This window comes from Caenimonas terrae, assembly GCF_042655405.1.
Lineage (GTDB): Bacteria > Pseudomonadota > Gammaproteobacteria > Burkholderiales > Burkholderiaceae_C > Ramlibacter > Ramlibacter terrae_A.
Genome location: NZ_JBHSMF010000009.1, coordinates 924,965 through 981,248 on the forward strand (window position 1 = coordinate 924,965; position 56,284 = coordinate 981,248).

Here is a 56,284-nt window from a genome sequence, read left to right on the forward strand (position 1 = left end):
GTCCGTGGGCTTGCGCCTCGTTCTCCTCGGGGTCCAGCGGAAGGTCCGCCTGGGCGTTGGCGTCGGGTTGGTTGTCTGGCATGGCTTTTTTTGGATTGCAGAGGGTCTGCGAGGCACCTTGGGGCCGCTAAGCCCTTTTCAAGACAAGGGCTTGAAAATTTCGCCATTCCGGCCTGCCTGTCGCGGCGGGCGCGGTGGGGTGCAACTGTTGAGCTTTGGCGGCGACCCGGGGAGCTCGACGCCGCGGCTGGTGCGCCCGATCAAGAGGGGGCACGACGGCCCTCTCGTCAGGAACCGGGCACGGCAACGCGCGGCCCGGTTGCGCATGCGGTCAGCCGCTGGACAAGACCGTTTCGCGGTCTGGTTCAGCCCCAGCGTTCAGTGCGCGTCCAGCAGTTCGACGTCGAACTTGAGGGTGGCGTTGGGCGGGATCACGCCGCCGGCGCCGCGGGCGCCGTAACCGAGCTGCGGCGGGATGATCAGGGTGCGCTTGCCGCCGATCTTCATGCCGGCGACGCCTTCGTCCCAGCCCTTGATGACCTGGCCGGCGCCCAGCGAGAACGCGAACGGGTCCTTGCGGTCGACGCTGGAATCGAACTTGGCGCCCTGCGTGCCGTCGTTGTAGAGCCAGCCGGTGTAATGCACGTGCACGTGCTGGCCGGGCTTGGCTTCGGCGCCGCTGCCGACCGTGGTGTCTTCGTACTGGAGGCCGGAGGGGGTCGTGGTGGTGGTCATTGGGGTCCTTTGCGAATCAGACCGGCAAGTGTAGCGAGCGGGCGGCCCTCATTTCTTCTTCGCCTGGCTGACGACCCAGCGGGTGGCGAAGGCCTGCAGGTCGTTGATGCGCTTGAGCAGGTCCGAGCCCGAGGGCGTCACGCAGTAGCCGTCGCTGCCGTGGTCCAGCAGGCCGGCCTCGCGCAGTTCCTTGATCCGGGTGTTCAGCGTGTTGGGCGTGATGCCGCCGACGCTGTCCTGCAGCAGGCGGAAGGTCTGGGCATGGCCGTCCTTGAGCGCCCACAGCACCCGCAGCGCGTAGCGCGCTTCCAGCAGGCCCAGCAGCTGGCTGATCGCGGCGTTGTCCTTGGAACTCATCGGCTTCTCCTGCGCCCGTGGGCTGGGGACGGGGAGGGGGCAGTGTAGGCCGATCCTGCTACATAAACAATAGCACGCTAGGCCGGGAGGTAGACCTTCTTGAGCAGCCGGATCAGCGTCCTGGCTTCGCCGGGGGTGAGCCGGGCGGCGACCTCGGTCTCCAGTTGCGCCGCGGTGCGCTCGGCGTCGCGCATCAGCTTGGCGCCGCTCTCGGTCAGGTGCAGGCCCATCGCGCGGCCGTCGCGCGGATGGGGCTGGCGGGCGATCACCTCGCGCTTTTCCAGCGCGTTGATCATGCCCACCAGGTTGGGCGGCAGGATGCCCAGGGTGCCGCACAGCTGGCGCGAAGTGATGCCGGGGTTGTGCGCGATCAGCGACAGCACCGAGAAGTCCACCGGCCGCAGGTCGTAGATCGCCATCCGCTCCAGGAAGACCTCGATCACCGCGAGCGCCGCGCGGCGCGCGTTGTAGCCGACCAGGCCTTCCAGGTAGCTGGTGTCCACGTTCTCCACCGACGGGACGTCGGCCTTCTTGCCGGTCGGGGAGCTGGCCATGGTCCTAGTCCCCCTGCGGACGGCGGGCGGCGCCCAGGTAGGTCTCGATCACGCGCGGGTCGTGCGCCAGTTCGCCGGCGTGGCCCTGCATCGCGATCTCGCCGGTCTCCAGCACGTAGCCGTAGTCCGCCACTTCGAGCGCGGCGCGGGCGTTCTGCTCCACCAGCAGGATCGACACGCCCTGTTCGCGCAGCCGCTCGATGATCCGGAAGATCTCGCGCACCACCAGCGGTGCCAGCCCCAGGCTGGGCTCGTCCAGCATCAGCAGCTTGGGCCGCGACATCAGCGCGCGGCCCACCGCCAGCATCTGGCGCTCGCCGCCGGACAGGGTGCCGGCCAGCTGGGCGCGGCGCTCCTGCAGCCGCGGGAACAGCTGGTAGACGCGATCGAGCTCGCCGCGCCAGTTGGGCACCTTGAGCTTCTTCGCGCGCCAGCCGCCCAGCACCAGGTTGTCCTCCACCGGCATGGTGCCGAACAGCTCGCGCTTCTCCGGCACCAGCGCCAGGCCCAGCATCACCCGCTCTTCCAGCGTGGCGTCGGCCAGGTCGACGCCGTCGAACAGCAGCTGGCCGCGGCAGGGCAGCAGGCCCATCAGCGCGTTGAGCATGGTCGACTTGCCGGCGCCGTTGGGGCCGATCACGGTGACCACCTGGCCGGCCGCGAGCCTCAGGTCCAGGCCGGTCAGCACTTCGGCGCGGCCGTAGCCGGCGTGCAGGCCGCGGACGTCGAGCAGGGGAGCGGTGCTCATCTCAATGGTCCGTTCCCAGATAGGCGGCGCGCACCGCGGGGCTGGCCTGCACCTGCGCCGGCGTGCCCTCCATCAGGCGGGTGCCGAATTCCATCACCACGATCCGGTCGGTCAGGCCCATCACGAATTCCATGTCGTGTTCCACCAGCAGCAGGCTCATGCCTTCGGCCTTGAGCTGGCGCAGCACGTCGCCCAGCGCCTGCTTCTCCTTGTGGCGCAGGCCGGCGGCCGGTTCGTCCAGCAGCAGCAGCGCGGGGTCGGTGCACAGCGCGCGGGCGATCTCCATCAGCCGCTGCGGGCCCAGCGCCAGGTTGCCGGCCATCTCGTGCATGCGGTCGGCGATGCCGATGCGCGCGAGCTGGCGCTCGGCCTCGGCGAACAGGCGGCGTTCTTCCTCGCGGTCCAGCCGCAGCATGGCGCGCACGGAGCCGCTGCTGCCGCGCATGTAGCCGCCCAGCGCCACGTTCTCCAGCACCGTCATGTCCGGGATCATCTTGACGTGCTGGAAGGTGCGCGAGATGCCGCGCCGCGCGATCTCGCGCGAAGGCAGGCCGCCGATCGGCTCGCCGCGCCAGCGCACCTGGCCGGCGCTCAGCGCCAGCACGCCCGTGATCAGGTTGAAGGTGGTCGACTTGCCGGCGCCGTTGGGGCCGATCAGGCCGACGATGTCGCCGGCGGCGATCGCGAAGCTGACGTCGTTGACCGCGGTCAGGCCGCCGAAGGTCTTGCGCACCGCCTCCACCTGCAGCAGCGGCTCGCCGTGGGCCGGCTTGGGGCGGGCCGGCAGCGGCGCGGCGCCGTCCCAGTCGCGCTTGCGGTCGGCGCGCGGCAGCCGCCGCACCACGAAGCTCCACAGGCCGTCGGGCGCGAACTTCAGCACCACGATCAGCACGACGCCGAACACGATGGTCTCGAAGTTGCCGCTGGCGCCGATCAGCCGCGGCAGCAGCACCTGCAGCTGGTCTTCCACCAGCTTCACGGCGCCGGAGCCGAGGAAGGCGCCCCAGACGTAGGAGATGCCGCCGAGCACTGCCATGAACAGGTACTCGATGCCCTTGCTCAGGGCGAACGGCGTCGGGTTGACGGTGCGCTGGAAGAAGGCGAACAGCCAGCCCGACACCGCCGCCAGCACCGCGGCCAGCACGAACACGGCGAGCTTGTAGCGGAAGGTGGAGATGCCCATCGCCTCGGCCATGGTCGCGCCGCTCTTGAGCGAGCGGATGGCGCGGCCCGGGCGCGAGTCCAGCAGGTTGGAGGCGGCCCAGGCGGCCAGCAGCGCCATCACCCAGATCAGCACGTGCAGGCCGCGGCCGGTGCCCAGGTCCATGCCGAACAGCTTGAGCGTGGGCACGCCCAGGATGCCGTCGTACTTGCCCAGGAATTCCATGTTGCCCATCGTGTAGTACAGGGCCAGGCCCCAGGCGATGGTCGCCAGCGGCAGGTAGTGGCCCGACATCCGCAGCGTCACCGCGCCCAGCACCAGCGCCGCGGCCACCGCCAGCGCGACGCCGACCAGCAGCGCCAGCCAGGGCGACAGCGAGAGCGTCACCGACATGTAGGCCGCGGTGTAGGCGCCGACCCCGACGAAGGCGGCCTGGCCGAAGGAGATCAGGCCGGCCACGCCGGTGAGCAGCACCAGCCCGAGCGTGACCAGCGCGTACAGGCCGATGTAGTTGCTCTGGGCGATCCAGAAGTCCGGCACCGGCAGCGCCGGCAGCAGCAGCATGAGCAGCGCGAAGGCAGGGAAAGCGAAACGGCGGATGCCCTGCATCAGTGTTCCTCGGAGTGCGGATCGCGCAGTGAGCGCCACAGCAGGATCGGCAGGATCGAGGAGAACACGATCACTTCCTTGAACGAGCTGGCCCAGAACGAGCCGAAGCTCTCCAGCAGCCCGACGCCCAGCGCGCCGGCCAGCGCCAGCGGGTAGCTGGCCAGGCCGGCCACGACGGCGGCGACGAAGCCCTTCAGGCCGATCAGGAAGCCGCTGTCGTAGAAGATGGTGGTGGTCGGGCCGATCAGCAGGCCCGACAGCGCGCCGATCAGCGCCGCCATCGTGAAGGCCAGCCGGCCGGCGCCGCTCGACGAGATGCCCATCAGGCGGGCGCCGGCGCGGTTGACGGCGGTGGCGCGCAGCGCCTTGCCGGTGAGGGTGCGCTCGAAGAACAGCCACAGCGACACGATCAGCGCGAACGACGCGATGAAGATGATGATGGTCTGGCCGGTGATGGCCAGCGCGCCGGCGGAAAAGCGGCTGTCCCAGAAACTCGGGTTGCGGTAGCCCTCGGCGCCGAAGAACAGCAGGCCCAGGCCGACCAGCGCGAAGTGCACGCCGACCGAGACGATCAGCAGCACCAGCACCGAGGCGTCGGCCAGCGATTCGTACGCCAGGCGATAGATCAGGCTGCCGAAGGGAGTGACCAGCGCCAGCGTCAGCAGCGCCTGCACGCCCAGCGGCAGGCCGCGCGGCGCGGCCCAGATCGCCAGCAGCGACGCCAGCACCGGCCAGGCCAGCGTGCGCAGCAGCTGCAGCGCCACCCGCCGCGGCGGCAGGCGGTGGCGCACGCCATGGACCAGGTCGCCGGTCGCCGCCAGCGCGGCCAGCGCCAGCAGGAACCAGACGGTGCCGGGCACCTTGCCGGTCTGGAACAGCGCCAGCGTCAGCGCGCCGAAGGCGACGAACTCGCCCTGCGGGATGAAGATGACGCGCGTGACTGCGAACACCAGCACCGTGGCGAGCGCGAGCAGCGCATAGACGGCCCCGTTGGTGAGGCCGTCCAGCGCCAGGATGCCGGCGATGGAGAAGTCCATGGTTGTTGCGTTGCCCCCCGCCCGGGCGGGGATGACGGTGCTATCGCGAGCTCACTTCTCCACCACGAACTTGCCGCCGGTCACCTTGAGCATCACGCCGGTCTCGTTGGTGTAGCCCCAGTGGTCGTCCTTGGTCCAGTTCATCACGCCGTGCGAGAACACGGTGCGGCCCATGCCTTCCATGGCGTCGCGCAGCGCGCTGCGGAATTCGGCGGTGCCGGGCTTGGCCTTCTTCAGCGCCATCGGGACGATCTTCTCCATCACGATCCCGAAGTCGTACGAATGGCCGGCGAACTGGTTGCGCGAACCCGGGCCGTTGGCCGCTTCGTACTTGGTCACGAAGTCCATCGCCACCTTCTTGGACGGGTGGCTGTCGGGCAGCTGCTCGGGGACGACGGCGGGGCCGGACACGACGAAGGTGCCTTCCACGTCCTTGCCGCCGATGCGGACCAGGTCCGGGGTGGCGGCGGCGTGGGTCTGGTAGATCTTGCCCTTGTAGCCGCGCTCGACGATCGCCTTCTCCGGCATGGCGGCGCCGGAGCCGGTGGCCACGACCACGATCGCGTCCGGGTTGGCGGCCGTCACCTTCAGCGCCTGCGGGGTCACGCTGGTGTCGGTGCGGGCGAAGCGCTCGACCGCAACCACCTTCATGCCGTTCTTTTCCGCTTCCGGCGTCAGCGCCTTGAGCCACAGCTCGCCGTAGGCGTCGGTGTAGCCGATGAAGCCGATGGTCTTGATGCCCTGCTTCTTCATGTGCTGCACCATGGCGTGGGCCATGACTTCATTGCCCTGCGGCAGGCGGAACAGCCAGTGGTCCTGGCCCGGCGGCACGCCGACCGGGGCGGCGGCGATCTGCAGCGTCTTGTTCTCGGCGGCGACCGGCGCCATCGCGGCGGCCACCGGCGTCAGGCAGGAGCCCAGGATCACGTCGACGTGGTCCTCGGTGATCAGGCGGCGGGTGTCGCTCACGCCCTTGCCGGGGTCGCTGGCGTCGTCCAGGATGATCAGGTTGACCTTCTCGCCGGCGATGGTCTTGGGAAACAGCGCGAGCTGCTTCTGCATCGGGATGCCCAGGCCGGAGCCGGGACCCGTCAGCGAGAGGACCACGCCGACATTGATGTCGGCCAGGGCGGTGCCGGCGGCGGCCAGCGAGACGGCTGCGGCGATCAGGGTGCGTGCAAATTTCATCTTCTTGTCTCCAGTTGGTTAAACAAACACGTTCATCAGCGGGGAGCCATGCGCAGCGCACCGTCCAGGCGGATCACTTCGCCGTTGAGGTGGTTGTTGGTGACGACGTGGCAGGCCAGCTGCGCGAATTCCTCTGGCTTGCCCAGCCGCGGCGGGAACGGGATCGATGCCGCCAGCGATGCCTGCACCGCCTCGGGCAGCTGCTTCATCAGCGGCGTGGCGAACAGGCCCGGCGCGATGGTGCAGACCCGGATCGCGTGCTGCGCCAGGTCGCGCGCCATCGGCAGGGTCATGGCGGTGAGGCCGCCCTTGGAGGCGCTGTAGGCCTGCTGGCCGACCTGGCCGTCGAAGGCGGCCACCGAGGCGGTGAACATCATCACGCCGCGCTCGCCGTCCTCCAGCAGCGGCAGCTTGACGCACTCGGCGGCGAACAGCCGGCTGATGTTGTAGCTGCCGATCAGGTTGACGTTGATGACGCGGGCGAAATCCTCCAGCGGCGCGGCATTGCCGTCCTTGCCGACGATCCGCTTTGCGCTGCCGATGCCGGCGATGTTCATCAGGATGCGGGCCGGGCCATGCGCGGCCGTCGCCCTGGCCAGCGCCGCCGTCACGCTCGGGGTGCTGGTGATGTCGCACTGGCAGGCCACGCCGTTGATCTCGGCGGCGACCTTCTCGGCCTGTTCCACGTTGACGTCCAGCACCGCCACCCGGGCGCCCAGGCGCGCCAGCTCGCGCGCCGTCGCTTCGCCCAGCCCCGAGGCGCCGCCGGTGACGATGGCAGCCTGTCCGTCGATCTTCATTTGCCTTGCTCCTTCGGTTGCAGCGTGTAGGGCAGGGTGCCGTCATGCAGGGCCGTGACCAGGGCATCGCGGTGCTTGAGCACGGCGCGCTGGTTGATCGAGCCCTTGTCGGTGACCTCGCCCTTGTCGATCGACGGCGGCTCGTGCATCAGGTGCAGCCGGGCCACGCGCGACGCGCTGCCGGTGGCGTGCGAGGCCAGCTCGTCCAGCACGCGCTGGAAGTGCGCCTGCACTGGCGCGCTTTGCAGCACCTCCTGCAGCGAGGCGCCGGCGGGCAGGCCGGCCAGCTGGCGCACGGCCGGCGTCGGGAAGATCAGGGCGCCCACTTCCTTCAGGTTCAGGCCGGTGATCACGGCGTCCTGCACATAGGGCGCGCCGGCGGCGATGATGCGGGCGCGCATCGGCCCGACGCTGACGAAGGTGCCGGTGGACAGCTTGAAGTCCTCGGCGATGCGGCCGTCGAATTTCAGGCCCTGGTGGATGTCGGCCTCGTCGATCCACTGCACGGCGTCGCCGGTGCAGAAGAAGCCCTCCTCGTCGAAGCTCTGCTGCGTGGCCTCGGGGCTGCGCCAGTAGCCCGGCGTGACGTTCGGGCCCTTGTAGCGAACCTCCACCTTGCCGTCCACCGGCACCAGCTTCAGTTCCATGCCCGGCGTGGGCACGCCCAGGTAGCCGGCCTTGACGTGCGGGTTGGTGATGAAGATGGCGAACGGCGACGACTCGGTCATGCCCAGGCCGGTGCCCATCACGATCCGCTCGCCGATCTCGCGCTCCTGCACCTCGTGCAGCGTGTCCCACACCGGCTGCGCCAGGGCGGCGCCGGCGTAGAAGAACATCCGCACGCGCGACAGCAGCGTGCGGCGCAGCGCGTCGTCGGTCTTCATCGCATTGGCGATGGCCTCGAAGCCGGTCGGCACGTTGAAGTAGACGGTGGGGGCGATCTCGCGCAGGTTGCGCAGCGTTTCCTGCATCAGCGCCGGCGTCGGCTTGCCGTCGTCGATGTAGAGCGTGCCGCCGTTGTAGAGGGTCAGGCCGACGTTGTGGTTGCCGCCGAAGGTGTGGTTCCACGGCAGCCAGTCCACCAGCACCGGCCCGCTGCCGTCGATCTCCTGGGCCAGCACCGGCATCGACTGGCGCATCTGCTGCTGGTTGGCGCACCACATGCCGTGGGTGTTGATCACCGCCTTGGGCAGCTTGGTCGAGCCGGAGGTGAACAGGAACTTGGTGATGGTGTCCGGCCCGGTGGCGCGCATCGCGGCGTCGACGGCGGCCGTGGGCCGGGTGGCGAGCAGCTCGCCGAAGGGCGTGCTCTTGCGGCCCTCGAGCGTTCCCTTGCCCAGCACCACTTCCACGTCCGGCTTCACCGCCGCCGCGATCGCCTTGCCGTAGCGGGCGGCGTCGGCGGCATAGACCAGACCCGGCGTCAGCGTGTCCAGCACATGGCGCAGCTTCTCGTAGTCCTGGCTGATGGTGGAGTAGGCGGGCGAGGCCGGGCTGTACGGCACGCCGGCGTACATGCAGCCCAGCGCGATCAACGCGTGCTCCAGGTCGTTCTCGCTCAGCACCACCACCGGCCGCTGCGGCCCCAGGCCGCGCTCCAGCAAGGCCTGGCCGATGCTGCGCGCGCTGTCCAGCGCCTCCGCATAGCTGACGTGGCGCCAGTCGCCGGTGCTGCCGTCGGCATTGCGCTCGCGGCGCGCCATGAAGCTGCGGTCCGGCGCCACCGAGGCCCAATGCAGCAGCCGGTCCGTCATGCGCGCGGCATGCGGCGCCAGCGGCTGGTCGGCGCGCAGGTAGCGCACGCCGCCCTCGCCCTCGCGCACGGCCACGCGGGTGACGCCGAACGTCAGGTCCCGGTACCTGGGGCTGTTGCTCACGCTCAGCCCTTCCTGACCTTGGCGGCCTTGCCGTCGAGGAAGGCCTTGACCCGGGTCTTGGCCTCGGGGGCGCTCTGGGCGATGGCGGCCATCAGCGCCTCGGTGAGGAAGCCCTGGTCGGCCGGCTGTTCGGCGATGCGGGGCAGGGCGTGCATCAGCGCGTAGTTGGTCAGCGGCGCGTTCTCCGCGATCCGGTTGGCCAGCTCGATCCCGCGCGCCGAGGCCTGGCCCTGCGGCACGAGGTACTGGGCGAAGCCCGCCCGCTCGCCGTCCTGCGCGTTGTAGACGCGGCCGGTCAGCATCATGTCGGTCATGCGGGCGGCGCCGATCAGCCGCGGGATGCGCACCGCGCCGCCGCCGCCGACGAAGATGCCGCGCGAGCCTTCCGGCAGCGCATAGAAGGCCGTCTCGTCGGCGACGCGGATGTGGCAGGCGCTGGCCAGCTCCAGGCCGCCGCCGACCACCGCGCCGTGCAGCGCGGCGACCACCGGCACCGGGCCGTATTGCACCTGCTCCAGCGCGGCGTGCCACATGCGCGAGTGGTACAGGCCCTGGCCGGCGTCGCGCTCCTTGAGCTCCGACAGGTCCAGGCCGGCGCAGAAGTGCTCGCCGGCGCCGTCCAGCACGGCGGCCCGCACCCCGGTTTCCGGCAGCTCCTTCTCGAACAGCTCGCGCAGGCCGAGAATCAGGCTGTCGTTGAGCGCGTTGCGCTTGGCGGGGCGGTTCAGCCGGATCACCGCGATCGGGCCGCGGATCTCCAGGAGGATGTCTTTGTGGGTCATGGGTTATTTGCCAGTGGTCCGGATTATTGTTATAAACAATAACCAATTCAAGCGCGCAATGCGGCCATCGGCCTAGGGCTTACCCTAGTCGGGGCCCAAGCAACCGGAGACATTCCATGGACCACGCCAATCTCGTCGCCATCGACGTCCACACCCACGCCGAGGTGAGCTGCTGGAACCCGTTCGACAACTACGGCGAGGAGTACGACCGCGCCGCCGACAAGTACTTCCGCAACAGCAAGCGGCCGACCATCGAGGAGACGATCGCGTATTACCGCGAACGCAAGATCGGCCTGGTGATGTTCACCGTGGACAGCGAGTCCAAGCTGGGCCGGCGCCGGATCCCCAACGAGGAGATCGCCGAGGCGGCGGCCAAGAACAGCGACATGATGATGTGCTTCGCCAGCATCGACCCGCACAAGGGCAAGATGGGCGCGCGCGAGGCCGAGCGGCTGATCAAGGAGCACGGCGTCAAGGGCTTCAAGTTCCACCCGACGGTGCAGGGCTACCACCCCTACGACAAGATGGCCTGGCCGATCTACGAGGTGATCAACGCCCACAAGCTGCCGGCCATCTTCCACACCGGCCACAGCGGCATCGGCTCGGGCATGCGTTGCGGCGGCGGCCTGCGGCTGGAGTACAGCAACCCCATGCACCTGGACGACGTGGCGATCGACTTCCCGGACATGCAGATCGTGATGGCGCATCCCAGCTTCCCCTGGCAGGACGAGGCGCTCAGCGTCGCCACCCACAAACCCAACGTCTGGATCGACCTCTCGGGCTGGAGCCCGAAGTACTTTCCCAAGCAGCTGGTGCAGTACGCCAACACGCTGCTGAAGGACCGCGTCCTGTTCGGCAGCGACTACCCGCTGATCACGCCGGAGCGCTGGATGAAGGACTTCGAGGACGCCGGCTTCAAGCCCGAGGTGATGCCCGGCATCCTCAAGGGCAACGCGGTCCGCCTGCTGGGCCTGGCCTGAGATGGAAGGCGCCAGGCTGGCAGGCGAAGGCGAGCTGCTGTGGGAGCCTTCGCGCGAGCAGAAGGAGAGTTCACGCCTCGCGCATTACATGCGCTGGCTGGCGGATGAACGCGGCCTGAAGTTCGGGGATTACCAGGCGCTGTGGCAATGGTCGGTGGACGCGCTGGAACCGTTCTGGGATTCGGTCTGGGACTATTTCGGCGTGCAGGCCGGCGGCAGCCGGCAGCCGGTGCTGGCCTCGCACGCCATGCCGGGCGCGCAGTGGTATCCGAACGCCCGTCTGAACTACGCCGAGCACACCTTCCGCAATGCCACAGCGGACCGGCCGGCGCTGGTGGCGCGCAGCGAGGACGCGCCCACGCGCGAGGTTTCGTGGGCCGAGCTGCAGCGCGACACGGCGGCGCTGGCGGCGACGCTGCGCTCGCTGGGCATCGTCGCCGGCGACCGGGTCGCCTCGTACCTGCCGAACCGGCCGGAGACCGTGGTCGCCTTCCTGGCCTGCGCCAGCATCGGCGCCGTCTGGTCAAGCTGCGCGCCCGACATGGGCGCCACCGTCGTGCTCGACCGCTTCCGGCAGATCGAACCCAAGCTGCTGTTCGCCACCGACAGCTACGGCTACAACGGCAGGAAGCACGACCGCGAGGCGCTGGTCGGCGAGCTGCTGGCCGGCTTGCCCAGCGTGCAGACCGTGGTGCACGTGCCCGGCCCGAACGCCGCGACGCGGCCGGTGACCTGGCGCAATGCGGTGCCCTGGGCCGACGCGGTGAAGGACGAGGCGCCGCTGCAGTTCGAGCGCGTGCCCTTCGCCCATCCGCTGTGGATCGTCTATTCGTCCGGCACCACCGGCCTGCCCAAGGCGATGGTGCACAGCCACGGCGGCATCGTGCTGACGCACTTGAAGACCATGTGCCTGCAGCACGACCTGCGGCCGGGCGACCGCCTGCTGTTCCTGGGCGGCACCGGCTGGATCGTCTGGAACCTGCAGATCGGCGCGCTGCTCACCGGCGCCACGGTGATGCTGTACGACGGCAACCCGGCCTGGCCCGACAAGGAGGCGCTGTGGCGCTTCATGGACGAACGGCGCGTGACGCTGTTCGGCTGCGGCGCGGCCTACCTGATCAACTGCATGAAGGACGACCTGCGGCCGCGCGACTTCGCCCGGCTCGATGCGCTGCGCGCGATCAACGCCACCGGCTCGCCGCTGCCGCTGGACGCCTACCGCTGGGTCTACGACGCGGTCAAGAGCGACCTGTGGCTGGCCTCGATCAGCGGCGGCACCGACATCGCGTCCGGCTTCGTCGCCTGCGCGCCGACGCTGCCGGTGCACGCCGGCGAGATCCAGTGCCGCGAACTCGGCGTCGCGGCCTATGCCTTCAATGAATCGGGGCAGCCGGTGGTGGACGAAGTGGGCGAGCTGGTCATCACCAAACCGATGCCCTCGATGCCGGTCTACTTCTGGAACGACCCGGGTGGCAAGCGCTACCTGGAAAGCTACTTCGAGACCTTTGCGGGTGTCTGGCGGCACGGCGACTGGATCCGCTTCACGCCGCGCGGCAGCTCGGTGATCTACGGCCGCTCGGATTCGACGATCAACCGGCACGGGATCAGGATGGGAACGGCGGAGATCTACCGCGTGGTGGAGGAACTGCCGGAGATCCGCGACAGCCTGGTGGTCGACCTCGAATTCCTGGGCCGCGACTCCTTCATGCCGCTGTTCGTGGTGCTCAAGCCCGGCTTCGCGCTGGACGATGCGCTCAAGGCCAAGATCGCGCAGCAGATCCGCAGCAAGGCCTCGGCGCGGCACGTCCCCAACGAGGTCTACGAAGTGCAGGAGATCCCGCGCACGCTGACCGGCAAGAAGATGGAAGTGCCGGTGCGCAAGCTGCTGCTGGGCGCCGACCAGCACAAGGTGGCCAGTCCGGACGCGATGGCCAATCCGGCCAGCCTGGAGTTCTTTGTCGCGCTGGCGTCGAAGCTGAATCCCTGAAGCGTGCGTAGAGGCCTTGGCACGGCCGGCGGCCGGGACGGGGTGTTCTCCGGTCACGCTCGCGGGCGTCTTCCCGGGCACGCCACCGCTCTTGCGTTACCAGCTCAATGAGGCCCACAAGCTGTAGCGACCGCGAATGGCCCTGCGCCCACCCCATCCCGACCACCGGCCTCGAAGGAGCGCTTGAGCGCGGACGCAGAATCGCGCGGCGCCTGCGGAGCGCGCTGTGGTTCTTTCTTCCTGCCGGCTCGCCCTTTCGCTTCGCACGGACGGCGGTCAGGGTGGGTCGGGCGCAGGGCCTGAGAACGACCCACCCTGGCCGGCGGCCGCGCCAACAAGGCCGGCACGCGAATGCTGGATGACAGGAACCTAGAATGTCCGCAAGCAACCACGAGCGAGACCAGCCATGAAGACCTACAAGATCGCCTGCATCCCCGGCGACGGCATCGGCAAGGAAGTGATTCCGGCGGGGCAGACGGCGCTGGAGGCGCTGGCCAAGGCGCAGCAGGGCTTCCGCTTCGAGTTCACTTCCTTCGACTGGGGCGGCGACTATTACCGCAAGCACGGCGTGATGATGCCGGCCGACGGGCTGGAGCCGCTGCGCAAGATGGACGCCATCCTGTTCGGCTCGGCCGGCGACCCCGACATCCCGGACCACATCACGCTGTGGGGCCTGCGCCTGAAGATCTGCCAGGGCTTCGACCAGTATGCCAACGTGCGGCCCACCCGCATCCTGCCGGGCATCGACGCGCCGCTCAAGCGCTGCGGCCCCAAGGACCTGGACTGGGTGATCGTGCGCGAGAACTCGGAAGGCGAATACGCCGGCGTCGGCGGCCGGGTGCACCAGGGCCATCCGATCGAGGCGGCCACCGACGTCTCCATCATGACCCGCGCCGGCGTCGAGCGCATCATGCGTTTCGCCTTCCGGCTGGCGCAGTCGCGGCCACGCAAGCTGCTGACCGTGGTGACCAAGTCGAACGCGCAGCGCCATGCGATGGTGATGTGGGACGAGATCGCGCTGCAGGTTTCCAAGGAGTTCCCCGACGTGAAGTGGGACAAGGAACTGGTGGACGCCTGCACCGCGCGCATGATCAACCGGCCGGCGTCGCTGGACACCCTGGTCGCCACCAACCTGCATGCCGACATCCTGAGCGACCTGGCCGCCGCGCTGGCCGGCAGCCTGGGCATCGCGCCCACCGGCAACATCGACCCCGAGCGCCGCTATCCGTCGATGTTCGAGCCGATCCACGGCTCGGCCTTCGACATCATGGGCAAGGGCCTGGCCAATCCGGTGGGCACCTTCTGGTCCTGCGTGATGATGCTGGAGCACCTGGGCGAGAGCGCCGCCGCCAGGCAACTGATGCAGGCGGTCGAGTCGATCACCGCCGACCAGTCGCTGCACACCCGCGACCTCGGCGGGCGCGCCAGCACCGCGCAGGTGACGCAGGCGCTGTGCGACCGGCTGGCCGGCGCCACCGCGCGGCCGCAGCCGGCCTGAATGCGGCTGATCAGCCAGCGCTGCTGAGCCTGTGCCTGACGCCGCGTCCCGGCCCCGCGACGCGGGCCGCGATGCCATACTGGAACGATGGTGGATTTCCTGATTGGCGTCGATGGCGGCGGCACGGCAACCCGGGCCTGGCTGGCGGGCCGTGACGGCGCCGTGATCGGCCGCGGCCTGGCCGGCCCGTCGGCGCTCGGCCAGGGCATCGCCGCCGCCTGGATCCAGGTCGAGCAGGCGATCCGCGGCGCCTTCCAGGACGCCAGGCTGGCGGTGCCGTCGTGGCGCCGCTGCGCCGTCGGCGCCGGCCTGTCCGGGGTCAGCAACCGGTCCTGGCGCGACGCCTTCGTGGAACGCAACATCGGCTTCGCCCGGCTGGCCGCCGAAACCGATTCCTTCACCATGCTGCTGGGCGCCCACGGCGGCCGGCCCGGCGCCATCGTCGCCGCCGGCACCGGCAGCATCGGCGAGGTGCTGCGCCCGGACGGCAGCCGCTTCACGGCCGGCGGCTGGGGCTTTCCGGTCGGCGACGAGGGCAGCGGCGCCTGGCTCGGACTGCACGCGGTGCGGGTGGCGCAATGCGCGATCGACGGCCGGATCGCGGCCGGCGCGCTGGCGCGGCGGGTGTTCGCCGTCTGCGGCAGCGACCGCGACAGCGTGCAGGCGTGGTGCGACCAGGCCGGCCAGTTCGCCTATGCGCAGCTGGCGCCGGCCGTGTTCGAGACCGAACAGACAGACCCGTCGGCCGCGCACCTCCTGGGCCACGCCGTGGCCGCGCTGGAGACCATCGCCAGCGCGATCGATCCGGATGGCGTGCTGCCGCTGGCCGTCTGCGGCAGCGTCGGCAGGCAGCTGGCCCCGCGGCTGGCGCCGGCGCTGCGGGCCCGGCTGGTGGAGCCCGCCGACGGCCCGGCGGCCGGTGCACTCGCCCTGATCCGGCGGCTGGTCGACCAAGAGGAGCTGCATCCGGCATGACCCGCCTCACCGGCCACATCCTCACCCCCGAAGGCTTCGTCGAAGGAACGCTGGCCTTCGACAGCGCCGGCCGCATCGCCGGCCTGATGGGAACGCCGGTGCCGGAAGACATCGTGCGGGCGTCCAGCGAACCGCTGATCCTGCCCGGCTTCGTCGACCTGCACGTGCACGGCGGCGGCGGGCGCGACGTGATGGACGGCGGCGACGCGGCGGCCGTGATCGCGCGGCGCCATGCCGCCCACGGCACGACTGCCTTGCTGGCCACCACCATGACCGCGCCGATGGCCGACCTGGAGCCGGCCTTCGAGGGGCTGCGCGCCGCCTGTGCGCGCCAGCGCCCGGGCTCCGCCCGCATCCTCGGCGTGCACCTGGAAGGCCCGTACATCAACCCGGGCCGGCTCGGCGCCCAGCCCGATTTCGCCCGCCCGGTGGCGCTGGACGAACTGGCGCGGCTGCACGCGCTGGCGCCGATCCGGCTGGTCACGCTGGCGCCGGAAGTGCCCGGCAACATGGAAGCGATCGGCGCGCTGGTGGCGGCCGGCTACCGGGTGCAGATCGGCCACACGGCCGGCAGCTACGACGACGGCGTGCAGGCGCTCGGGCAGGGCGCCACCGGCTTCACCCACCTGTTCAACGCCATGAGCGGCCTGCACCACCGCGCGCCCGGCATGGTCGGCGCCGCGCTGGCCAAGGCGCAGTACGCCGAGATCATTCCCGACCTGCTGCACGTGCACCCGGGGGCGATCCAGGTGGCGCTGCGCGCGATCCCCTGCCTGTATTGCGTCACCGATGCGACGGCCGCCACCGGCATGCCCGACGGCGATTACCAGCTCGGGCGCCAGACCGTCACCAAGTGCCTGGGCGGCGTGCGGCTGGCCGACGGCACGCTGGCCGGCTCCACGCTGACCATGGACCAGGCGCTGCGCAACCTGGTGCAGGTCCTGGGCCTGGAGCTATCGGAAAGCTCGCGGCGCGTCTCCACCCACGCGGCCGACCACATCGGCATGGCCGACCGCGGCCGGCTGGCGCCCGGCGCCTGGGGCGACGTGGTGGTGCTGGACCGGGAACTGGTGCTGACGGCCGTCTATGCGCAAGGAGAACGGGTTGAGCTCGCGGATGCTGGTTGAGGCGCGCGAGGCGCCTGCCGCCGTCGCGCGCCTGCTGGCGAACGACGACACGGAGTACCGCGCGTTCGGCGCCGCGCTGCGCGCCGAGCCGCCGGCCTCCATGCTGACGCTGGCGCGCGGCAGCTCGGACCACGCCGCCCACTTCATGGCGTATCTCATCATGGCGCGGCTGGGCCGGCTGGTGACCTCGCTGCCGATGTCGCTGGTGACGTTGTACCAGTCGCGCATCGAGCGCCAGGGCCTGACGGCGTTCGCCTTCTCGCAGTCGGGCCAGAGCCCGGACCTGGTGGAGCCGGCGCGCTACTTCGGCGAGGGCGGGGCGGTGACGGCGGCCTTCGTCAACGACACGGCGTCGCCGCTGGCCGGGGCGGTGCGCCATGTGTTTCCGCTGCATGCCGGCACGGAGACCAGCGTCGCCGCCACCAAGAGCTTCATCGCGCAGCTGGTGGGCGGGGCCAGGCTGGTGACTGCCTGGCAGAGCGACATCGACCTGGCGCGGGCGCTGGCCGATCTGCCCGGCGCGCTGACCCTGGCCGCCCATGCGGACTGGAGCGCCGCGATCGCGCCGCTGGTGGATGCCGACCGGCTGTTCGTGATCGGCCGCGGCACCGGGCTGGCGGTGGCACTGGAAGCGGCGCTGAAATTCAAGGAGACCTGCGGCATCCAGGCCGAGGCCTTCTCCGGCGCCGAGGTGCAGCACGGGCCGATGGCGCTGATCGGCGAGGGCTACCCGCTGCTCATCTTCGCGCCGCGCGGGCCGGCGCAGCCGGGGCTGCTGGCGCTGGCCGCCGCGATGCGCCAGCGCGGCGCGCGCGTGCTGCTGGCGGCGCCGATCGGCACGCCAGACAGCGAGCTGCCGCTGGTGGAGACCGGCGCGGTGGACCTCGATCCGCTGTCGGCGATCCAGAGCTTCTACCCGATGGTCGATGCGCTGGCGCGGGCGCGCGGGCTGGACCCGGACAGGCCGCAGCACTTGAAGAAGGTGACCCGCACGCGATAGCCGCGACCATCCCGGCCGACGCGCCGGGATCCGGGCCTCTGCCGGAGATACCATCGCCCGATGACCCGCCCACGCAAGACCCCCGAGCAACTGCGCAGCCACCGCTGGTACGGCGTGAAGGACCTGCGCTCCTTCGGCCATCGCTCCCGCACCGCGCAGATGGGCTACCACCGCAGCGATTACGCCGGCAAGCCGGTGATCGCGATCATCAACACCTGGAGCGACATCAACTCCTGCCACTCGCACTTCAAGCAGCGGGTGGAAGAGGTCAAGCGCGGCGTCTGGCAGGCCGGCGGCTTTCCGGTGGAGATGCCGGCGATCAGCCTGGCCGAGCCGTTCCAGAAGCCGACCACCATGCTGTACCGCAACCTGCTGGCGATGGAGTGCGAGGAGCTGCTGCGCTCCTATCCGGCCGACGGCTGCGTGCTGATGGGGGGCTGCGACAAGACCACGCCGGCCCTGGTGATGGGCGCGATCTCGATGGACCTGCCCGCCATCTTCATGCCGGCCGGGCCGATGCTGCGCGGCGACTACAACGGCAAGTTCCTGGGCTCGGGCTCGGACACCTGGAAATACTGGGCCGAACTGCGGGCCGGCAACATCACCGAGGACGACTGGCAGGAGGTGGAGGACGGCATCGCGCGCTCGGCCGGCCACTGCATGACCATGGGAACCGCCAGCACCATGACCAGCGCCGCCGAGGTGCTGGGGCTCACGCTGCCGGGTGCGTCCTCGATCCCGGCGCCGGACTCGCGCCATGCCCAGATGGCGACGCTGACCGGCAAGCGCATCGTCGACATGGTGTGGGAAGACCTCAAGCCTTCCGACATCCTGACGGCAGCATCGTTCGACAACGCGGTGACGGCGGTGCTCGCGCTGGGCGGCTCGACCAACGCCATCGTCCACCTCATCGCGATGGCGCGCCGCGCCGGCATCGACCTGGACCTGGCGCGCTTCGACGCGCTGGCGCGCGAGACGCCGGTGATCGCCAACCTGCGGCCCAGCGGCAAGTACCTGATGGAAGATTTCTTCTATGCGGGCGGCCTGCGCGGCCTGCTGGTGCGGCTGGCCGACCTGCTCGATCCCGGGCAGCAGACCGTCAACGGCCGCAGCCTGGGGGAGAACATCGAGGGCGCCAGGGTCTTCAACGACGACGTCATCCTGCCGCGCGAGCAGCCGCTGCTGGCCAGCGGCGGGCTGGCGGTGCTCACCGGCAACCTGGCGCCGGCCGGCGCGGTGATCAAGCCCGCGGCGATGGAGCCGCAGCTGCGCCGGCACACCGGCCCGGCCGTGGTGTTCAAGGACTACAACGACATGTCGGCGCGCATCGATTCGCCCGACCTGGTGGTGACCAGGGACAGCGTGATCGTGCTGCAGAGCGCCGGCCCGCAGGGCGCGCCCGGCATGCCCGAATGGGGCCAGCTGCCGATCCCGCAGAAACTGCTCAAGGAAGGCGTGCGCGACATGGTGCGCATCAGCGATGCGCGCATGAGCGGCACCAGCTACGGCGCCTGCGTGCTGCACGTCACGCCGGAGTCGCACGTCGGCGGCCCGCTGGCGCTGGTGCGCGACGGCGACCTGATCGCGCTGGATGTGGAAGCACGCCGGATCGACATGCTGGTGGACCAGGAGGAACTGGCGCGCCGGCAGGCTGCATGGAAGGCGCCTGCGCCCAAGTTCACCCGCGGCTACGGCGTGCTGTACCTCAAGCACATCCAGCAGGCCGACACCGGCTGCGACTTCGACTTCCTCGGGCCGGAGCCGGCGGTTGCCGGCGGCGAGCCCGAGATCCATTGATCCAGCCAGCACCGCCATCCGGTGCCAGCGCCCACCGACCCGGGAGAACCGATGACCGATCATGACAAGGACCTGGCCGCCGACACGCTCGACCTGCTGCGCAAGGTCAGCGTGGCCACGCTTTGCACGCAGCTGTTCAAGCGGGGACTGCGCAACGTCTTCATCCAGGGCATCGGCCGCCTGACCGATCCGGCCGCCGGCAACATGGTCGGTCCGGCCTACACGATGCGCAACATCCCGGCGCGCGAGGACCTGGACCAGATCAGCGCCTTCGACGATTACGATCATCCGCAGCGCAAGGGCATCGAGAGCGTGCCGCCCGGCCACGTGCTGGTGCTCGATTGCCGCGGCGAGACCCGCGTGGCCTCCGGCGGCCAGATCCTCACCACCCGGCTGAAGGTGCGCGGCGCGGCCGGCCTGGTGTCGGACGGTCCGGTGCGCGACAGCGGCGCCATCAGCCAGATGGACTTCCCCGTGTACTGCGCCGGCGGGAGCGCGCCGCTGAACCTGATCCACCACCACGCGATCGACCTGAACGTGCCGATCGGGTGCGGCGGCGTGGCGGTCTATCCGGGCGACATCATGGTCGGCGACGACGAGGGCGTGGCCGTCATCCCGCGCCACCTGGCCGACGAGGTGGCGCGCGACGCGGCGGAGCAGGAAAAGATGGAAGCCTTCATCCTGGAGCGGATCGAGGGCGGCGCCATGCTGCGCAACAACTATCCGCCCAACGCCGAGACCCGCGCGGCCTTCGCGCAGTGGCGCAAGCAGCGCGGGATCTGACCCGGCTGCAAGCGCCGGTTCAGGGATGCCGCAGCAGCTGCGGCATGGCGGCGTGCTGCGGCACCAGCTCCGAAGGCCGGTCCAGCAAGCGGTCGGTGATGCCCGCGCCGGCCCACATCGCCGCCAGCGCAAGCCAGGCAGTCAGCGCAAACACTGCGCCGCCGCTGATGCCCGCGCCCACGGCGCAGCCGCCCGCCAGCATGGCGCCGAAGCCCATCAGCATGGCGCCGGCAATGTAGCGGCGCATGCTGTAGCCGTCCTTGAAGCCTTCCAGCCGCAGGTCGTGTCCGACCCACGCGCCGGCCAGCGCGCCGGCGAACACACCGGGCAGGAAGCCGGAGTCGAAGCCGAAGGCGCGGCCCGGCGTGGAGACGACGCGCATCAGCCATTCGGCCGACGGGCCGCTGAAGGTCAGGCCCTGGACCGGGACGACCTGGAACGAATGGGCGGCGACCGTGGCGGTGTATGCCCAGCCCGCCGCCACGGCCAGGCCGGCGCCCAGGCCGCCCAGCCACTTCCACACGCTTTTCCTGCTGCGCACCGAGTACCAGAGGGCGGCGACCAGCCAGAGCGCGCCGAAGGCCAGTCCGCCCCAGCGGCCGGCGCCGGTCACGGCCAGCAGGTCACGGGCCGCGCCGCCTTCGACCGTCCACCAGCTGCCGATGCTCTCGCGCAAGGGAGCGAGCGCGCCCGCCAGCGAAGCCTGGGCCGTGACCGCGAAGATCAGTCCGGACAGCAAGGCACGCAGGTTGCCGGTGGCCGACAGCACCAGCAGCCGGCTGGCGCAACCCCGCGCCATCACCATGCCGGCGCCGAACAGCAGGCCGCCGACCAGCGCGCCCGAAATGCTGCCCCGCGCCGCGAGCTGGCGCGTGCTGCTCACGTCGATCAGGCCCGACAGCACGAGCGCCTGCACGCCCACCACCGCCGCCGAAAACGTGAGCAGCCAGACCGCGAGCTTTTCGCCGGGCCGGCCACGCCAGAACTCGATGGCCGCCGAGCGCAGGCAGAAGCCGGAGCGCTGGGCGGCAAAGCCGAACAGCAGGCCGATCAGTGCGCCGCCGGCGGCCAGCACAGGTGCTTCACCGAGTTTCTCGAGCAGGCCGGTCAAGTCCATGGATATATTTAAGCATTGGCTTATATTGTCGCGCATGGCGCCACGCCCGCGCTTGACGGGGATCAAGCACGGACCTCAGGGCGCAGTTGCGTGCCTGCGCATGGCCCGCTCCAGCAGCTCGAACAGCACCTCGCACAGCAGCGCCAGCGCCGCGGCCGGCAGGGCGCCTGCCAGCAGCAGTTCGCGGTCGTTCAGCGCCAGGCCGGTGACGATCCGCTCGCCATAGCCGCCGGCGCCGATGAAGGCGGCGATGGTGGCGGTGCCGATGGCGATCGCCACTGCCGTGCGCACGCCCGCCACCACCGTCGGCAGGGCCAGCGGCAGCTCCACATGGCGCAGCCGCTGGGCCCGCGTCATGCCCAGGGCAGTGCCGGCCTGGCGCAGGCCTTCGCCGACCTCGGCCAGGCCGGTGACCGTGTTGCGCATGATCGGCAGCAGCGCATAGAGCGTGAGCGCGATCAGCGCCGGCACCACCCCGATGGCGCCGGTCAGCCCGATCAGCGCGGCCAGCAGCGCCAGAGAGGGCACGGTCTGCAGCAGCCCGGCCGCGGCCAGCAGGAAGCCGCGCCAGCGCGGACGCGGAAAGGCGGCCAGCGCCAGCGGCACGCCCACCAGCACCGCGGCCGCCACCGACAGCGCCACCAGCGTCAGGTGCTGCAAGGTCAGGCGCGCCAGGTCGGGGCCGAACAGCTTGTCGGCGAAGCCGCGGCCGCCGCCGGCCGGCGACGTCCCGCTGCCCGCCTTCGCGGGCGCGCCGGACGCCAGGAAGTCGCGCGCGATGGCGTCGAAGGGCACGCCCTGCAGCTCGGCGCGGGCGTTCATCGCGATCATCGCGTCCTCGTCGATCCGGCCCTGCAGCGTCTGCAGCGCGGCCCACGCCCTGGGCGACTGGCGGGGCACTTCGAGCCGGTACAGGACCACGGCGTCGTAGCGGGGGAAGTACTTCCGGTCGTCCGCCAGCACCCGCAGGCCCAGGTGGCCGATCTTGGCGTCGGTGGTGTAGATGTCGATCAGGTCCACCTGGCCGGCGGCGATGGCGTCGTAGGCCAGGCCGTGGTCCAGCCCGGTGGGCTTCTGGCTGAAGCCGTAGCGCTGCGCCAGCCCGGCCCAGCCGTCGGCGCGCCCGATGAACTCGTTGGACAGTCCCAGGCGCAGTTCCGGATGGCGCGCCAGGTCGCTGAGCGTGGCGATGCCCAGGCGCTGCGCATCGGCCGCCCGCATTGCCAGCGCGTAGCCGTCGTTGAAGCCCAGGGGAATCGCGGCGCCGAGTCCGAGCGGGGCCAGCGCCTCGTTCATCTGCGGCAGCGACAGCGGGTCGCTCCTTTTGAGGATCTCCTGCCCGATGGTGCCGGCGTACTCCGGATACATGTCGATGCTGCCGGAGCGCAAGGCCTCGTAGACGATCGCGGTGTTGCCCAGGCCCTCGCGCACCTGCGGCTGGCCGGCGCCGGCGCGCGCCGCGGTCTGCGCCATCACGTGGGCCAGGATGTACGACTCCGTGAAGCGCTTGGACCCGATGCGCAGCGCGCGCTCCGGCGGGTCGGCGGCCAGGCACGCGGCGGCCAGGAGCAGGAGGGCGGACAGGCAGGCGAGGCGCTTCATGGCGCAAGCATGCCACGGCGCGCCGCCGGCCCCGCGCACGCGGCGCAACGATCAACGCGGCGGCGTCAAGCGCGACATCCGCGCATTCCCCTAGGAACCACAACCTCTTGTCTTGTGTCTACCGTTCACCTACAGTGAAGTCAGGTTTGCCGCAGCGCCGGACGTCCTCGCACACACAGTGGGGCCATAGTGCGCTAAAGTGAAATTGAATGGCTGATTGTTGCTTCGATGCAGAGTCCCGTTTGAAGGAGGTTCCATGGATGTAGTTCGGAATTTTCTGGCCCGTTACGAGCAGACCCGAGAGGAGGAGATGTCGCTCGAGGAATACCTCGACGCGTGCAAGCGGGATCCCCTGGTCTACGCGACGGCTGCCGAGCGGATGCTTGCCGCCATCGGCGAGCCCGAAGTGGTGGACACCCGGCACGACCCGCGCCTGTCGCGCATCTTCGGCAACAAGGTGGTGCGCATTTATCCCGCATTCCGCGATTTCTACGGCCTCGAGGAGCCGATCGAACAGGTGGTCTCCTGCTTCCGCCACGCGGCGCAGGGGCTGGAAGAGAAGAAGCAGATCCTGTACCTGCTGGGCCCGGTGGGCGGCGGCAAGTCCTCCATCGCCGAGCGCCTCAAGCAGCTGATGGAGCAGGTTCCCTTCTACGCCATCAAGGGCTCGCCGGTCAACGAATCGCCGCTGGGCCTGTTCAACAATGCCGAAGACGCGCCGCTGCTGCAGCAGCAATACGGCATCGCCCCGCGCTACCTGCAGCGCGTGATGTCGCCCTGGGCCGTCAAGCGGCTGGAGGAATTCGGCGGCGACATCCGCAAGTTCAAGGTGGTCAAGCGCTACCCCTCCATCCTCAAGCAGTGCGCGATCGCCAAGACCGAGCCGGGCGACGAGAACAACCAGGACATCTCGGCGCTGGTCGGCAAGATCGACATCCGCAAGCTGGAGACATTCGCCCAGGACGACCCGGATGCGTACAGCTATTCGGGCGGCCTGTGCCTGGCCAACCAGGGCCTGCTGGAGTTCGTGGAAATGTTCAAGGCGCCGATCAAGGTGCTGCACCCGCTGCTGACGGCCACCCAGGAAGGCAACTTCAAGGGCACGGAAGGCTTCGGCGCGATCCCGTTCGACGGCATCGTGATGGCCCACTCCAACGAAAGCGAGTGGAAGGCGTTCAAGAACAACAAGAACAACGAGGCCTTCCTGGACCGGATCTACATCGTCAAGGTGCCGTATTGCCTGCGGGTGACGGAAGAAACCAAGATCTACGAGAAGCTGATCCGCAACTCCTCGCTCAAGGACGCAGTCTGCGCGCCCGGCACGCTGCGCATGATGGCGCAGTTCGCGGTGCTGACGCGGCTGAAGGAGCCGGAGAATTCCAGCATCTTCTCCAAGATGCAGATCTACGACGGCGAGAACCTCAAGGACACGGACCCCAAGGCCAAGAGCTACCAGGAGTACCGCGATTACGCCGGCGTCGACGAGGGCATGACCGGCATCTCCACCCGCTTCGCCTTCAAGATCATCTCCAAGGTGTTCAACTTCGACTCGACCGAGATCGCCGCCAACCCGGTGCACCTGATGTACGTGCTGGAGCAGCAGATCGAGCGCGAGCAGTTCCCGGCCGAGATCGAGCAGAAGTACCTGGCCTACATCAAGGAACACCTGTCGGCCCGCTACGCGGAGTTCATCGGCAAGGAGATCCAGACGGCCTACCTGGAGTCCTATTCGGAATACGGCCAGAACATCTTCGACCGCTATGTGACGTACGCGGATTTCTGGATCCAGGACCAGGAGTTCCGGGACACGGACACCGGCGAGATCTTCGACCGCTCGGCGCTGAACGCCGAACTGGAGAAGATCGAGAAGCCCGCCGGCCTGTCCAACCCCAAGGACTTCCGCAACGAGATCGTCAACTTCGTGCTGCGTGCCCGTGCCAGCAACGCCGGCAAGAATCCGGTCTGGACCAGCTACGAGAAGCTGCGCACGGTGATCGAGAAGAAGATGTTCTCCAACACCGAGGACCTGCTGCCCGTAATCTCCTTCAACGCCAAGGCCAGCGCCGACGAGCAGAAGAAGCACGAAGACTTCGTCAACCGGATGGTCGAGAAGGGCTACACGCACCGCCAGGTCCGCCTGCTGTGCGAGTGGTACCTGCGCGTCCGCAAGAGCTCCTGAAGAAGGAGCGGAGTAACAAGTAGTGCCCACCAGCCGCCGGGAGACCCCCATGCTGCACCAGGTGATCGATCGGCGCCTGTCGGGAAAGAACAAATCGATCGGCAACCGCGAGCGCTTCCTGCGGCGCTACCGGGAGCAGATCAAGGACGCCGTGCGCAAGGCCGTCGGCGACCGCAGCATCCGCGACATCGAGGCTGGCACGGACATCACGCTGCCCAGGCGCGACGTGTCGGAGCCGACCTTCAACCACGGCCCGGGCGGCACCCGCGAGATGGTGCACCCCGGCAACCAGGAATACGTCAAGGGCGACCGCATCGCCAAGCCGCAGGGCGGCGGCGGCAGCGGCTCCGGCCAGGGCGCCTCGGCCGACGGCAGCGGGGAAGACGACTTCGTCTTTCGCATCAGCCGCGACGAGTTCATGAACTACTTCTTCGACGACCTGGCGCTGCCGCGGCTGATCCGCACGCAGCTGCTGGCCGACGCGCCCGAGTGGAAATCGCGCCGGGCCGGCTTCGTCTCGGAGGGCAATCCCACTAGCCTGCACGTGGTGCGCTCGATGCGGGTCGCGCTGGGACGGCGCATCGCGATGGGCGGGGACGCGCGGCTGGAGCTGCGCAAGCTCGAAGAACACCTCAGGCAGCTGGAAGCGCGCGACGCGCCGGGCACCGAGATCGCCGCGGCCCAGGCCGAGATCCAGGCGCTGCGGGACAGGCTCAAGCGGGTGCCCTTCCTGGACCCCTTCGACCTGCGCTACCGCAACCGGATCCGCGAGCCGGTGCCCACCAGCAAGGCGGCGATGTTCTGCCTGATGGACGTCTCCGGCTCGATGGACGAAGCACGCAAAGACCTGGCCAAGCGCTTCTTCATCCTGCTGTACCTGTTCCTCACGCGCCATTACCAGCAGACCGACGTGATCTTCATCCGCCACCACACCCAGGCGGCGGAAGTGACGGAGGACGAATTCTTCCACGCCACCGAGAGCGGCGGCACGGTGGTGTCCAGTGCGCTGACGCTGATGTACGAGGTGATCAGGGCCCGCTACAACTCCAGCGAGTGGAACATCTACGGCGCCCAGGCCTCGGACGGCGACAACTGGCAGCAGGACTCGTCCAAGTGCCGCGAACTGCTGGAGAACAAGCTGCTGCCGATGTGCCGCTATTTCGCCTACGTGCAGGTGGCCGACGAAGACCAGAACCTGTGGGAAGAGTACACGCGGGTGCGGGACGCCAATCCGCACTTCGCGATGCAGAAGATCGTCACGCCGGCGCAGATCTTCCCGGTGTTCCGCGACCTGTTCAAGAAGACGCCGAACCCCGCATGATGCTTTTCCGACCCGAAGGGGGGCCTTTATGAGCGAGCAAGCCGTCATCCGCCACGAGCGCCTGCCCAGTCCGTCGGACTGGACCTTCGAGCTGATCGAAACCTACTTCGACGCCATCAAGAAGACGGCGCAGGGCTTCGGCCTTGACACCTATCCGGTGCAGCTGGAGCTGATCTCCGCCGAGCAGATGCTCGATGCCTATGCTTCGGTCGGCATGCCGGTCAACTACCGGCACTGGTCCTTCGGCAAGCAGTTCATCTCCAGCGAGAAGAACTACCGGCGCGGCCACATGGGCCTGGCCTACGAGATCGTGATCAATTCCGATCCCTGCATCGCCTACCTGATGGAAGAGAACACCATGCCGATGCAGGCGCTGGTGATGGCCCATGCCTGCTTCGGCCACAACTCCTTCTTCAAGGGCAACTACTTGTTCCGGATGTGGACGGATGCCAGCTCGATCATCGACTACCTGGTGTATGCCAAGTCGTACATCGCCGAATGCGAGGAGAGGCACGGCCTGGACGCGGTGGAAGAGGTGCTGGACGCCTGCCACGCGCTGATGCATTACGGCGTGGACCGCTATCGGCGACCGCAGAAGATCTCGCTGGTGGAGGAGGAACTGCGCCGCAAGGACCGCGAGGCCTATCTCCAGCAGCAGATCAACGACATGTGGCGCACCCTGCCCAAGTCGCCCGGCAAGCAGTCCAAGAAGGAGCAGCGCCGCTTTCCCGAGGAGCCGCAGGAGAACATCCTGTATTTCGTGGAGAAGAACGCGCCGCTGCTGGAGCCGTGGCAGCGCGAGATCGTGCGGATCGTGCGCAAGATCGCGCAGTACTTCTATCCGCAGCGCCAGACCCAGGTGATGAACGAGGGCTGGGCGACCTTCTGGCATTACACGCTGCTCAACAAGATGTACGAGCAGGGCCAGCTGGCCGACGGCTTCATGATGGAGTTCCTCAGCTCGCACACCAACGTGGTGTTCCAACCGCCGGTCACGCACCCGGGCTACAGCGGCATCAACCCGTATGCGCTGGGCTTCGCGATGTTCACCGACCTGCGCCGCATCTGCGAGCACCCCACCGACGAGGACCGTGAATGGTTCCCCGACATCGCCGGCTCGGACTGGCTCAAGACGCTGGATTACGCGATGCGCCACTTCAAGGACGAGAGCTTCATCGGGCAATACCTGTCGCCGCGGCTGATGCGCGAGTTCCGGCTGTTCTCGATCGTCGACGACGCTTCATCGCGCGAGCTGGAAGTGGCCGCGATCCACGACGACGCCGGCTACCGCCGGGTGCGCGAATCGCTGGCGCGCCAGCACGACCTGAGTGCGCGCGAACCGAACATCCAGGTGTGGAACGTCAACCTGCGCGGCGACCGCTCGCTGACGCTGCGCCACACCCGCCACAACGACCGGCCGCTGGACAACAGCGCCGAGGAAGTGGTGCGGCACGTGGCGCGGCTGTGGGGCTTTCGCGTGCGGCTGGAAAGCGTGGACGCGCAGGATCGCGTGCTGCAGCACTGGGAAGTGACGCCGACGGCCCACGCCTAGGCTGTCGCCGCGCTAGCCTGTCATGCCGGACTCGATCCGGCATCCGCCAACGCCCTGCTTCAATTCAGCAGTTGCGCTTGCGCCATCTGCTGCTGCGCCGCCGGCTGGGCCTCCACGCCGGCATGGGCCAGCAGCGCGGCGGCCACTTCGAGGTCGGCTTCCTGGGCCTTGCGGCGGGCCGCTTCCAGCAGCGCCAGGTTGTTGCGGCCCACGGCCAGGTAGGTGAAGCCGGCCGCCGTGACCTGGTGCGGGTCGTACAGGTTGCGGCCGTCGATGATCAGCGGATTCATCAGCGCGGTCTTGAGTGCCGCCAGGTGCGGGCTGCGGTAGTTCTTCCACTCCGTGACCACGATCAGCGCGTCGGCGCCCTGCACCGCCTCCATCGGCTTGTCGACGTAGCGGATGTTCTGCAGCAGTTCCGGGCGGTCGGCGAAATCCTCCGCCAGCGCCAGCCGGGTCTGTTCCACCGCGACCGGGTCGTGGGCGGCGACGCCGGCGCCGGCGCGCAGCAGGGCGCCGATCAGCGTGCGGCTGGGCGCCTCGCGCATGTCGTCGGTGTTGGGCTTGAAGGCCAGGCCCCAGACGGCGAAGCTCAGTCCGCGCAGGTCCGGGCCGAACTGCTCGAACACCTTGTCGGCCAGCACGTTCTTCTGGCGCTGGTTGACTTCGTCCACCGCCGCCAGGATCTTCATCTCGTGGCCGTACTCGGCCGCGGTCTGCGCCAGCGCCCGCACGTCCTTGGGAAAGCAGCTGCCGCCGTAGCCGGTGCCGGCGTACAGGAAGCTGTAGCCGATGCGCGGATCGGAGCCGATGCCCTGGCGCACCAGCTCGATGTCGGCGCCGACCCTGTCGGCCAGGTTGGCCAGCTCGTTCATGAAACTGATCCGGGTGGCCAGCATCGCGTTGGCCGCGTACTTGGTGAATTCGGCGCTGCGCACGTCCATCACGCGGGTGCGCTCGTGGTTGCGGTTGAATGGCGCGTACAGCTCGCGCATGATCGCCAGCGCGTGCCGGCCCTGCGCGTCGTCGTCCACGCCCAGCACGATCCGGTCGGGGCGCATGAAATCGTCGACCGCCGCGCCTTCCTTGAGGAACTCCGGGTTGCTGATCACCGAATACTGCAGGTGGGCCATCCCGCGTTCGGCCAGTTGCTCCAGGATCGCCTGCCGCACCTTGTCGGCGGTGCCGACCGGAACGGTGGACTTGTCGACGATGACCTTGAAGTCGCGCATGTGGCGGCCGATCGCGCGGCCGGCCGCCAGCACGTACTGCAGGTCGGCGCTGCCGTCCTCGCCGCTGGGCGTGCCCACCGCGATGTACTGCACGTTGGCGAAGGCGACGCTGGCCTCGACGTCGCTGGAAAAGCGCAGCCGTCCTTCCTCCACGTTGCGCTCGATGATCTCCTTGAGCCCCGGCTCGTAGATCGGCATGCCGCCGGCGTTGAGCAGGTCCACCTTGCGCTGGTCCAGGTCCAGGCAGAACACGTTGTTGCCCAGTTCCGCCAGGCAGGCGCCGGTGACGAGGCCGACGTAGCCGGTGCCGATGATCGTGATGTTCATGTGAACGGCCTCCCAGCCGACGTCCGTGAATGGTTGAAGAAAATCGCTGGCCACAGTCTGGATTCGCGCTGCGCCGCCGGTCCCGCCGACGCGGCGCATTCGCCGGTAGGCACGCTCCTACATCCGGTTGCGGGATTTACGGCCTCTGCAGTGGGCGCGTTTTGGCGACCATGAGCCCACGGATTGCTGCGCACTGTTCGCGCGGGCCGCACCCCTGGAGTAATGCCGTGATCACGAGGGAGCCCAACTCGAAACGCAAGTCGCTGCGCGTGGCGATCCCGCTGTACGTGGAGATCGGGGGCGCCACCTACGGCGTGAGCAACTGGTCGACCACCGGCATCGGCGTGGTGGGCCTGCAGGAGGAGCCGGAGCCGGGCAGCGTGGTGCCGGCCCGCATCAGCTTCCCGATGCTGGAATCGACCCTGACGATCGCGGTCGAACTGAAGTTCCGGGCCCGCCACGACGAGGTGTACGGCTTCGACTTCCACGAGCTGAGCGCGCGCAACAAGCGCGTGCTGCGCCACTACATCGAGCTGTCGGTGGACGGCAAGCTGGGCGACGTCGAGGACATCGTCGCCGTGGCCTCCTCGCCGGTGACGGTCTCGCCGATCGAGCTGCCGCTGAACCTGGCCCAGCCGGCGCCCCACGGCACGCTGCAGGGCTTTCGCAAGCGCAACTACGCGGCCGTCGTGCTCGGCTTCGCCGTGATTGCCGCGGTGGCCTCGCTGCTGTTCTACAACTTCGCCTACAAGATCGAGGGCACCGGCTTCGTCAACGGCAGCATCGAGCGCGTCACCGCCAACTACGACGGCCGGCTGGCCAAGGTGCTGGCCACGCCGCAGAGCTTCGTCGAGGCCAACGCGCCGCTGTTCACGGTGGAGAACCCGGCCATCAACGCCCTGAAGACCGAGGTGGACCTGATGGAGCAGCAGCTCGCGGTGCTCACCCGCGAACAGAACCGCGTGCAGCAGGCGCGCCTGGGCGCCGAGGCCGGCCTGCTGTCCTCGCTGAAGCAGGACAGCGGCCTGCGCGAGCAGGAGCTGTCCAACGCCCGCAAGCTGTTCGAGAACGGCGTGATCTCGCAGGTCGACCTGATGAAGGTGGCCGCCGATGTCAGCGACCAGCGCAACAACTACCTGCGCCAGGTGGCCGAGGGTGCCAGCCGCACCGCCACCTTCGAGTCCGGCGACCAGCTGGCACGCATGCGGATCGAGCTGGCGGCCAAGAAGATGCTGCTGGCGCGCCAGGCCACCGACCAGACGGTGCGGGCGCCGCGCAAGGGCAAGGTGTTCGCGGTCGACAAGGTGGCGGGCGAATACGTCTCGGCGCGCGATCCGGTGGTGCTGCTCGAATCCGACATCACGCCCAGCGTGCTGCTGCGCCTGCCCAACGACGATGCGCTCAAGCTGCGCCTGGGCATGCCGGCGACGGTCTACGTGCCGTTCGAGGACCGGCGCTATCCGGCCACCATCAGCGCCATCGGCCTGGCCGCGGTCAATGCCGCCAGCCTGCCGACCATGGAAGGCGGCCTGAACGAAACGCTGATCAAGCTGGAGTTCGACGACAAGAAGGTCCGGCTGCCGGCCAACGCCCGGGTCACCGTGTGGGTGCGGACGCTGGGCAATTTCGGCGGCTGGATATGAAGCAGCGGGCGCTGCGCAACGCCGCCTGGCGTTCGCTGGTGCTGCCGCTGCTGTGCTACGGCGCGATCGCCGTGCCGCTGTTCCTGTGGTCCCGGGCCCAGGTGCACCCGCTGGAGCACGGCACGCTGCTGGCCATCGGTGTGTTCGGCGCCTGGCGCTACGGCTGGCAATGGATGCATTTCGTGCGGGCCTGGCTGTATGCGCGCTTCCACTTTCCGGCGCTGCGCCGGCAGGCGGACGCGGTGGCCGCGGCCGGGCGCTTCCCGCGCCGGGTGTTCGTCGTGGTGGCCAGCTACCTGGAAGAGCCGTGGGTCAGCGTGGAGAGCTTCCAGTCGCTGATGGCCAACCTGGCGGAGCTGCCGTGCGAAGCCACGGTGGTGGTCGCGGTCGGCAGCGACGCCGACGAAGCCGTCATCAACGGCGTCTACCTCGCCCATCCGGGCCGGCTGCACGTGGAACTGGTGTTCCAGCGCCAGAGCCAGGGCAAGCGGATCGCGCTGGGCCACGCGCTGCGGGCGGTGGCGCGCCGCTACCACGACGAGACCGACAGCGTCACCGTGTTCATGGACGGCGACTCGTGGCTGGAGCCGGGCGCGCTGCGCCGCACGCTGCCGTTCTTCACCGCCTTCGGCGACCTGGGCGCGCTCACCACCAACGAGGTGGCCTGGGTCCACGCCCGCTCGGCCTGGTACAAGGACTGGTTCGCGCTCAAGTTCGCCGAGCGCAACGTGCAGTTCCAGTCGCACAGCCTGTCGCACAAGGTGATGACGCTCACCGGCCGCTTCTCGATGCTGCGCACCGCGATCGTGGTCACCGAGGAGTTCATCGGCAGCGCGATCGAGAACGACATGATCCAGCACTGGATGCACGGCAAGTTCCGCTTCCTGATGGGCGACGACAAGAGCTCGTGGTTCCACGTGCTGCGCCAGGGCTGGAAGATGCTCTACATCCCGGACGTGACCTGCTGCTCGCTGGAGAGCCGCGACATCGGCTTCTTCAAGGCCACCTTCTCGCTGCCGTACCGCTGGTTCGGCAACACGCTGCGCAACAACCCGCGGGCGCTGGCGCTGGGGCCGGGCTGCACCGGCTGGTTCATCTGGTTCTGCATCCTGGACCAGCGGCTGTCGATGTGGACCTCGCTGGTGGGCATCTCCGGCGCGCTGGCGCTGGCCGCGGTCAAGACCATCTTCTACCTGCCGATGTACATCGCCTGGGCGGTGCTGGTGCGGCTGGTGCAGCTGGTGATGATCACCTACCACGGCCACCGGGTCAGCATGCGCTCGATCCCGACGATGCTCTACACGCAGTGGGTCGGCGCGATCATCAAGATCCATGCGTCCTTCCACCTGAACGACCAGAACTGGAGCAAGGGCAAGACCCGCCAGGACGGCGGCGGGCGCCGCAACTGGCTGGCGCGGCTGGTGCCGGGCAGCCTGATGGCGGCGTCCTTCGCCGCCTTCGGCTTCACCGTGCTGGTGGCGCACAGCGCGCTGCGGATGCCGGACGCCGGCATGTTCTCCAAGTCGTCCGGCCCGCACGTGATCGATGCGGGGGCGTACGGCGTGACGCCGGGCGACGGCCAGGACGACGCGGCGGCGCTGCAGACCATCATCGACCGCGCCGGCGGCGCCCCGGTGGTGATCCGGCTGCCGGCCGGCCAGCTCGATTTCTTCAAGCCGGTGACGATCCACGAGGGCGGCATCACGCTGGCCGGCGCCGGCGTCGATGCCACCCGCATCGTCTCGCATCTGACCGGGCGCGGCAGCGCGGTGATCGGCGTCGAAGGCAAGCTGGGGCCGGAACTGGGCGTGCTGGCCGAAGCTGCCGGCCCGGAGACGACGGCGCTGCGGCTGGACCGGGTGGTGCAGCTGCGGCCCGGCGAGCTGGTGCTGGTCAAGCAGCCGAACGACGAGGCCTTCTTTGACGCCATCGGCAGCCAGCACTGGCGCCGCACCTATCCGTTCCTGCGCCAGGCGCTGCTGAAGGTGCAGTCGGCCGACGGCAACCTGCTGCGGGTGGAGCAGCCGGCCGGCCTGACCTGGGCGGCCGGCCTGGCCAAGGCCTATCGCGTGACAGCGGTGGCGGACGTGCACCTGACGGGCTTCACCATCGAACAGCGCGCCGGCGACCACGCCATCGCCGAAGTGGCGCACCGCTACGAGAACCTGTTTCCCGATGTCTCGGTGGACGGCATCGCGCTGGAGTGGACCCAGGGCGTCACCATCGACAAGGTGGCGGTGCTCTCCGCCGGGCGCCATCCGGTGTCGATCGAGAACAGCTACGGCTTCGCGCTGCGCGACTGCCGGCTGGACGGCGCCTGGAACAAGGGCGACGAGGGCAGCGGCTACCTGCGGATCGCGCGCAGCTACCGCGGACTGGTGAGCGGCTGCGAGGTGCGCAACATCCGCCACATCGCGCTGCAGTGGAGTTCGGCCTTCAACCGGCTGGAGAACATCGCCAGCGGGGTGGACGTCAACTTCCACGGCGGGTACTCGCACCACAACGTCGCCACCGCAATGAAGTCCGAGGTGCCGCCGCAGCACAAGTGGGGCCAGGTGTTCCGCACGCCGGGCAACGCCGGCTGGGCGCCGCCCGACGGGCCGGGCAACGAGTTCACTGCCCTAGGGAATACAGCTCCTCAGGCCGCTCGGGCTTCACCGCAGCGCTGATCTCGGTCAGCACTTCCAGCACGTCCAGCCGCGCCGACAGGATCTCGCGCTGCTTCTCGTGCAGCAGCAGCGTCAGCTCCTCCACCTCGCGGTCGGGGTCGCCGGCAATGTTGCGTACCGGGAAATCCAGCCGGTAGCAGGCCAGGTCGGCCTTGGTGCGCAGCAGCTTGTTTTCGGCCTGCAGCAGGCGCATGTCGTTCTGCTTCAGGCGCAGCCGGTCGGCCAGCATGGTGAGCCGCTGCTGCAGGCCGGCGCGGATCGATTCCTGCTGTTCGAGGTAGCCGGTACGCGCCGCCTGCTCGGCGTCGCGCACGCCGCCGTCGCTGCCCAGCGGCACGCGCACGCGGGCGCCGACGATGTTCTGCGGGCCGCGCTCGAACTCCTTGGAGCGCTCCATGTACAGGCGCAGCGACAGGTTGTCCTTGAGCGTGGGCAGGTAGTCGCCGCGGCTGGCCAGCAGGCCCTGCAGCTGGTAATCCGGCGAGCGGGCGACCGCGCGGTCCACCAGCTCCGGGTTGGGCCGCAGCACCACCGACTCGATGCGGTTGATCAGCTCCTGCGCCTGCGGATACACCAGCACGTCGCTGGTGCCGGCGTAATACGCCCGCCGCAACGCGGCGCGCTCGGCCTTGAACTCGATCTCGGCGACGTCGGCGCGGGTGGCGCGGCCGGCCGCCAGTTCGGCCCGGCGGCGTTCCAGCACCGGCCGGATCGCGGCCGCCTCGCGCTCGTACAGCAGGGCCAGCAGGCGGTTGCGCATCTGGTCCACCGCCAGCAGGTTCTCCTGCAGCTGGCGCTGCTCCACGTCCCGCAGTTGCTGCAGGTATTGCGTCTTGCCCTCGATGCGGGCCCGGTCCAGGCGCTTGCGGGCCTCGTCGCGGCCCTGGTTGTACAGCTCCCATTCCAGCCCGAAGGAATAACGCGTCTGGCCGTCCTGCGCCACGTCGCTGGTGGTCGCCACATACAGGCCGTCGAAGGGCGCCAGCCCGTCGAGCCGGGAAAAATACTCGTCGCGCCGGCCTTGCATGCGCGCCGCCAGTTCGGTGTTGGCGCCGGCGGGGCCGGCATCCGGCTTCATCGGCGGCACCTGCTGGCTGGTGAGCACGGCGCCGGTCATGCTGGTGCACAGGCTGTTGGCCAGCCTCAGCCGGACCGGCTGGTTCTGCGACTGGGACGCCGACGGCGAAGGCGGCGGCTGCGAGCGCACGGGGAGGGCTGCTGCCAGCGCCGCGACCGCCAGGGCCGTGCAACACAGGGAGGAGGCCGGCAGGCGGTTGTTCTTATTGCGCATGGGCGCCCAAATTCTATGCGGCGCCCCGGAAAAAAGGGGCTGATCGGGGCGTGATTTGTCTTGGCGCAGGCGCCGCACGATGGCTGCAGGATGCGCGCCGACGGTGTCGAAGGTGCGGTCGTCGCCCTGCGCGGTGCAGTAATCGCGCACCGCGGTCGTGCCGTACTGCAGGGACAGCGCCATACCGGGGGCGACGCGCCGGCCGTTGGCAACCGCCCAGGCCAGCACCTCGTGGAGGTCATGGGGTGTCCGGCTGGGTGAGGTGGTCGGCCAGCAGCTGCGCCGCGGGCGACAGCGCCATCGCGTCTCGAAAGCAGATGATGAAGCGGCGCCGGGCCCACGGCTCGTCCAGCGGGATCAGCTTCAGGTTCCAGGCCTGCGCCTGCAACTGGCCGACCTCGCGCGGCACCAGGCTGATCGCCAGGCCGGCGCGCACCACGCGCAGCGCCGCCTCGAAGCTGCTGACGATCACGCGGTAGTTGACGGTGCGGCCGATGCGCGCGGCGGCGCGCTGCAGCATCACCTGCACCGCGCTGTTGATCGGCAGGCTGACGTGGTCGTAGTCCAGGGTCTGCTCGAAGCGCAGGGCCTTGCGGCGCGCCAGCGGATGGCCGGCCGGCACCACCATGCACAGGTGGTCGCTGCGGTAGCGCCGCTGCTGCAGGCTGCCGATGTCGGCCGCGTCCCAGCAGATCCCCAGCGAGGCGGTGCCGTCGCGCACGCCGCGCACCACCTCCGGGCTGATCCGCTCTTCCATGTCGACCTGGATCTTGGCGTGGGCCGGCGCCTTCAGGAAGGCGGCGACGTCGTCGGCCAGCGACTCCGCCATCGCCGACGCGGAGGCCAGGATCCGCACCTGGCCGCGCAGCCCGCAGGAGAAGGCCTGCATGTCGCGCTCGATGCGGCCGGCGCCCGCCAGCATGCCGCGCGCGTGCTCCAGCAGGCTCTGGCCGGCCGGCGTCGGCGCGACGCCGTGGCGCTTGCGCAGCAGCAGCGGCGTGCCGACGGTGGCCTCCAGCTGCGCCAGCCGCTTGCTGATCGCCGAGCCGACGATGGCGCACTGCTCGCCGGCGCGCGCGATGTTGCCGGCGTCGCAGACGGCCACGAACAGGCGCAGGGTGGTGAGGTCGAGGTCGCGCATTGGCGTCTAGATATTCCGATCGGGAACCACTGGGCTTCCGAAATAACCGAGCCGTGGCGGTTTGGAAATTCTAAACTGCGGGCCTGCGATTCCAACGACCGGAGACAACTTGAGTGCACCGACCAGCGCCTTCCCGAAGCGCGTGACCATCCGCGAGGTCGGCCTGCGCGACGGGCTGCAAAGCATCGCCCAGGTGATGCCCACCGAACGCAAGCTCGAATGGCTGCGCGGCGCCTACGAGGCCGGCCAGCGCGAGATCGAGGTCAGCTCCTTCGTCCCGCCGCGTCTTCTTCCGCAGCTGGCCGACGCCGGCGAGGTGCTGGCGTACGCGCTGACGCTGCCCGGCCTGCTGGCTTCCGTGCTGGTGCCCAACCTCAAGGGCGCCGAGCGCGCCATCGACGCCGGCGCGCCGCTGATGCTGCTGCCGCTGTCCGCCAGCCATGCCCACAGCCTGGCCAACCTGCGCAAGACGCCCGACGAGGTGGTGGCCGAGATCGGCCGGATCCGCGCGGCGCGCGACGCCGCCGGCTGCTCCACGCTGATCGAGGTAGGCATCAGCACCGCCTTCGGCTGCACCATCCAGGGCCGGGTCGAACCGGCCGAGGTGCTGCGGCTGGTCAAGGCGGTGCTGGACGCCGGGGTCGACCGGGTCGGCCTGGCCGATACCGTGGGCTACGCCGATCCGCGCATGGTGCGCGAGCTGTTCGAACTGGTGCTGCCGGTGGCCGGCGACCGGCTCAATTGCGGCCATTTCCACGACACCCGCGGCCTGGGACTGGCCAACGTGTATGCGGCGCTGGAGCTGGGCATCACCCGCTTCGACGCCTGCCTGGGCGGCATCGGCGGCTGCCCGCACGCACCGGGCGCCAGCGGCAACGTCGCCACCGAGGACCTAGCCTACATGCTGGCCAGCATGGGCATCGCCACCGGCCAGGACTTCGACCGGTTGATCGCCCTGCGCGGCAAGCTGGCCGGCTGGCTGGAAGGCGAGACCCTGCGCGGCTCGCTGTGGCGCGCCGGACTTCCCAAGACCATGCTGCCGGCAGCGGCAGTGCACTAAGGTTCTCATGACCGCTATCGCAAGCACCTCGCCGCAGCCGCTCGCCGGCCTGCGGGTGATCGAATTCACCCACATGGTGATGGGCCCGACCTGCGGCATGCTGCTGGCCGACATGGGCGCCGAGGTGATCAAGGTCGAGCCGATCGACGGCGACCGCACCCGCCGCCTGCTGGGCGCCGGCGCGGGCTTCTTCCCCATGTTCAACCGCAACAAGAAGAGCATCGGCATCGACCTGCACAGCGCCGAGGGCGCCGCGGTGGCGCGCAGGCTGTGCGCCACCGCCGACGTGGTGGCGGAGAACTTCAAGCCCGGGACGATGGCGAAGTACGGTCTGGACTACGCCTGCCTGTCCGCGACCAACCCGCGGCTGATCTACGTCAGCCACAAGGGCTTCCTGCCCGGCCCCTACGACCACCGCACCGCGCTGGACGAAGTGGTGCAGATGATGGGCGGCCTGGCCTACATGACGGGGCGCCCGGGCGACCCGTTGCGCGCCGGCACCAGCGTCAACGACATCATGGGCGGCCTGTTCGGCGCCATCGGCGCGCTGGGCGCGCTGATCCAGCGCGGCATCACCGGCAAGGGCATGGAGATCCAGTCGGCGCTGTACGAGAACAACGTGTTCCTGATGGGCCAGCACATGCTGCAGTACGCGATGACCGGCAAGCCGGCCGCGCCGCTGCCGGCGCGCGACAACCCCTGGGCCGTGTACGACGTGTTCACCGTCAAGGACGGGGAGCAGATCTTCCTGGCCGCGGTCAGCGACGCCCAGTGGGAAAAGTTCTGCGACATCTTCGGCTTTGCCGACCTCAAGGGCGAGCCGGAGCTGGCCACCAACAACCTGCGCGTGGTGCAGCGGCCGCGGCTGCTGGCGGCGCTGCGCGAGCGCTTTGCCCATCGCAGTGCGGCAGACCTGGCATCGGCAATGGAGAGGGCCGGCCTGCCGTTCGCGCCGATCCGCCGGCCCGAGGACCTGTTCGACGACGAGCACCTGCTGGCCACCGGCGGGCTGGCCGACGTCACCCTGCCCGACGGCGACAAGGCGGGCCAGACGGTCAAGACCACGCTGTTCCCGATCACCATGGAAGGCCGGCGCCTGGGCGTGCGGCTGGACCCGCCGCGGCTGGGCCAGCACAGCCGCGAGCTGCTGGCCGGCGCCGGCTACGCGCCGGAACAGGTCGACGCACTGCTGGCAAAATCCGCCGTCGCCTGAGGCGTCGCATTACATCCAGGAACCCAATGACAACCAACACTCTTTCCCTGTCCCGCCGCCAGGCGCTGTGCGCTGCCGCCGGCCTCGCCGCCATCGGCCTGCCGGGCATGGCCGCCGCGCAATCGGGCACCGTCCGCTTCATCCTGCCGAACGCCACCGGCTCCGGCGTGGACGCGATCACCCGCGCCGCCCAGCCGGCGCTGTCCAGGGCGCTGGGCGCCACCGTCATCGTCGACAACCAGCCGGGCGCCGGCGGCATCGTCGGCCTGCAGGCGCTGGCCCGCTCGGCGCCGGACGGCAACACGCTGGCCGTGGTCTCCAACAACGTGGTGATCTTCCCCAGCGTGATCAAGACGCTGCCCTTCGACATGCCGAACGACTTCACGCCGATCGCCGTGGTCGGCGCGACGCCGATGGTGCTGGTGGTCAACCCGGCCAAGGTGCCGGCGACCAACGCCAAGGAATTCATCGCGCTGCTCAAGAGCAAGCCGGGCCAGTACAACTTCGCCTCCGGCGGCAACGGCACCATCCTGCACCTGGCCACCGAGATGTTCCTGGAAGAAGCGGGCGTCACCGCCAAGCACATCCCGTACAAGGGCGTCGGCCCGATGGTCACCGACATCATCGGCGGCCAGGTGGAGTTCGGCACCGCGGCCCTGCCCAGCGTGCAGGCCCACATCAAGAGCGGCGCCCTGCGCGCCATCGGCATGCTGACCGCGCAGCGCACCCCGGCCGCGCCGGAGATCCCGACCTTCGTCGAGCAGGGCATGCGCGACTTCGTGGTGGAAGCCTGGTTCGCCGTGATCGGCCCCAAGGGCATGAGCCCGGCGGCGGTGAAGAAGGCGCATGACGCCGTGGTCACGGCGTTTGCCGATCCGGCCGTCAAGGACGCGATGGCCAAGCAGGGCAACACCATCGCCATCGGCAGCAGCGAGCAGGCGACTGCGGCCTTCCGCCGCGAGCTGGCCAAGTATGCCGCGCTGGTCAAGAAGGTCGGGCTCGAGCCGCAGTAACGCTCTGCCACCCCGGGCGTGACCCGGGGTCCATCCCTCTCGAACCCGATACCGTCGATCGAGGAAGAAGCGCCTCTTCTTCCTGATAGCGGCATTCGCGTTCGTGGCGTCCGGATCCCGGCTGTTGGCCGCGATGACGGGATGGACCTAGACTGGCGGTCTTGTTCAGGAGACCGTCATGTTCCAACCCCAACTCATGCAGGGCCAGCGCATCCTGGTCACCGGCGGCGGCACCGGCCTGGGCCAGGCGATGGCCGAGAACTTCCTGGCGCTGGGCGCCGACCTCGCGATCTGCGGCCGGCGCAAGTCGGTCTGCGACGAAACGGCCGATGCCTGGCGGGCGAAGTTTCCCGGCCGCAGGATCGACACCTTCGGCGTCGACATCCGCATCGCGCAGCAGGTGGAAGAGATGGTCGACGCACTGTGGCAGGACGGCGGCCTCACCGGCCTGGTGAACAACGCTGCCGGCAACTTCATCGCGCCGACCGAGAGCCTGTCGCCGCGCGCCTTCGACGCCATCGCCAACATCGTGTTCCACGGCACCTTCTACGTCACGCAGGCGGTGGGCAAGCGCTGGGTGGCCGACGCCAAGGCGGGTTCGTGGCAGGCGGGCCAGCCCTATCGCAACGTCATGAGCATCATCGTCACCTGGGTCGACAACGGCTCGCCCTATGTGGTGCCGTCGGCGATGAGCAAGGCCGGCATCGAGGTGATGACCAAGTCGCTGGCGGTCGAGTGGGCGCGGTTCGGCGTCCGGCTCAATGCCGTCGGCCCGGGCGAGATTCCCACCGAGGGCATGAGCAAGCGCCTGAACCCCGGCGAGCAGCCCGGCGCGCGCAGCATCAAGGGCAACCCGATGGCGCGGCCCGGCAAGATGAGCGAGCTGCAGAACCTGTCGGCCTTCCTGATGGCGCCCGGCCAGTGCGACTGGCTGACCGGCCAGAGCATCATGATGGACGGCGGCAATTCGCTGGCCACCGGCGGCAACTTCTACGAGCTGCGCAACTGGAGCGACGCCGACTGGCAGGAAGCAAGGGAGCGCATCGAGGCGCAGAACGCCAAGGACAAGACGCAGCGCTGAGGCCCGCAGACCTCGCGAACAGCAGAAAATTCTGTCGACCAAGAAGAGGCGTCTGTGCTTCCTGGTACGGCGGCATTTGCGCTCGCGGCCGATGGACCCCGGGTCGAGCCCGGGGTGACGGCTCAGGCGGTGCGGATGACGGTGATGTGCTCGGTGCCGCTCTCGGGCAGCCACACCTCGCCGGGCCGGCCCAGGATCTGGCGGATGTTCGCGTTCTCGCGCGGCAGCGGATGGCGCTCGAACTTCTCGCTGCGCGGGTCGAACGAGAACACGGCGTTGCTGCCCCAGTCCGAGACCCACACCGTGTCCTTGTCGTCGACGTAGACCGCGTAGGCGCGCGGCGAGGCGCCGGGCAGTTGCCAGCTGCGCCAGCTGTTGCCGCGGGGCTCGTACGCCGACAGGTTGCCGCTGTTCCACTCGCTCACCCAGATCCTGCCCCTGCTGTCGCTCCAGACCCGGCGCGCGCCCTGGTTGCGGGTGGGCGGCTCGACGATCGTCGATTCGCCGCTGCGCACATCGATCTTCGCGATGAAGGATTGCGCCAGCGAGCAGTACCAGAGCTCGCCCGACGGCGTGGCGCAGATGCCGTACGGCCCGGGGCCGCGCGGCGCTGGCCTGGCCGTCACCTGGCCGGTCCGGACGGCCAGCTTGCCAAGCACGCCGTTCTGGCCGGTGAACCACAGGTCGCCGTTGCCGTCGAAGGCGCAGGTGTTGAGGTTGGCTCGCGGCGATGCAGCAGGCAGCGGGTAGACCTTCACGCTGCGCTCGGGCCAGGCCACCCGCACGATCGCGTTCTGCCCGCCGTCCGTGAGCCAGGCCGCCTTGTCCGGTCCCTGGATCACGCCGTGCGGCGCCGAGCCCGGGCCGAGCGCTACCAGTTCGGTCTTTCCGCTGGCCGGGTCGAACCAGCCCAGGTGGCCGCTGGCCTGCGCGCTGAACCAGACGCCGCGGTCGGGGGCAGGAGCGACGTCATGGATGCCGGTGCGCGCCGGCGCGGCCAGCGGCCAGGATTGCATGCGGGCGGATTGGGCCGCGGCGAGCGGCGCGCGCGCCGACAGTGCAGCTGCGACGAGGGCGCCCAGCGCGTCGCGCCTGGACGGACTGCGCATCAGTTCAGTTCTTCGATCACCAGCGGCCGGTAGCGCGTCGCGCGGGAGAACGGCAGCGTATGCACCACGTCCATCACCGTTTCCGAATCCTGCCGGGTCGGTGCGTGGATCAGCACGGCGCAGTCGCCCTGGCGCGCCAGGCGCTCGTACTCCAGGACCGTCGCCGCCTCGGTGCCCAGCGAGGGCAGGGTGTCGAAGTCGTGGCTGATGGTCGCGCCGATCTGCTTGAGGATCGCGTCCGGCGGCACCAGCATCACGTCGTGGCCGCGGTAGCCGCTGCTTTCCAGGTCGTGGTCCAGCCGCTCGGCGTCTTCCAGCCGCGGCAGCATCACGAACATGTACCCGGTGGGATAGAAGACGCCGCGCATGGTGAGCATGCGCGATTGCAGGGCGAATGGCTTCATGTCGGCTCCTTGCGAGCCCCGAAGAGGCCCGGTCCCAATGTAGGGGTGGGCCGCAGGCCGGGCAAGAGTCAGACCACTTGCATTGTGGACATTGCGCCGCGCAGGAAAACCGGCACCGGCCGACCGACCGACCGCAGCCACGCCGCCATCGTGCCGGCCACCTGGCGCACGGCGGGGCGCTGCGTCATGCGCTCGCGCCACTGCAGCAGGCGCGGCGTGGCAGCCGTCAGCGGCGCACCCTGCCGTTCGCCGAACAGGGCCGCCATGTAGAACGCGATGTCGGCGAACGAATAGCTGCCGGCCAGGAACGGCCGGTCCGCGAGCTGCGCTTCCATCTCGCCGTAGTAGCCGGTCGCGGCGCCGATCGCCGCCTGCGCGGCGTCGCCGCGCAGGGCGTCCTGCAATCCCATCAGGCGGATCACGTGCGGGAAGTAGACCTCGTCCGACTTGTGTTCCAGCAGCCGGGCCAGGGCCCGTGCCTCGCGCTCGCGCGGCCACAATGCGGGCTCCGGCTGCAGGTCCTCCAGGTATTCGAAGATCTGGGTGGAGTCGAAGATCTCCACCGCGCCATGCACCAGCACCGGCACCTGGCGCTTCGGATTGACGCGCAGCACCTCGGGATGCTTGGGGTCGTAGCCGCGGGCCGAGTCGTAGGCCACCATCACGCGCTCGAACTGCAGGCCTTTCTCCAGCGCGGCGATCTCGGCCTTCGCGCCGAACATGCTCAGGGGCCCGGTGTAGAGAGTGAAGTGCGCAGGCGTGGCCATCTCATACCGCCGGCGAAGAGGGCTTGGCCGCCTGCGCCTGGAACACCTTCGCGCAGTTGGCGCGGCCCGGGTCCCGGGCCGGCAGCTTGCCGCACACGCGGCCCAGCTTGCCCTGCAGGCCGGCGACCACCCTGGCGCGGGCGGGGTCGCCGGCTTTCCACCTGGCCAGCTTGCCGGCCAGCCGCTGCAGCGAGCGCTGGTTGCGCTCGTAGAAGGTCTCGCCGCGCGGCGCCAGCTCCGCCACCAGCGCATTGCCGGCGGCTGCCACCCGCTTCAGGTCGGACGGCGTCAGCTCCAGCACATGGCCCACATAGCCGGCGCCCCACTGGATGCGGGTGGCCGGACCTTCGGACTTGCGCCAGGCCTGTTCGTACCAGTCCAGCGCCGCCCGGGTGTCGCCGCGCTTGTTCGCGTTGCTCGCCAGTCCGAGCATGTGGTAGTAGGGCGCTACCGCGCGCGGCAGTTCGGCCTTCAGCAGCGCGTCGGACGCATCGAGCAGGCCGGCCTCGGCCAGCACCGAGGCGGCGTTGGGCACCACGGCCTGGCGCTCGTAGCGGTCGGTGGCGCCGGCGACGATGCTGGCGACCTCCTGCCGCAGCTGCTCGCGCTTGGCGTTGTCCAGCGGTTGCGGCTCGCTGGCGATCTTCCACAGGCTGACGCGGGCGTCGAGGACGTCGACGCGTTCCGAGCGCGAGATGGACGGGTCCTGCGCCAGCCGCGCCAGCGCCGCGTCCCAGCGCAGGGCCAGCTCGCGCCGGGTGTTGTCGACGGCCACATGGCGCGCGATGCCGTCGGCATAGCCCACCAGCACGTCGGCCAGCGCGCGCACTGCCGCCGGATCGGCCAGCACCCGGTCCACCAGTTGCAGCCCGGCGGCCTGGCCAGCGGGATCGGGCTTGCCTTCGGCGCGCGAAGCGGCCGCCAGTGCCTTCAACGCCAGCCGGTCGCGCAGCGCCCCGTCGCTCGCGGGGGCAGCCGCCGCGAGCCCGGCCAGCGTGGCGGGCAGCTGCGCGGTGGGCAGCACCTGCTGTTCGTCGGTGTCCCAGGAGTAATAGGCCAGCAGGCGCCACTGCTGGGTGCTGAGCGCCTGGCCGGCGAGGGCGCGCCGCACCAGGTCCTTCACCGGCACCTGCGCATCCATGCCGGCGGTCAGCGTCAGCAGGTAGCGCTCCGGGTCCACCTCGCCCGGCAGGCGGGTGATTTCGGTGCCGTCCGGCTTGAACAGCACCATGGTCGGATAGCCGGAGACCTTGAAGCGCGCGGCAATCTTCTGCGCGCCGGGCTTGTCGCCGTCCACGTACACCGGCACGAAGGCGCGCGAGCGCTCGACGAAGTCCGGCCGGTTGAACAGCGTGGCCTTGACCTGGTTGCAGGGCGGGCACCAGACCGCGCCCCAGTACAGGAACACCGGCTTGCCCTCGGCCCGGGCGGTAGCGAAGGCGCGGTCGACGTCGGCGTCGCTGGCGGCCGGCAGCCACGCCACGGGTCCGGCGGACGTGGCCGCGACGGCCGGCGCCAGCGGTGCCAGCAGCAGCGTGGCGGCCGCCACGATGCGGGCGGCCCGCATGACCGGGGAGGAAGTGGCGTTCATGGGCTGCACATTACCATCGGGCATGGCCACACGCACGCTTGCCGAAGGACTGTTTGCCGACGACGAGGGCACCTGCCGCTGCAGCTGGTGCCAGGCCACGCCGGCCTACCGCGCCTACCACGACAGCGAATGGGGCTTCCCCGTGGCCGACGACCGCCGCCTGTTCGAGAAGGTCTGCCTGGAAGGCTTCCAGAGCGGCCTGTCGTGGCTGACCATCCTGAACAAGCGCGAGGCCTTCCGCGCCGGCTTCGCGGGCTTCGATGCCGAGCAGATGGCGCGCTTCGGCGAGAAAGACATCGAGCGCCTCGTCGGCGACGCCGGCATCGTGCGCCATCGCGGCAAGATCGTCTCGGCGATCAACAACGCGCAGCGGGCACTGGAATTGAAGCGGGAATTCGGCTCGCTGGCCGCCTACTTCTGGCAGCACGAGCCGGCGCCGGCCAGCCGGCCGAAACGCATCACGCGAGAGACGCTGCGCACGATCACGCAGTCGCCCGAATCGCTGGCGCTGTCCAAGGACTTGAAGAAGCGCGGCTGGACCTTCGTCGGCCCGACCACGGTCTACGCCCTGATGCAGGCGATGGGGCTGGTCAACGACCACATCGAAGGCTGCGCGACGCGCAAGGCGGCACTGGCCGCGCGGTCGGCCTTCGAGCCGCCCGCGCCGCGCTGATCAGCCGCCCCACATCTCCTGCGCGGTCTCGATCACCAGCCGCAGCTTGGCGCGCTGCGCTTCCACCGCGATGTTGTTGCCGTGCACGGTGCTGGAAAAGCCGCACTGGGGCGACAGCGCCAGCTGCTCCATCGGCGCGTACTTGGCGGCCTCGTCGATCCGGCGCTTGAGGTCGTCCTTGCTTTCCATCTCGCCGAACTTGGTGGTGACCAGGCCCAGCACCACGGTCTTGCCCTTGGGCAGGTAGCGCAGCGGCTTGAAGTCGCCGGAGCGGGCGTCGTCGTACTCCATGAAGTACGCGTCCAGGTCCATCTCCTGCAGCAGCGCCTCGGCCACCGGCTCGTAGTTGCCGGCCGCCGCGTGGGTGCTCTTGAAGTTGCCGCGGCACAGGTGCATCGCCAGCAGCATGCCGGCGGGCTTTTGCGCCACCACCTTGTTGATGAACTTGGCGTAGCGGTGCGGCAGCTCGTTGGGGTCGTCGCCGCGCTGGCGCGCCGCTTCGCGCATCTTCTCGTCGCACAGGTAGGCCAGGTTGGTGTCGTCCATCTGGACGTAGGTGCAGCCGGCGGCGGCCAGCGAGCGCAGCTCGTCGCCGTAGGCCTTGGCCACGTCGTCGTAGAACACCGGGTCGAGCTCGGGATAGGCCTCGCGGCTGATGCCGGCGCGGCCGCCGCGGAAGTGCAGCATGGTGGGCGAGGGGATCGTCACCTTGGGCGTGTTGCCGGCCGCGACCTGCGACTTGAGGTATTCGAAGTCGGCCTTCTGGATGTCCTTGGCGTGGCGCACCTTGTCGATCACCCGGATCACCGGCGGCGCCAGTTCCTCGGTGCCGTCGGGCTTCCTGATCGTCACCGGGATGTCGGTCTTGACACCGCCGAGCTGCTCGAGGAAGTCGATGTGGAAATAGGTGCGGCGGAACTCGCCGTCGGTGATCGACTTCAGGCCCACGTCCTGCTGGAACTTGACGATCTCGGCGATCGCCTTGTCCTCGACGGTGCGCAGTTGCTCGGCCGTGATCTGGCCCTTGGCCTTCTGCTCGCGCGCCTCGAGCAGGTACTTGGGACGCAGGAAGCTGCCGACATGGTCGTAGCGGGCGGGGAGTTGGGTCATCGGGGTCTCCAGTAATGCGATGGCAGGCCCGGATGTTAGGCGATTCTTCGGCCACGCTTGCGCGCGGCCGCGGGCCCGGCTCAGTAACGCAGCCGGCCGTCGATGCCGATCACGCCGATGTCGACGAAGCGGCTGCCCTCGTTGCCCTTGGAAAAGTCGACCCGGTAGCCGCCGAAGTCGATCTCGCCCATCGCGCGCAAGGTGGCGCCGAGGCCGGCGGCGGTCGGCACCGCTTCCTTGTCGCGCTTGAGCGCCTCGCCGACCGTGCGGGCCGACAGGTAGCCTTCCAGCTGGAACGGCGTGTACTCCGTGATCTGCGGGAACGCCGCCTTCATCGCCGCCTGGAAGTCGCGCGCCAGCGGCAGCGCCCGGCCGTTCGGGTTGGGGTAGGTCTGGGAGATGCCGACGCCGCGCGCGCCCGCCACGCCGGCCAGCTTGACGATCAGCCCCGGCGGCACATAGGACAGGACGAAGATCGACTGCGTCACGCCGGCCTTGCGCAGGGCCGCGACGCCGTCCGCCATGAAGCGCGGCGCGCCGATCACCAGCACGCCCTGCGTTTCCAGCGTCCCCACCTGCTTGGCCGCGGCGGCCAGCGGGGCCGGCTCCGGCGCCGACATGACGCCCTTGAGGTCGAGACCGCCAGTCTGGCGGACCGCTTCCTGCGCCATCGCCCAGCCGGAGGTGCCGATCTGCAGGCTCTGGTACAGCACCGCCAGCTTGGTCATGCCGAGCGTGCGGGTGTGGGTGATGATCTTCTCGATCTGCTGCTTGTCGCCGGCGCGGATGTGAAACAGCTTGGGGTGGCCCGGGGTGCGGAAGCTTTCCGCGCCGGGGATGGCGTTGATCACGATCACCGGCGCGTCGTCCAGCAGCTTGTCGTCGAGCATGCGCTTGAGCGCGTTCGAGCCGATCGGGGACAGCAGGGCGATCGGGCGTTTCTGCAGCGCCTTGCCGAACTGCTCGACGAAACCGTCGGCGCTGTAGCGGTCGTCGGCCTCGAAGAAGCTGATCTGCCGGCCCCGGATGCCGGTCTTGTTGGCCTCCTTCACGTAGGCCTTGATGCCCTGGTTGATCTCCAGTGCGTCGGGCACGGGAATCACCGTGAACGGGCCGACCTGGCCCAGCACGATCTCCTGGGCGGCAGCGGCCACGGCACCTGCGAGCAGGGCGGCGGCAATGGTGGCTGCGCCGAGGGGGCGCAGGAATCGCATCGGGTACATTCGGCTTCCTTTCGTCGTGGCGGGGGGAACTGCCGACGATGGTAACGATATGTAGCGAAGTTTATCCATATGTTACATGTGCAGCTGCCTGCATATCTGTATTTCGGCTATGCCGAAGTCCAATATCTGATAGACCCGAGCCAAGCTTTCAATTCACCCGTGTTCGACCGAGAATCGCTCACGCCGCGCACCAGGCGCCGATCGCGTTCCACCATCCCCTCTAGGAGACATTGATGCACAAGAGAACCCTGATCCAGGCCGCGATCGCTGCCAGCCTGCTATCCGTCACGGGCCTGGCCCTGGCGCAGGACAATGTCTTCAAGATCGGGCTGATCCTGCCGATGACCGGCCAGCAGGCCACCACCGGCCGCCAGATCGAGGCGGCCGCCAAGCTCTACATGCAACTCAACGGCGACACGGTCGCCGGCAAGAAGGTGCAGCTGATCGTCAAGGACGACACCAGCCTGCCCGACGTGACGCGCCGCCTGGCGCAGGAACTGGTGGTCAACGAGAAGGTCAACGTGCTCGCCGGCTTCGGCATCACGCCGTCGGCCACCGCCACCGCGCCGATCGCCACCCAGTCCAAGACCCCCGAAGTGGTGATGGCCGCCGCGACCTCGAGCATCACCGAAGCGTCGCCCTACATCGTGCGCACCAGCTTCACGCTGCCGCAGGCATCGGTGGCGCTGGCCGACTGGGCGCCCAAGAACGGCATCAAGAAGGTCGTGACGCTGGTCAGCGACTACGGCCCGGGCATCGACGCCGAGAAGTTCTTCAAGGAGCGCCTGCAGTTCAACGGCGGCCAGGTGGTGGAGTCGCTGCGGGTGCCGCTGCGCAACCCGGATTTCGCGCCCTTCCTGCAGAAGGTGCGAGACCTCAAGCCGGACGCGCTGTTCGTGTTCGTGCCCTCGGGCGCCGGCGCGGCCGTGATGAAGCAGTTCATCGAGCGCGGCATGGACAAGGCCGGCATCAAGATGATCGGCACCGGCGACGTGACCGACGACGACCAGCTCAACGATATCGGCGACGGCGCTCTGGGCGTGGTCACCTCGCACCACTATTCGGCGGCCCATCCGTCGGCGATGAACAAGAAGTTCGTGGCCGATTTCAAGAAGGCCAACAAGGGCCTGCGCCCCAACTTCATGGCCGTCGGCGGCTACGACGGCATGCGCGTGATCTACGAAGCGCTGAAGAAGACCGGCGGCAAGGGCGGCGGCGACGCGCTGCTGGCCGCGATGAAGGGCCAGATCTTCGAGAGCCCGCGCGGCCCGGTCTACATCGACGCACAGACCCGCGACATCGTCCAGAACATCTACCTGCGCAAGGTGCAGCGCAAGGACGGCGAGCTGTACAACGTCGAGTTCGACGTGATCAAGGACGTCAAGGACCCCGGCAAGAGCAAGTGACAACGGCGTTGTCATCGCACGATGACAATGCGGTTGTCGTCCCGGCCTTGAGCCGGGATCCATCGTTGGCGCTCCAATGTATGGATGCCGGATCAGGTCCGGCATGACACCCAACTCCCCATGCTGACCATCCTCTTCGACGGCATCGCCTACGGCATGCTCCTGTTCATCCTGGCCGTGGGGCTGGCGGTGACCATGGGGCTGATGAACTTCATCAACCTGGCCCATGGCGCCTTCGCCATGGTCGGCGGCTACACCACCGTGCTGCTGATGCAGCGGGCCGGCGTGCCGTTCCTGGCCTGCCTGCCGATCGCGTTCCTGGTGTCGGCGCTGCTGGGCGGGGTGCTGGAGCGCACGCTGTACCGGCCGCTGTACAACCGGCCGCACCTGGACCAGGTGCTGTTCTCGATCGGGCTGACCTTCATGGCGGTGGCGGCGGTGGATTACTTCGTCGGCTCCACCCAGCAGATCCTGCAGCTGCCCGAGTGGCTCAAGGGCCGCTCGGAGATCGGCAGCGGCGCCTGGACGCTGGGCATGGGCCACTACCGGCTGTTCATCATCGCGGTCTGCGCGGCGCTGACGGTGGGCCTGCAGTACATCCTGGCGTCGACCCGCTTCGGCAGCCGGCTGCGGGCCTCGGTGGACGACCAGCGGGTGGCCGCCGGCATGGGCATCAACGTCAACATCGTCTTTCTGTCCACCTTCGCGTTCGGCTCCGGCCTGGCCGGCCTGGGCGGCGCGCTGGGCGCCGAGGTGCTGGGGCTGGACCCGAGCTTCCCGCTCAAGTTCATGATCTATTTCCTGATCGTGGTGGCCGTCGGCGGCACCTCGTCGATCACCGGCCCGCTGCTGGCCGCGCTTCTGCTGGGCGTGGCCGACGTCGCCGGCAAGTACTACATCCCCAAGATGGGCGCCTTCATCGTCTACAGCCTGATGATCGTGATCCTGATCTGGCGGCCGCAGGGCCTGTTCGTGCGCAGCGGGGGCAAGTCGTGATCGATGCGCACCAGTCCCTCAAGCGCGCCAGCCGCTGGAAGCCGTGGGAGCCGGCGCTGTGGCTGGCGGCCTTCGTCTCCCCGCTGGTGCTGCCCAGCCACGCGGCGCTGATCAACGAGATCGCGATCGTCGCGCTGTTCGCGGTGTCGCTGGACCTGATCCTGGGCTACACCGGCATCGTGTCGCTGGGCCACGCCGCCTTCTTCGGCCTGGGCGCCTACACCGCGGCGCTGTTCGCCAAGTACGCGATGCCCGACCCGCTGCTGGGCCTGGCAGTGGCGATCGTCGCGTCGCTGCTGCTCGGCGCGGTGGCCAGCCTGACGATCCAGCGCGGCAGCGACCTGACCCGGCTGATGGTGACGCTGGGCGTGGCCCTGATCCTGCTGGAACTGGCCAACAAGCTGGACTGGCTGACCGGCGGCGCCGACGGCCTGCAGGGCGTCAACATGGGCCCGCTGCTGGGGACCTTCTCCTTCGACCTGTCGGGCCGCACGGCAGCCTATTACTCGCTGTGCGTGCTGCTGGTGTTCTTCCTGTTGGCGCGCCGCTTCGTCCACTCGCCCTTCGGCGCGACGCTCAAGGCGATCCGCGACAACCGGCTGCGGGCGATGGCGATCGGCGTTCCGGTGGCGTCGCGGCTGGCCGTGGTCTACACCATCGCCGCCGGCCTGGCGGGCGCCGCCGGCGCCTTGCTGGCGCAGACCACCGGCTTCGCCTCGCTGGACGTGTTCGAGTTCCACCGTTCGGCCGACGTCATGCTGATCCTGGTGGTCGGCGGCACCGGCTGGCTCTATGGCGGCGTCGCCGGCGCCATCGTGTTCAAGCTGATGCAGGACACGCTGTCGGCGATCACGCCGCAGTACTGGACCTTCTGGCTCGGGCTGTTCCTGGTGGTGCTGGTGCTGGTCGGACGCGAGAGGCTGCTCAAGCCCTGGACCTGGTTCGGAAAGCGCAGGCCATCATGAGCGCCGCCATGACCGACGACATCGTCCTGTCCTGCCAGGGCCTGGTGAAGCGCTTCGGCGGCATCACCGCCACCAACAACGTCACGCTCAACCTGCGCAAGGGCGCCCGCCATGCGCTGATCGGGCCCAACGGCGCCGGCAAGACGACGCTGATCAACCTGCTGACCGGCGTGCTGGAGCCCACCAGCGGCAGCATCACGCTGGAAGGCCAGGACATCAGCCGGCTGCCGCCGCACCAGCGGGTGCGGCGCGGCATGGTGCGCACCTTCCAGATCAACCAGCTGTTCAACAGCATGACGCCGCTGGAGACGCTGGCGCTGGTCGTGTCCCAGCAGCGCGGCCTGGGCGCGCAGGTGTGGCGCCGGCTCGGCGCCGGCCCGGACGTGGCCGGCCGCTGCCTGCAGCTGCTGGAGCAGTTCCACCTGACCGAAGTGATGAACCAGCGCACCGAGCACCTGGCCTACGGCAAGCGCCGGCTGCTGGAGATCGCGATCGCGCTGGCCTGCGAGCCGCGCGTGCTGCTGCTGGACGAGCCGGTGGCGGGCGTGCCCGCCGGCGAGCGCGAGGAGCTGCTGCAGACGGTGGCCGCGTTGCCGGCCGACGTCTCCATCCTGCTGATCGAACACGACATGGACCTGGTCTTCAGTTTCGCCAACCGCATGACGGTTCTCGTCAACGGCACCGTGCTCACCGAGGGCGAGCCGGACCAGATCGCCAACGACCCGCAGGTCAAGGCGGTGTATCTGGGCCACGGCGACGAGTCCGTGGGAGGCGTCCATGTCTGAACTGCTGCGCGTGGACGATCTCAGCGCCGGCTATGGCGAGGCGGTGGTGCTGCAAGGCGTCTCGCTGGCGCTGGACGAGGGCGAGACCCTGGCCCTGCTGGGACGCAACGGCACCGGCAAGACCACGCTGATCAACACGCTGGCCGGCGCGACCCGCCAGCACGGCGGCAGCATCACGCTGGCGGGCGTGGCGCTGCACAAGCTGGCGTCGCACCAGCGCGCCGCCGCCGGCATCGGCTGGGTGCCGCAGGAACGCAACATCTTCAAGTCGCTGACGGTGCACGAGAACCTGACCGCGGTGGCGCGGCCCGGCAAGTGGAACCCGGACGGCGTGTACGCGATGTTCCCGCGACTGGCCGAGCGCAAGACCAACCTGGGCACCCAGCTGTCCGGCGGCGAGCAGCAGATGCTGGCCGTCGGCCGGGCGCTGGTGGTCAATCCCAAGCTGCTGCTGCTGGACGAACCGCTGGAAGGGCTGGCGCCGATCATCGTGGAAGAACTGCTGCGCGCGATCCGCCGCATCACCCGCGAGGAGGGCCTGTCGGCCATCATCGTGGAGCAGCATCCGCAGGCCATCCTGGCCGTCTCGGATCGCGCCGTCGTGCTCGATCGCGGCACCGTGGTGCACTCGGGCACGGCGCAGGCCCTGCGCGACGCGCCGGAATTACTGGACCATCTGCTGGGCGTCGCCCGCTAGGAAAAGACATGCAGGACAAGAGACGATTCCTCGCGGCCGCGGCTGCGCTCGGACTGGGCGGCGCGCTGCCACGCATCGCGCTGGCGCAGGCGGGCTTCCCGTCCAAGCCGCTGAAGATCGTGGTGCCGAACGCGCCCGGCGGCGCCGCCGACCTGACCGCCCGCGCCGTCGGCGAGAAGCTGGCCGCCAGCCTGGGCCGGCCGGTGATCATCGACAACCGGCCCGGCGCCGGCGGCGTGGTGGCCGGCGAGGTGGTGGCCAAGGCCGATCCGGACGGCCACACGATGCTGCTGGTCTCCAGCGGGACGGCCGTCAGCGCCTCGCTGTTCAAGTCGCTGCCGTTCGACACGCTGAAGGATTTCGCCTGGGTCTCCACCATGGCCAGCTTCGACCTGGCGATCGTGGTGGCCGAGGGCGGGCGCTTCAAGACGCTGGGGGAGCTGCTGGCCTATGCCAAGGCCAACCCGGGCAAGGTCAACATCGGCACGCCCAACGTCGGCACCACCCAGAACCTGGCGGCCGAACTGTTCAAGGCCAGCGCCGGGGTCGACCTGCAGGTGGTTCCGTTCAACGGCACGCCGCCGGTGATCACGGCGCTGCGCGGCGGGCAGATCGACGCCGCACTGGACATCCTGGGCCCGCTGATGCCGCAGATCACCTCCAAGGCATTGCGGCCGCTGGCGGTGCTGGGCGAGAAGCGCGCGCCGCAGCTGCCCGCGGTGCCGACGGCTCGCGAGTCCGGCGGCGCGCTGGCGACGTTCAAGGCCTCGTCGTGGAACGGCCTGGCGGTGCCGGCCAGGACGCCGCACGACGTGGTGCTGCGCCTGAACCGCGAGGTGCAGGCGGCGGTCGCTCAGCCCGACGTGAAGAAGCGCCTGCTGGAGCTGAACCTGGTGGCGCAGGGCAGCACGCCCGAGCAGCTCGGTGCCCTGATGGCCAGCGAGATCAAGCGCTGGGGCGACGTGATCGCCCACGCCAAAATACCGCGCCAATGACAACGCGCCGCCGGCAGCGCCCGGCGGCGGCCAAGGAGCAAGCATGAACCTGCAACGCATCGGCGTGGTCGGCCATGGCGAGGTCGGCAGGACCTTCGCCAGCGGGCTGAAGGACAAGCCCGGCGTGAGCGCCATGGGGGCCTGGGACCTGAAGTTCGCCGACCCGGCGACCCGCGACTTCGAACTGCACCAGTGCGCGCGCAACGGCGTCACGGCCCACGGATCGATGCGCGAGCTGTGCCAGGCCAGCGACCTGGTGATCTCCGCCGTCACCGCCTCGAACACCCTGGCCGTGGCCCAGGAGGCGGCGCGCTTCATCCGCCCCGGCAGCGTGTTCCTGGACCTCAATTCCGCCTCGCCCGGCACCAAGCAGCAGGCGGCCGCGCTGATCGACGCCAGCGGCGCCGACTACGTGGAAGCCGGCGTGATGACGTCGGTGCCGCCCTACGGCATCCGGGTGCCGATGCTGCTGGGCGGCGGGCAGGCCGCGCAGCTGGCGGCGCTGCTGGCCGGCTGGGGCATGGACGCGAAGGCGGTGAGCGAGCGGCTCGGCGTCGCCAGCGCGATCAAGATGTGCCGCAGCGTGATGATCAAGGGCCTGGAAGCGCTGGTGATCGAGAGCTACACCACCGCGCGCAAGTACGGCGTGGAGGAGCATGTGTTGCCCACGCTGCAGGAGACGTTTCCGTCGATCGACTGGCAGCAGCAGGGCGCGTATTTCTTCAGCCGCGTGGTGCAGCACGGCAAGCGCCGCGCCGAGGAAATGCGCGAGGCCGCCAACACCGTGCGCGAAGCCGGCTTCGCGCCGCTGATGGCAGCGGCCATCGCCGACAAGCAGCAGTGGGTCGCGGACCGCGCCGCCGCCGGTGTGTTCGAGGGCTTAGGCAAAGACGCCCGCTGGCAGGACTACGCGGATCGGCTGATCGGCGACAAGAAGTAGTCATCCCGGCCCTGAGCCGGGATCCAGACCTTTCCCCCGCGCGGATGCCGGTTGGCACGGCCGCCGGCCGGGATGGGGTGTTCTCCGGTCACGCTCGAGGGCGTCATCCCATGGACACGACCGCTGCCGCTTCAACCAGATCAATGCGGCGCAACCGGTGTAGCGACCGCGAATGGCCCTGCGCCCACCCCATCCCGACCGGCGGCCTTGGAGTAGCGCCTGAGCGCGGACGCAGGAATCGCGCGCCGTTGCCGGCGTCCGCGCAAACCGGCATCGGCGCAAGTGGGTCACCCCGGGATGACAGCGTCTAGTTCGCCTTCACCCGCCCCGACTTGATGACCGGCTGCCAGCGGGCGATCTCGCGGGCGATGTGGGCGCCGAAGGCTTCCGGCGTGGCGCTGACGGCGACGGCGCCTTCGTTGACCAGCCGCGCCTTCAGCTCGGGCGAGTCGAGCGACTTGTTGATCTGCGCGTTGAGCTTGGCGATCACGGCAGGCGGCGTGCCGGCGGGCGCGACCATGCCATACCACTGGTCGGCCTCGAAGTCCCTGTAGCCGGACTCGGCCACCGTCGGCACCGCCGGCAGCGCATCCATCCGCCTGGGCGAGGAGACGGCGATGGCGCGCAGCTGGCCGTTGCGGATCTGGCCCAGCACCGCCGGCGCGCCGGTGAAGAGCACCTGGATCTGCCCGCCCAGCAGGTCGACCAGCGCCGGTGCGGTGCCGCGGTACGGGATGTGCAGCAGCGAGGTGCCGGTGCGAAGCTTGAAGTATTCGGTCGCCAGGTTGGCGGCGCTGCCGTTGCCGCCGGAGCCGTAGGCCAGCTGGCCCGGCCTGGCCTTCGCCAGTGCCACCAGTTCCTGCACGGTGTGCGCGGGCACCGACGGATGGACCACCAGCACGTTGGGCACGCGCGCCACCCAGGCCACCGGGGCGAAGCTCTTGATCGGGTCGTAGGGCAGGTTCGGATACAGCGAGGGATTGACCGCCAGCGTGCCGATGTGCCCCATCAGCAGCGTGTAGCCGTCGGCCGGTGCCTTGGCCACCTTGTCGGCGCCGATCGAGCCGCCGGCGCCCGGCACGTTGTCGATCACCACCGGCTGGCCCCAGGCGTCCTGCAGCTCCTTGCCGATCGAGCGGGCCAGGATGTCGGTGGAGCCGCCGGGCGTGAACGGCACGACGATGTGGATCGGGCGCGCCGGCCAGGCAGGCTGCGCGATCGCCGTTAACGTGGCTGCGGGGCCGAGGCCCAGGGCAGCCAGGGCGGCGGCGAGCAGATTGCGTTTGCTTGGGTTCATTTGGTGCGGGGAGTGAGCAGGCTTCTGGCGGTGCTGCTGATCAGGTCCAGCATGGCCTTCTGGGTGAGGGTGGCGGGTCGGTGCGCGCTGATGCCGATCGACAGCTTGCTGTGCAGCGGCGGCTTGCCGATCGGTCGCATCACGAAGGCCTTGGGACGGGCGGAGGTTTCCACCGCATGGCGCGACAGCACGGCGTTGCCGGCGCCGTCGGCCACCAGGTCCAGGATGGCGGCGACGCCGTCGATCTCCAGCGCGATGTTCGGATGGCAGCCCTGGTTGGCCATCTCCGCCTCCACCAGCATGCGGATGGCATTGGGCCGGGTCGGGATCACCAGCGGCAGCGCCGCCACCTCGCGCAGCGGCACGGCCCCCTTCGACGCCCGGGCCGCGCTGCCGGCCTTGCGCTGCACCAGGAACAGCGCCTCTTCGAGCAGGGCCGTGACCTCGATCTCGGCCGAGCCGGTCGCGTTGTACAGCAGCGCGATGTCCAGCCGGCCGCTGGCCAGCGATTCCTGCATGCCCATCGACAGGCCCTCGCTGATCGACAGCGACGCCTGCGGCATCCGGCGCCGGAACTCGCGGATCAGCGGCACCGCCAGCACCTTGGCCAGGCTGGGCGGCAGGCCGATCGCCACCCGGCCGGCCAGCGCGCCGCGGATGCGGCCCAGCTCCTCGCGGGCCCGGTCGACCTGGTGCAGGATGCCGCGCCCGTGCTCCAGCAGCAGCTTGCCGGCCTCGGTCGGCAGGGCGCCGCGGCCGTTGCGCACCAGCAGATTCTGGCGCAACTCCACTTCGAGCTGGCGGACCTGGCGGCTAAGGGCGGGCTGGGCCACGCCCAACGCGATGGCGGCGCGGGTGAAGCTGCCGAGCTCGGCCACGCGGACGAAAT

General features: G+C 69.5%; 49 protein-coding genes and 1 pseudogene (2 of these 50 cut by a window edge). 25 read left to right on the forward strand and 25 right to left on the reverse strand.

Going from position 1 to position 56,284, the window contains the following annotated elements:
• The 11 genes from grpE to ACFPOE_RS18315 all read right to left on the reverse strand — a co-directional run.
• Window positions 1–82: the beginning of a nucleotide exchange factor GrpE gene (gene grpE / locus ACFPOE_RS18265; RefSeq protein ID WP_376851718.1), read on the reverse strand. It extends 470 nt beyond the left edge of the window; the window shows 82 of its 552 coding nt (coding positions 1–82); it begins with the start codon at window positions 80–82; its stop codon lies off the left edge, out of view.
• 296 nt (window positions 83–378) lie between these two features.
• The gene (locus tag ACFPOE_RS18270) at window positions 379–735 is read right to left on the reverse strand and encodes an FKBP-type peptidyl-prolyl cis-trans isomerase (RefSeq protein WP_376851719.1); all 357 of its coding nucleotides are present in this window, start codon (window positions 733–735) and stop codon (window positions 379–381) included.
• 48 nt (window positions 736–783) lie between these two features.
• The gene (locus tag ACFPOE_RS18275) at window positions 784–1,092 is read right to left on the reverse strand and encodes a winged helix-turn-helix transcriptional regulator (protein ID WP_376851720.1); all 309 of its coding nucleotides are present in this window, start codon (window positions 1,090–1,092) and stop codon (window positions 784–786) included.
• 77 nt (window positions 1,093–1,169) lie between these two features.
• Window positions 1,170–1,646 carry a MarR family winged helix-turn-helix transcriptional regulator gene (locus ACFPOE_RS18280; RefSeq protein ID WP_376851721.1) on the reverse strand — a complete coding sequence of 159 codons (477 nt, stop codon included), beginning with the start codon at window positions 1,644–1,646 and terminating at the stop codon, window positions 1,170–1,172.
• A gap of 4 nt (window positions 1,647–1,650) precedes the next feature.
• Window positions 1,651–2,394, reverse strand: a complete 744-nt coding sequence (locus ACFPOE_RS18285) for an ABC transporter ATP-binding protein (protein WP_376851722.1) — start codon at window positions 2,392–2,394, stop codon at window positions 1,651–1,653.
• Between the two features lies 1 nt (window position 2,395).
• Window positions 2,396–4,165, reverse strand: a complete 1,770-nt coding sequence (locus tag ACFPOE_RS18290; RefSeq protein WP_376851723.1) for a branched-chain amino acid ABC transporter ATP-binding protein/permease — start codon at window positions 4,163–4,165, stop codon at window positions 2,396–2,398.
• Window positions 4,165–5,202 carry a branched-chain amino acid ABC transporter permease gene (locus ACFPOE_RS18295; protein ID WP_376851724.1) on the reverse strand — a complete coding sequence of 346 codons (1,038 nt, stop codon included), beginning with the start codon at window positions 5,200–5,202 and terminating at the stop codon, window positions 4,165–4,167. The genes ACFPOE_RS18290 and ACFPOE_RS18295 overlap by 1 nt, the downstream gene beginning before the upstream one ends.
• A 51-nt stretch (window positions 5,203–5,253) precedes the next feature.
• Complete coding sequence (locus ACFPOE_RS18300; RefSeq protein WP_376851725.1) at window positions 5,254–6,390, reverse strand: ABC transporter substrate-binding protein; 1,137 nt, start codon at window positions 6,388–6,390, stop codon at window positions 5,254–5,256.
• A gap of 35 nt (window positions 6,391–6,425) precedes the next feature.
• Window positions 6,426–7,190 (reverse strand): SDR family NAD(P)-dependent oxidoreductase, encoded by a 765-nt coding sequence (locus ACFPOE_RS18305; protein WP_376851726.1) that lies wholly within the window; start codon window positions 7,188–7,190, stop codon window positions 6,426–6,428.
• Complete coding sequence (locus ACFPOE_RS18310; RefSeq protein ID WP_376851727.1) at window positions 7,187–9,067, reverse strand: feruloyl-CoA synthase; 1,881 nt, start codon at window positions 9,065–9,067, stop codon at window positions 7,187–7,189. Before ACFPOE_RS18310 ends, ACFPOE_RS18305 begins: the two co-directional genes overlap by 4 nt.
• Before the next feature lie 2 nt (window positions 9,068–9,069).
• Window positions 9,070–9,849 carry a crotonase/enoyl-CoA hydratase family protein gene (locus ACFPOE_RS18315; protein ID WP_376851728.1) on the reverse strand — a complete coding sequence of 260 codons (780 nt, stop codon included), beginning with the start codon at window positions 9,847–9,849 and terminating at the stop codon, window positions 9,070–9,072.
• Between the two features lie 116 nt (window positions 9,850–9,965).
• On the opposite strand from ACFPOE_RS18315, the gene ACFPOE_RS18320 reads away from it, so the two are divergent.
• From ACFPOE_RS18320 to ACFPOE_RS18355, 8 genes are all read left to right on the forward strand, one after another.
• On the forward strand, window positions 9,966–10,829 hold the full coding sequence (locus ACFPOE_RS18320) for an amidohydrolase family protein (RefSeq protein WP_376851729.1): 864 nt from the start codon (window positions 9,966–9,968) through the stop codon (window positions 10,827–10,829).
• Between the two features lies 1 nt (window position 10,830).
• Window positions 10,831–12,816 (forward strand): acetoacetate--CoA ligase, encoded by a 1,986-nt coding sequence (locus tag ACFPOE_RS18325; RefSeq protein ID WP_376851730.1) that lies wholly within the window; start codon window positions 10,831–10,833, stop codon window positions 12,814–12,816.
• 406 nt (window positions 12,817–13,222) lie between these two features.
• Window positions 13,223–14,314, forward strand: coding sequence for a tartrate dehydrogenase (locus tag ACFPOE_RS18330; protein WP_376851731.1), 1,092 nt, complete (start codon window positions 13,223–13,225; stop codon window positions 14,312–14,314).
• 90 nt (window positions 14,315–14,404) lie between these two features.
• Window positions 14,405–15,289: a glucosamine kinase nucleotide-binding domain-containing protein gene (locus ACFPOE_RS18335; protein WP_376851732.1), complete on the forward strand. Its 885-nt coding sequence runs from the start codon at window positions 14,405–14,407 to the stop codon at window positions 15,287–15,289.
• Window positions 15,286–16,416: an N-acetylglucosamine-6-phosphate deacetylase gene (locus ACFPOE_RS18340; protein WP_376851733.1), complete on the forward strand. Its 1,131-nt coding sequence runs from the start codon at window positions 15,286–15,288 to the stop codon at window positions 16,414–16,416. The genes ACFPOE_RS18335 and ACFPOE_RS18340 overlap by 4 nt, the downstream gene beginning before the upstream one ends.
• A complete protein-coding gene (locus tag ACFPOE_RS18345) occupies window positions 16,406–17,416 on the forward strand; it encodes an SIS domain-containing protein (RefSeq protein ID WP_376851926.1) in 1,011 nt (336 codons plus the stop codon). Before ACFPOE_RS18340 ends, ACFPOE_RS18345 begins: the two co-directional genes overlap by 11 nt.
• Window positions 17,417–17,476: 60 nt before the next feature.
• Window positions 17,477–19,213 carry an L-arabinonate dehydratase gene (araD, locus tag ACFPOE_RS18350; RefSeq protein ID WP_376851734.1) on the forward strand — a complete coding sequence of 579 codons (1,737 nt, stop codon included), beginning with the start codon at window positions 17,477–17,479 and terminating at the stop codon, window positions 19,211–19,213.
• Window positions 19,214–19,264: 51 nt separating this feature from the next.
• Window positions 19,265–19,996 (forward strand): ribonuclease activity regulator RraA, encoded by a 732-nt coding sequence (locus tag ACFPOE_RS18355; protein ID WP_376851735.1) that lies wholly within the window; start codon window positions 19,265–19,267, stop codon window positions 19,994–19,996.
• 19 nt (window positions 19,997–20,015) lie between these two features.
• On the opposite strand, the gene ACFPOE_RS18360 is transcribed toward ACFPOE_RS18355, so the two are convergent.
• Together ACFPOE_RS18360 and ACFPOE_RS18365 are read right to left on the reverse strand one after the other, a co-directional pair.
• The gene (locus tag ACFPOE_RS18360; protein ID WP_376851736.1) at window positions 20,016–21,113 is read right to left on the reverse strand and encodes a YeeE/YedE family protein; all 1,098 of its coding nucleotides are present in this window, start codon (window positions 21,111–21,113) and stop codon (window positions 20,016–20,018) included.
• Window positions 21,114–21,188: 75 nt separating this feature from the next.
• Window positions 21,189–22,715: an ABC transporter permease/substrate-binding protein gene (locus ACFPOE_RS18365; protein WP_376851737.1), complete on the reverse strand. Its 1,527-nt coding sequence runs from the start codon at window positions 22,713–22,715 to the stop codon at window positions 21,189–21,191.
• 256 nt (window positions 22,716–22,971) lie between these two features.
• On the opposite strand from ACFPOE_RS18365, the gene ACFPOE_RS18370 reads away from it, so the two are divergent.
• From ACFPOE_RS18370 to ACFPOE_RS18380, 3 genes are read left to right on the forward strand one after another with little or no spacing between them, the layout of a single operon-like run.
• Window positions 22,972–24,894, forward strand: coding sequence for a PrkA family serine protein kinase (locus tag ACFPOE_RS18370; protein ID WP_376851738.1), 1,923 nt, complete (start codon window positions 22,972–22,974; stop codon window positions 24,892–24,894).
• Window positions 24,895–24,943: 49 nt separating this feature from the next.
• On the forward strand, window positions 24,944–26,215 hold the full coding sequence (locus tag ACFPOE_RS18375; RefSeq protein ID WP_376851739.1) for a YeaH/YhbH family protein: 1,272 nt from the start codon (window positions 24,944–24,946) through the stop codon (window positions 26,213–26,215).
• Between the two features lie 28 nt (window positions 26,216–26,243).
• The gene (locus ACFPOE_RS18380; RefSeq protein WP_376851740.1) at window positions 26,244–27,767 is read left to right on the forward strand and encodes a SpoVR family protein; all 1,524 of its coding nucleotides are present in this window, start codon (window positions 26,244–26,246) and stop codon (window positions 27,765–27,767) included.
• A gap of 59 nt (window positions 27,768–27,826) precedes the next feature.
• Here the strand turns inward: ACFPOE_RS18380 and ACFPOE_RS18385 are convergent, their stop codons facing one another.
• Complete coding sequence (locus ACFPOE_RS18385; RefSeq protein ID WP_376851741.1) at window positions 27,827–29,326, reverse strand: UDP-glucose dehydrogenase family protein; 1,500 nt, start codon at window positions 29,324–29,326, stop codon at window positions 27,827–27,829.
• 227 nt (window positions 29,327–29,553) lie between these two features.
• Here ACFPOE_RS18385 and ACFPOE_RS18390 point away from each other — a divergent pair, with 227 nt between their 5' ends.
• Window positions 29,554–30,969, forward strand: a complete 1,416-nt coding sequence (locus ACFPOE_RS18390) for an HlyD family efflux transporter periplasmic adaptor subunit (RefSeq protein ID WP_376851742.1) — start codon at window positions 29,554–29,556, stop codon at window positions 30,967–30,969.
• Window positions 30,966–33,638, forward strand: coding sequence for a glycosyltransferase (locus ACFPOE_RS18395; protein WP_376851743.1), 2,673 nt, complete (start codon window positions 30,966–30,968; stop codon window positions 33,636–33,638). The genes ACFPOE_RS18390 and ACFPOE_RS18395 overlap by 4 nt, the downstream gene beginning before the upstream one ends.
• On the opposite strand, the gene ACFPOE_RS18400 is transcribed toward ACFPOE_RS18395, so the two are convergent.
• The 3 genes and pseudogenes from ACFPOE_RS18400 to ACFPOE_RS18410 all read right to left on the reverse strand — a co-directional run bounded on the left by ACFPOE_RS18400 (window position 33,583) and on the right by ACFPOE_RS18410 (window position 36,070).
• The gene (locus ACFPOE_RS18400; protein WP_376851744.1) at window positions 33,583–34,929 is read right to left on the reverse strand and encodes a TolC family protein; all 1,347 of its coding nucleotides are present in this window, start codon (window positions 34,927–34,929) and stop codon (window positions 33,583–33,585) included. The two genes, ACFPOE_RS18395 and ACFPOE_RS18400, sit on opposite strands and share 56 nt — an antisense overlap.
• Window positions 34,930–34,991: 62 nt before the next feature.
• Window positions 34,992–35,163, reverse strand: a pseudogene (locus ACFPOE_RS18405) (aconitase family protein); the annotation flags it as partial.
• Between the two features lie 4 nt (window positions 35,164–35,167).
• Window positions 35,168–36,070, reverse strand: coding sequence for a LysR family transcriptional regulator (locus ACFPOE_RS18410; RefSeq protein ID WP_376851745.1), 903 nt, complete (start codon window positions 36,068–36,070; stop codon window positions 35,168–35,170).
• Window positions 36,071–36,179: 109 nt separating this feature from the next.
• Here ACFPOE_RS18410 and ACFPOE_RS18415 point away from each other — a divergent pair, with 109 nt between their 5' ends.
• The 4 genes from ACFPOE_RS18415 to ACFPOE_RS18430 all read left to right on the forward strand — a co-directional run bounded on the left by ACFPOE_RS18415 (window position 36,180) and on the right by ACFPOE_RS18430 (window position 40,437).
• Window positions 36,180–37,130: a hydroxymethylglutaryl-CoA lyase gene (locus ACFPOE_RS18415; RefSeq protein WP_376851746.1), complete on the forward strand. Its 951-nt coding sequence runs from the start codon at window positions 36,180–36,182 to the stop codon at window positions 37,128–37,130.
• A 7-nt stretch (window positions 37,131–37,137) separates the two neighbouring features.
• Window positions 37,138–38,343 carry a CaiB/BaiF CoA transferase family protein gene (locus tag ACFPOE_RS18420; protein ID WP_376851747.1) on the forward strand — a complete coding sequence of 402 codons (1,206 nt, stop codon included), beginning with the start codon at window positions 37,138–37,140 and terminating at the stop codon, window positions 38,341–38,343.
• Between the two features lie 26 nt (window positions 38,344–38,369).
• A complete protein-coding gene (locus ACFPOE_RS18425) occupies window positions 38,370–39,356 on the forward strand; it encodes a Bug family tripartite tricarboxylate transporter substrate binding protein (protein WP_376851748.1) in 987 nt (328 codons plus the stop codon).
• 178 nt (window positions 39,357–39,534) lie between these two features.
• Window positions 39,535–40,437, forward strand: a complete 903-nt coding sequence (locus ACFPOE_RS18430) for an SDR family oxidoreductase (RefSeq protein WP_376851749.1) — start codon at window positions 39,535–39,537, stop codon at window positions 40,435–40,437.
• Between the two features lie 122 nt (window positions 40,438–40,559).
• Here ACFPOE_RS18430 and ACFPOE_RS18435 read toward each other — a convergent pair whose 3' ends face one another.
• The 4 genes from ACFPOE_RS18435 to ACFPOE_RS18450 all read right to left on the reverse strand — a co-directional run bounded on the left by ACFPOE_RS18435 (window position 40,560) and on the right by ACFPOE_RS18450 (window position 44,308).
• Window positions 40,560–41,453: a Vgb family protein gene (locus ACFPOE_RS18435; protein ID WP_376851750.1), complete on the reverse strand. Its 894-nt coding sequence runs from the start codon at window positions 41,451–41,453 to the stop codon at window positions 40,560–40,562.
• A gap of 92 nt (window positions 41,454–41,545) precedes the next feature.
• Window positions 41,546–41,950 (reverse strand): RNA-binding protein, encoded by a 405-nt coding sequence (locus ACFPOE_RS18440; RefSeq protein WP_376851751.1) that lies wholly within the window; start codon window positions 41,948–41,950, stop codon window positions 41,546–41,548.
• A gap of 68 nt (window positions 41,951–42,018) precedes the next feature.
• Entirely contained in the window at window positions 42,019–42,717 is a 699-nt protein-coding gene (locus tag ACFPOE_RS18445) for a glutathione S-transferase family protein (RefSeq protein WP_376851752.1), read from the reverse strand.
• Between the two features lies 1 nt (window position 42,718).
• Entirely contained in the window at window positions 42,719–44,308 is a 1,590-nt protein-coding gene (locus tag ACFPOE_RS18450) for a thioredoxin family protein (protein WP_376851753.1), read from the reverse strand.
• Window positions 44,309–44,330: 22 nt separating this feature from the next.
• Here ACFPOE_RS18450 and ACFPOE_RS18455 point away from each other — a divergent pair, with 22 nt between their 5' ends.
• Window positions 44,331–44,981, forward strand: coding sequence for a DNA-3-methyladenine glycosylase I (locus tag ACFPOE_RS18455; protein WP_376851754.1), 651 nt, complete (start codon window positions 44,331–44,333; stop codon window positions 44,979–44,981).
• Here ACFPOE_RS18455 and ACFPOE_RS18460 read toward each other — a convergent pair whose 3' ends face one another.
• Both ACFPOE_RS18460 and ACFPOE_RS18465 read right to left on the reverse strand, forming a co-directional pair.
• Window positions 44,982–46,091, reverse strand: a complete 1,110-nt coding sequence (locus tag ACFPOE_RS18460; protein ID WP_376851755.1) for a 5-methyltetrahydropteroyltriglutamate--homocysteine S-methyltransferase — start codon at window positions 46,089–46,091, stop codon at window positions 44,982–44,984.
• An 80-nt stretch (window positions 46,092–46,171) separates the two neighbouring features.
• Window positions 46,172–47,314, reverse strand: coding sequence for an ABC transporter substrate-binding protein (locus tag ACFPOE_RS18465; protein ID WP_376851756.1), 1,143 nt, complete (start codon window positions 47,312–47,314; stop codon window positions 46,172–46,174).
• A 233-nt stretch (window positions 47,315–47,547) separates the two neighbouring features.
• Here ACFPOE_RS18465 and ACFPOE_RS18470 point away from each other — a divergent pair, with 233 nt between their 5' ends.
• The 7 genes from ACFPOE_RS18470 to ACFPOE_RS18500 all read left to right on the forward strand — a co-directional run bounded on the left by ACFPOE_RS18470 (window position 47,548) and on the right by ACFPOE_RS18500 (window position 54,098).
• Complete coding sequence (locus tag ACFPOE_RS18470) at window positions 47,548–48,720, forward strand: ABC transporter substrate-binding protein (protein ID WP_376851757.1); 1,173 nt, start codon at window positions 47,548–47,550, stop codon at window positions 48,718–48,720.
• Window positions 48,721–48,840: 120 nt separating this feature from the next.
• Window positions 48,841–49,716, forward strand: a complete 876-nt coding sequence (locus ACFPOE_RS18475; RefSeq protein ID WP_376851758.1) for a branched-chain amino acid ABC transporter permease — start codon at window positions 48,841–48,843, stop codon at window positions 49,714–49,716.
• Window positions 49,713–50,681, forward strand: a complete 969-nt coding sequence (locus ACFPOE_RS18480; RefSeq protein WP_376851759.1) for a branched-chain amino acid ABC transporter permease — start codon at window positions 49,713–49,715, stop codon at window positions 50,679–50,681. The genes ACFPOE_RS18475 and ACFPOE_RS18480 overlap by 4 nt, the downstream gene beginning before the upstream one ends.
• A gap of 8 nt (window positions 50,682–50,689) precedes the next feature.
• A complete protein-coding gene (locus ACFPOE_RS18485; protein WP_376851760.1) occupies window positions 50,690–51,466 on the forward strand; it encodes an ABC transporter ATP-binding protein in 777 nt (258 codons plus the stop codon).
• Window positions 51,459–52,163, forward strand: coding sequence for an ABC transporter ATP-binding protein (locus ACFPOE_RS18490; RefSeq protein WP_376851761.1), 705 nt, complete (start codon window positions 51,459–51,461; stop codon window positions 52,161–52,163). The genes ACFPOE_RS18485 and ACFPOE_RS18490 overlap by 8 nt, the downstream gene beginning before the upstream one ends.
• Window positions 52,164–52,171: 8 nt before the next feature.
• A complete protein-coding gene (locus ACFPOE_RS18495) occupies window positions 52,172–53,158 on the forward strand; it encodes a tripartite tricarboxylate transporter substrate binding protein (RefSeq protein ID WP_376851762.1) in 987 nt (328 codons plus the stop codon).
• Window positions 53,159–53,201: 43 nt separating this feature from the next.
• On the forward strand, window positions 53,202–54,098 hold the full coding sequence (locus tag ACFPOE_RS18500; RefSeq protein WP_376851763.1) for a DUF1932 domain-containing protein: 897 nt from the start codon (window positions 53,202–53,204) through the stop codon (window positions 54,096–54,098).
• A gap of 307 nt (window positions 54,099–54,405) precedes the next feature.
• Here the strand turns inward: ACFPOE_RS18500 and ACFPOE_RS18505 are convergent, their stop codons facing one another.
• Together ACFPOE_RS18505 and ACFPOE_RS18510 are read right to left on the reverse strand one after the other, a co-directional pair.
• Complete coding sequence (locus ACFPOE_RS18505; RefSeq protein ID WP_376851764.1) at window positions 54,406–55,395, reverse strand: Bug family tripartite tricarboxylate transporter substrate binding protein; 990 nt, start codon at window positions 55,393–55,395, stop codon at window positions 54,406–54,408.
• A protein-coding gene (locus ACFPOE_RS18510) for a LysR substrate-binding domain-containing protein (RefSeq protein WP_376851765.1) crosses the window boundary here: on the reverse strand, window positions 55,392–56,284 show its 3' portion. 22 nt of this gene lie beyond the right edge of the window; the window shows 893 of its 915 coding nt (coding positions 23–915); its start codon lies off the right edge, out of view; the stop codon is at window positions 55,392–55,394. The genes ACFPOE_RS18505 and ACFPOE_RS18510 overlap by 4 nt, the downstream gene beginning before the upstream one ends.

Coding starts and splice junctions, on each gene's coding strand:
- ACFPOE_RS18450 (WP_376851753.1), bottom strand. CDS start 44,308: ATGAACGCCACTTCCTCCCCGGTCATGCGGGCCGCCCGCATCGTGGCG.
- ACFPOE_RS18300 (WP_376851725.1), bottom strand. CDS start 6,390: ATGAAATTTGCACGCACCCTGATCGCCGCAGCCGTCTCGCTGGCCGCC.
- ACFPOE_RS18305 (WP_376851726.1), bottom strand. CDS start 7,190: ATGAAGATCGACGGACAGGCTGCCATCGTCACCGGCGGCGCCTCGGGG.
- ACFPOE_RS18360 (WP_376851736.1), bottom strand. CDS start 21,113: ATGGACTTGACCGGCCTGCTCGAGAAACTCGGTGAAGCACCTGTGCTG.
- ACFPOE_RS18475 (WP_376851758.1), top strand. CDS start 48,841: ATGCTGACCATCCTCTTCGACGGCATCGCCTACGGCATGCTCCTGTTC.
- ACFPOE_RS18490 (WP_376851761.1), top strand. CDS start 51,459: ATGTCTGAACTGCTGCGCGTGGACGATCTCAGCGCCGGCTATGGCGAG.
- ACFPOE_RS18420 (WP_376851747.1), top strand. CDS start 37,138: ATGACCGCTATCGCAAGCACCTCGCCGCAGCCGCTCGCCGGCCTGCGG.
- ACFPOE_RS18455 (WP_376851754.1), top strand. CDS start 44,331: ATGGCCACACGCACGCTTGCCGAAGGACTGTTTGCCGACGACGAGGGC.
- ACFPOE_RS18460 (WP_376851755.1), bottom strand. CDS start 46,091: ATGACCCAACTCCCCGCCCGCTACGACCATGTCGGCAGCTTCCTGCGT.
- ACFPOE_RS18325 (WP_376851730.1), top strand. CDS start 10,831: ATGGAAGGCGCCAGGCTGGCAGGCGAAGGCGAGCTGCTGTGGGAGCCT.
- ACFPOE_RS18500 (WP_376851763.1), top strand. CDS start 53,202: ATGAACCTGCAACGCATCGGCGTGGTCGGCCATGGCGAGGTCGGCAGG.
- ACFPOE_RS18370 (WP_376851738.1), top strand. CDS start 22,972: ATGGATGTAGTTCGGAATTTTCTGGCCCGTTACGAGCAGACCCGAGAG.
- ACFPOE_RS18400 (WP_376851744.1), bottom strand. CDS start 34,929: ATGCGCAATAAGAACAACCGCCTGCCGGCCTCCTCCCTGTGTTGCACG.
- ACFPOE_RS18470 (WP_376851757.1), top strand. CDS start 47,548: ATGCACAAGAGAACCCTGATCCAGGCCGCGATCGCTGCCAGCCTGCTA.
- ACFPOE_RS18320 (WP_376851729.1), top strand. CDS start 9,966: ATGGACCACGCCAATCTCGTCGCCATCGACGTCCACACCCACGCCGAG.
- ACFPOE_RS18355 (WP_376851735.1), top strand. CDS start 19,265: ATGACCGATCATGACAAGGACCTGGCCGCCGACACGCTCGACCTGCTG.
- ACFPOE_RS18440 (WP_376851751.1), bottom strand. CDS start 41,950: ATGAAGCCATTCGCCCTGCAATCGCGCATGCTCACCATGCGCGGCGTC.
- ACFPOE_RS18270 (WP_376851719.1), bottom strand. CDS start 735: ATGACCACCACCACGACCCCCTCCGGCCTCCAGTACGAAGACACCACG.
- ACFPOE_RS18465 (WP_376851756.1), bottom strand. CDS start 47,314: ATGTACCCGATGCGATTCCTGCGCCCCCTCGGCGCAGCCACCATTGCC.
- ACFPOE_RS18380 (WP_376851740.1), top strand. CDS start 26,244: ATGAGCGAGCAAGCCGTCATCCGCCACGAGCGCCTGCCCAGTCCGTCG.
- ACFPOE_RS18295 (WP_376851724.1), bottom strand. CDS start 5,202: ATGGACTTCTCCATCGCCGGCATCCTGGCGCTGGACGGCCTCACCAAC.
- ACFPOE_RS18340 (WP_376851733.1), top strand. CDS start 15,286: ATGACCCGCCTCACCGGCCACATCCTCACCCCCGAAGGCTTCGTCGAA.
- ACFPOE_RS18315 (WP_376851728.1), bottom strand. CDS start 9,849: ATGACCCACAAAGACATCCTCCTGGAGATCCGCGGCCCGATCGCGGTG.
- ACFPOE_RS18505 (WP_376851764.1), bottom strand. CDS start 55,395: ATGAACCCAAGCAAACGCAATCTGCTCGCCGCCGCCCTGGCTGCCCTG.
- ACFPOE_RS18345 (WP_376851926.1), top strand. CDS start 16,406: ATGCTGGTTGAGGCGCGCGAGGCGCCTGCCGCCGTCGCGCGCCTGCTG.
- ACFPOE_RS18410 (WP_376851745.1), bottom strand. CDS start 36,070: ATGCGCGACCTCGACCTCACCACCCTGCGCCTGTTCGTGGCCGTCTGC.
- ACFPOE_RS18330 (WP_376851731.1), top strand. CDS start 13,223: ATGAAGACCTACAAGATCGCCTGCATCCCCGGCGACGGCATCGGCAAG.
- ACFPOE_RS18375 (WP_376851739.1), top strand. CDS start 24,944: ATGCTGCACCAGGTGATCGATCGGCGCCTGTCGGGAAAGAACAAATCG.
- ACFPOE_RS18385 (WP_376851741.1), bottom strand. CDS start 29,326: ATGAACATCACGATCATCGGCACCGGCTACGTCGGCCTCGTCACCGGC.
- ACFPOE_RS18435 (WP_376851750.1), bottom strand. CDS start 41,453: ATGCAATCCTGGCCGCTGGCCGCGCCGGCGCGCACCGGCATCCATGAC.
- ACFPOE_RS18485 (WP_376851760.1), top strand. CDS start 50,690: ATGACCGACGACATCGTCCTGTCCTGCCAGGGCCTGGTGAAGCGCTTC.
- ACFPOE_RS18445 (WP_376851752.1), bottom strand. CDS start 42,717: ATGGCCACGCCTGCGCACTTCACTCTCTACACCGGGCCCCTGAGCATG.
- ACFPOE_RS18365 (WP_376851737.1), bottom strand. CDS start 22,715: ATGAAGCGCCTCGCCTGCCTGTCCGCCCTCCTGCTCCTGGCCGCCGCG.
- ACFPOE_RS18290 (WP_376851723.1), bottom strand. CDS start 4,165: ATGCAGGGCATCCGCCGTTTCGCTTTCCCTGCCTTCGCGCTGCTCATG.
- ACFPOE_RS18425 (WP_376851748.1), top strand. CDS start 38,370: ATGACAACCAACACTCTTTCCCTGTCCCGCCGCCAGGCGCTGTGCGCT.
- ACFPOE_RS18395 (WP_376851743.1), top strand. CDS start 30,966: ATGAAGCAGCGGGCGCTGCGCAACGCCGCCTGGCGTTCGCTGGTGCTG.
- ACFPOE_RS18285 (WP_376851722.1), bottom strand. CDS start 2,394: ATGAGCACCGCTCCCCTGCTCGACGTCCGCGGCCTGCACGCCGGCTAC.
- ACFPOE_RS18275 (WP_376851720.1), bottom strand. CDS start 1,092: ATGAGTTCCAAGGACAACGCCGCGATCAGCCAGCTGCTGGGCCTGCTG.
- ACFPOE_RS18430 (WP_376851749.1), top strand. CDS start 39,535: ATGTTCCAACCCCAACTCATGCAGGGCCAGCGCATCCTGGTCACCGGC.
- araD (WP_376851734.1), top strand. CDS start 17,477: ATGACCCGCCCACGCAAGACCCCCGAGCAACTGCGCAGCCACCGCTGG.
- ACFPOE_RS18495 (WP_376851762.1), top strand. CDS start 52,172: ATGCAGGACAAGAGACGATTCCTCGCGGCCGCGGCTGCGCTCGGACTG.
- ACFPOE_RS18280 (WP_376851721.1), bottom strand. CDS start 1,646: ATGGCCAGCTCCCCGACCGGCAAGAAGGCCGACGTCCCGTCGGTGGAG.